We start from the raw sequence: 57,671 nt of genomic DNA, 5'->3' as shown, positions 1-57,671 counted from the left end.
TAATGGCATCCCGATTGTGCTGGGCAATCAATCCCAAGACCTCTATGCAGTGCCCAACGATACAGACAGCAGCCGACTGGAAGTCGGCTATGGTGCTTCAGGTTCGCCAAAACCCATCAGTGGCTCACTGACTGGCGGCGCTTTGGGTGGTGCCTTGCAATTCAGAGATGAAACGCTGGATACTGTACAAAACCAACTGGGCCAATTGGCGATTACCTTTGCCACGGCATTTAACAACCAGCATAAACAGGGTACGGACCTGACGGGTGCCGTCGGCCAGAATCTGTTTAATATTGCAGGGCCTGTCGCGATCAGTAACCGTAACAATACGGACCAAAGCAAACAAGCATCGGTCGCGATCACGGACCCCTCTCTACTGACCAGCAGCAACTACACGCTGGAATATGTGAATGGACAATATAACATCACGCGCCAGAACGATAAGTACGTCTGGTCCAATGTCACCTTGCCATTCAACCAAGATGGCATCACCATCAATACGAATACCAGTTCACCGACCAATGGCGACTCTTACCTGATTAAACCGACCCAGTATGCTGCCAGCGGATTGACCCTGGCGGTCACGGATGTGGAAAAACTGGCATTGGCCGACAACCCTTCCAAAGGGGAAAGCGATAACACCAATGCGCTAAAACTGGCTAATTTACAAAATCAGAACTTCGTCAGGGTGAATGCCAGCTCTACCAATAGAACCTTTGCACAGGCATATGCCCTCACCACCAGTGCGGTGGGGATTAAAGCCAACCAGATGAGCATCATGAACCAGGCGGACAAAACTGCGCTGGATGATGCCACCTCGGCGATGCAATCGCAATCCGGGGTTAATCTGGATGAAGAGGCGGCCAACCTGCTGCGTTATCAGCAAGCGTATCAAGCAGCAGGCAAAATGATGCAAATCGCCAGTAATATGTTTGATACCCTGTTAAGCCTGGGTAAGTAAAAGTTAGGCTAGGGTAAATCACATCGAGTGAGGATGTCAGTATGAGATTAAGTACAAATACCATCTATGCCAATGGCACTAACCGGCTCATGGGCTTACAAAGTGACGTCAATGATCTGAATGAAAAAATTTCTTCAGGTAAGAAAGTCCGCTCGCCAGCGGATGATCCGGTTGCCTCTGCCAGGATTATCGAGATCAACAATAACAAGAGCATGAAGGATACTTTTGCTGAGACGCGAAAAACCGCCAGCAGCATGCTCGAAAACTATGAAACCAATTTATCGTCCGTGACTGACCTGGTGTTGAATATCAAGAGTTCACTCACGGCCGCGGGTAACGCCACCTATAACGATTCACAACGCCAAAGTATTGCGACTGAGTTGCAAGGCCGCCTGGATAGCCTGATCAGCCTGGCGAACGCCAAAGACTCCATGGGTAATTTTATCTACTCAGGATTTACAACAGACAAAGCTGCCTTTACCAGCGCGGGGGTTTTCCAGGGGGAAACCTCGCGCATGAATTTGCAGATTGACGATAACCGGACCATGCCGACCACGTTTACCGGTGATAGCGTGTTCAATGCCAACGGCAATAACTTATTTGCCAACATGCAGCAAGCGATTACCTTACTGAATACACCGATTACGGATGCTACGTCCCGCACCAACTTTACTAATGGCCTGGCAACTGCGCTGCAGAATACAGACAAATCATTGGACAGCATTCTTGATACCAGAGCGCAAATTGGTAGCCAACTCAACGAAATCCAGATTCTGGATGACACAGGCGATGATATCTCCTTGCAATACTCCAAGGTCCTGTCTGACCTGCAAGACCTGGACTACACGCAAGCACTGTCCGACCTGGCTAAAAAGAATACCATCATGGAAGCCGCTCAAAAGTCTTTTGTTTCAACTTCTAAGTTGTCTTTGTTCCAGTTTATTTAATACAGCTTAATCACACGCCTACTTAAAAGACCAAGTTTAAAAGGCCAAGCAAGGAGAAGCCGATCGCTGAGAATGTGGTCGGCTTTTTTGTTTCAGAACAACCTTATTTAATGCAAGAGTGATTAATGTAAGACTTGCAGCATGTATTGCTGCGCATCAATCATCCAGTCTTCGACCGGATGGATCAAGGCGGGCAAACCGAGCAGGATCATGATGAAGCCCACCGCGATTGTGATCGGGAAACCCATGGCGAACAGGTTGAGCTGCGGGGCCGCTTTGGTCAACACACCCAGCGCCATATTGGTAATCAGCAGGCTGGCAATCACCGGCAAAGACATCAGCAAGCCTTGTGAGAAAATATGGCCGCCTATGCTGGCAATCGCCTGACTATTGAGTTGCCAATGCGCCATACTAATCGGCATGGTTTCAAAGCTTTGCATCATGACCGCAATGACAATTAGATGACCATCCAGACTCATAAACACCATCAAGGTCAACATGGTCAGCATCTGGGCAACGGCAATGGTTTGTCCTTCGGTATGCGGATCATAAAAGCTGGCAAAGCCCAGGCCCATACTCATCCCCATCATAAAACCGGCCAGCTCAACCGCGGTGAACATCAGGCGCATGACAAACCCCATACTGATGCCGATCAAGAACTGCGACAGCAGGGAGAGCAGGCCTTGCCATGACAACACGGCAATATTTGGTACCTGGATACTCGGCACCAGCGCCAGCGTGATGATAAAACCAATCGTCAGTTTAATGCGGTTAGGAATAGAAGGATGACTAAACACCGGTACTACGGCGATACAGCCGAGGATGCGGGTCAATGGCCAGAGAAACTGCACCACCCATTGCTGCAGGTCTGAATCATGAATGGTCAGCATGCGGCCAGGCGATCCCCGTTAGTTGACCAGCTGCGGAATCATGGTGAAGATATGGTGCATGTAATCCACCAGCGTCATCAGCATCCAATGGCCGGCCAACAGCAAGATCGCCATCACCCCTACCAGTTTGGGGATAAATGACAGGGTCTGCTCGTTGATTTGTGTCGCCGCCTGAAAAATGCTGACCACCAGGCCAATGATTAGCGCAGTGCCCAATACTGGGGCGGCCACCATCAAGGTGGTTTGCATGGCTTCACTGCCCAAGGTGAGGACTTGTTCGGGACTCATCTCATACTCCAGAAAATAAAAGCGTTAGAGGACAAAGCTTTGCGCCAGTGACCCCAGGATCAATTGCCAGCCGTCGACCAAGACAAACAACATGAGCTTGAACGGCAAAGAAACCACAGAAGGTGACATCATCATCATGCCCATCGCCATCAGCACACTGGCGACCACCATGTCGATAATCAAAAACGGGATATAAATAGCAAAGCCAATCTGGAAAGCGGTCTTAAGTTCACTGGTCATAAAAGCCGGTACCAGGATTCTGAGCGGCACCTCTTCTGGCGTCTGGATGGATTCGTTATGCGCCATATTGGCAAACATGGCCAGATCGGTTTCGCGGGTTTGCTTGAGCATAAAGGCTTTCAGTGGCAACACACCCCGCTGCAAGGCCTCTTGCATGGTAATTTTGTTTTCAGAAAGCGGTTGGTAAGCATCGCTGTAAATCTTGTCGAACACCGGCCCCATGACAAAAAAGGTGATAAACAAGGCCAGGCCAATCAACACCTGGTTAGAAGGCGCAGACTGTGTCCCCAGCGCCTGACGCAATAGGGACAGCACAATCACAATGCGCGTAAAACCGGTCATCATCAGCAACGCGGCTGGAATAAACGTGAGCGCGGTGAGCAGGATCAGGGTTTGCAGGCTCAGCGTATAATCCTGGCCGCCCCCTGGTGCTGGCGTCACTGTGCCTATCGGCAAGCCTTCTGCCGCCAGCGTGCCTGTGGACCATAGCCATAACAGCGCCACTGGCAGCACGAATTGCAAAGACTTGAGAATGGAATGTAAACGCATGCAACTATACCCGTCACTTGCTTGCGCGCAGATAAAAGCACGCAAGACCTAAAATAAGTTAGGGTTAGTCTACGCTGGGGAGCGCCTAATCAAAGGCTGGAAATAAGCCACTCAAGGCTTGTTTTTGAAAGATTTGACTTTCTGTTGCAAGGTGGCTTGCATGGCTTGTTGCAAGCGCACGGCAAAAGAGGCTTGCGGGTCTATGCCCGTGCTAGAGGAAGCCTCAGGCGTGGCTAAGTGATCAAGGGCGCTAGACTCAGCCGCCGTCGGACTCACCTCACCTAAAGCCGTCATTTGCCCGCCATGCAGGCCCACCACCAGCCAACGGCCGCCTACTTCAAGCACAACCACGCGCTCACGTGGGCTTAACTGTAAACCGCCTACCTGCTTGATCACGCCACGTGAAGGATGCGTTTGTCCCGGGAGGACACGCCGAAAAAACCAAGCAATGCCGGCAATCGCCAGCAAGACAATCACGGTTCCCCACACCATACGGCCCAGGGTATCGCTGGCAGTTGGTGCCGCAGGGGCTGCTGCGGTAGCAGCCATGGCCAACGGGGAAACAGTACCGCTGACAACGGCGGCTACTAGCCACCGGTAAGAAGACATCATGCGTATCACCATCCTGGGTACTTAGCGGTTCAATTTACGGATCCGTTCCGCAGGCGTAATGATGTCCGTCAGGCGGATACCAAACTTGTCATTCACCACCACCACTTCGCCTTGGGCAATCAGGCAGCCATTCACCAACACATCCATGGGTTCACCCGCCATCCCATCCAGCTCGACTACGGAGCCTTGTGCCAATTGCAACAGGTTTTTGATCGAAATCTTGGTACGGCCCAACTCTACCGTCAGCTGAACAGGAATATCCAGAATAAAATCAATGTCGTTCTGGGTGCCTTCCAGTTTATTGCTGGTACTAAACTCATTAAACACCGCGGCCTTGCTGACCGGCTCTTGCAGCGCAGCAGACTCTGCCTGGGTTTGCTCGGCCATCGCCGCACCCCAATCATCCTCAGCAATGGTTTGTACCCCTTCAGACTCAGGCATCCCCATGCTCGCCAGCGCGGCATCCAATTCCTCTTCGCTACTACTTGTCGCGGGATCCATAGCCATCATGACTCTCCTTGCAATTGTTCCTGACTACCGTCAGCACGTATCATTTTTTCCACCTTGAGCGCATATTGCCCATTAAATACCCCATAACGGCACTCCATAATGGGGACGTTATCAATTTGACCTTCTACCGTATCCTGGATGTTGACCGGGATCACATCGCCTACTTTCAATGCCAGCAGGTCAGCGACCATCATCTTGCGTGTGGTCAAGTTGGCGACGATTTCTACCTCTGCCGCCTGGATTTGCTGTGTCATCAGTTTGACCCAGCGCTTATCCCCGCCCAGGTTTTCCCCTTGCAGTGACGAGGTCAGCAAGTCCTTGATCGGCTCCACCATGGCGTAAGGCACGCAAAAATGGATTTCCCCGCTATTCGGGCCGAGCTCCACATTAAAGGTGATGGCCACCACGACTTCGTTCGGCGTTGCAATACTGGCAAACTGCGTATTCATCTCCGAACGGATATATTCAAATTGCACCGGGTAGATCGGCGCCCAGGCCTTCTGGTAAGCATCAAACAAGATGTTCAGTACGCGCTGGATAATCCGCTGCTCGGTCTCGGTGAAGTCGCGCCCCTCTACCCGGGTATGAAAGCGGCCATCGCCGCCAAACATATTGTCCACCAGCAAGAACACCAAGGTAGGATCCAGGACCAGTACACCGGTGCCACGCAAGGGATTCATATGAATCAGGTTAAGGTTGGTAGGCACCACCAGATTACGGATAAAGTCCGTGTACTTGATGATCCTCACTGGCCCGACCGAGATCTCCACGGTACGGCGCAGAAAATTAAATAACTCTATGCGCAACAAGCGGGCAAAGCGCTCGTTAATAATCTCCAGCGTGGCCATCCGGCCGCGCACGATCCGTTCTTGCGTAGCCAGGTTATAGTTACGGACACCCGCCTCATCCTTGTTAGAGGAATCGCTGTCATCGTCGCCTTCGACGCCCTTGAGTAAGGCGTCGATTTCGTCTTGTGATAAGAATTTATCTGCAGACATAAGGACTCTCAGGCATTACTGAATCACAAATGAGGTAAACAACACCTGTTTAATCTTAAGCGGCTTACCCCCCTTTTTCATGGGTTTCTTCAACTCGGCCAGTAACTCTTCACTGAGCTGAGTCTTACCCTCAGGCGTGGCAATATCCGAGGCTTTTTTACTGGTGAGCAACATCAATACACGGTTACGCATGAGCGGCATTTGTGCCTTGATCTTGTCGGCCAGCGCAGCGTCTTTGGCTTCAATGGTCAGGTCCAGTTGCAAGAATTTTTCATCGGGATCAGGCAGCAAATTGACGGTAAAGGTTTCAAATTGCAAGTAAGCCGGGCCTGCAGCAGCTTCACCGTGACCACCGCCACCACCACTTTCATGCTCTTCCTCTTCTTCATCGGCTGCGGCCTCTTCTTCTTCGCCCTCAGCGGCCGCTTCTTCATGGCCATCTTCCTTCTCAGCCTTGCTATGCTTGCCTTTGGCTTGTTGCGCCTCAGGTTTTTTCATCAGGAAGAAAGCGGCAGCGCCACCGCCAGCAGCCAATGCCAGCACCACGGCCAGGATCACAATCAGTTTTTTCTTGGATTTGGGCGCTGCCTCTGCTGCACCGTCTGCTTTTGCTGGTTCTTGAGCCATGACACAACCTTTCTTACTGTAAAACTTTGACGATAGATGATGTCATTATGCGGATGGGAGGGCGTAAAACATTGCCGGATAAAAGGGGAAAATCAGCGTTAAATCGACCTTTATGCTATAGAGAGCGCTTGCCGACCAGGCAAGCGCTTTTTTAGACAAACGTATCCACCAGGCCACGCACCACGCGTGGCTGTACTGCGGTTTGCGGAGTTAGCGCGGTGTCAGCGTCAGCTGCGGATGCTGAAGCACGGGCACCTTCACGGCCAGATTGCTGTTCAAAATGTTGTTGTGCCTGCTGCCCGTTACCCACAAAAGTCTGGCCTAATTGCAGGCCCTGCGACTGCATGCGGTCACGCAAATCCTGCATACCATCCTCCAGTGCCTGGCGTACCAACGGGTTATCTGTGATAAAACTGGGGTTCACGGACTGGTTATCCACTTTTAACACCACTTGGATAGGTCCCAAATCCGGCGGTGACAAGGTCAGGCTGGCGACCTCATCACTCTGGCTGGCCATCTGCATCACATGCTGGTTAATCGCCGCTTGCCAGCGCTCATCGGTAAACGGCGTCGTAATCTGGGTGGTCACCACCTGGCTCATATCGGTGACGCCAGCAGCTTGTAACCAAGGGCTATTCTGCATGGCCTCTAGCATGGGCGGCATAGTCAATGTCGGCGACACAGGCGTAGACTCATGCCCGCGTATGCCTTGTTCCATGCCTTTAGGTAGGCTGATCTCTGTGTTGGCGAGCTTGTTACTGGTCAACAAGGCAGCGAAGCCTTCGCCTGCCTTGTCTGATTTAGATGCGATAGCAGGCTGTTTACCGTCTTGCGTCCCGGTTACTGCGCTCGTCAGTGTGTCTTTAACAGAGGCAGTTGCTGGCTGCAAAGCTTCCCCTGACCCACTTTGAACCGCAGCCTTATCCTGGCCGGTGGCGACAAATCGGCCATTGCCTATAGTCAATCCGCTATCCACAGCGCCTTTTGTAGTATCCGCAGGCTGACTGCCACGCATGGCCAGCATGGTCTGCATCCACGGCATAATGCCCGCGGCGGCTGGATTTTGTTCTTCAGTCACATCCGCACTGGGTTTCTTATCATCTGATTTGGCATCAGCGACATTGGTGCGATCTGTCGTGCTGGCAGGATTACCCACCGCAGCAGGATGCGCAGTGATCATGGCAGTATCCACAGCGGCCTGGCCAGAGGCATCGTCTACTTTGGATTTTGCGCCAGATTTAGCTGGCCGCTGCGGAACGTTTTTGCCGGATGCCGTGGCCTCTGGTTCCGTATGGCCTGTTGCCACACTGGCATTTTCAGGCTGCTCAGGCGACTCATGCGATGTCGCAGACTGTTCAGTTTTTGTCTCATTTTTTGATGAGGCTGGTTTGTTTTCAGGGGATGAAGGTTTGGCTTGCGCCATTTGCTTGCGCAAGGTTTGCGAAAACGCATCAGGCGCTACTGGTTCCTGACTCCCAGCTTGCGCCATAGGCGATTTAAGCGCTTCTGATGCCTGGCTAGGCAGTACGGGTGAATTAATCAAGGCCATTACATCACTCCCGGTAATTACCAACGTGCGCGTCTGGCGCGGCTGGCAAACTCATCCATCATTTTCTGGTCACGCTTGTTTTCAGCCTTGGCCTGCATGGTTTCGGCCCGCGTAATCAGGACTTCATAAGACTTTTGCTTGCGCTGTTTTTCCTGCAAGTGCAACCGCTGCTGCTGCACAATCGCCTGACATTGTTCGATTTGAGCATTTTGCGTGCTGACCGCCAATTCCAATTGCGAGAAAAAGCCCTGAAAATTACGGTATAAATCCGCTTTAAGGCCATTTTGCAGCACCTGCTGCCATTGCTGCTCATATTCCTGCTGGTATTGGGCCAGCATGGCTTGTTGCTGTTGTGCCTGTTCCAGCTGCTGCATGGCTTTGGCCAGCGCTTGCATCGCGGCTTCTACTTCGTCAGCAGCCAGCTGGTTAAGCAAGGTCAGGGTTTGCGTCGATTGTTTGGCCATGGGCTAAATTCTATAAAGTCAGTGTATTCGCCAGTTGCTGCAAGCTATGCTGCATGTCGGCACACTCATCAATATCCTGCTGTAAAAAAGCATTGATATCGTCGCGTTTTCTAATGGCAATATCCAGCATCGGATCTGAGCCTGGCTGATAGGCGCCCACCGCGATCAAATCCTGGTTACGCAGATAGCGTGAATACCATTGCTTGAGCATGCGTGCCGCCTGCTGATGTTCTTTGCTGGTAATGTTGTGCATGGCGCGGCTGATAGACTGCTCAATATCAATGGCCGGATAATGGCCACTTTCGGCCAGGCTACGGTTCAATACAATGTGTCCATCCAGAATCGCGCGTGCGGAATCCGCAATCGGGTCCTGCTGGTCATCGCCTTCGGTCAATACGGTATAAAAGGCGGTGATCGAGCCCTCGCCACGCGCCCCGTTGCCAGTACGCTCAACCAGCGCAGGCAGTTTGGCAAACACTGAGGGCGGATAACCCTTGGTTGCAGGCGGCTCACCAATCGCCAGTGCAATTTCACGCTGCGCCATCGCATAGCGGGTGAGTGAATCCATAATCAGCAACACATTTTTGCCCTGTTGACGAAACCGTTCGGCAATCGCCGTGGCATAGCTGGCGCCTTGCAAGCGCATCAATGCCGAGACGTCCGCAGGCGCCGCCACGACCACCGAGCGGGCGATCCCTTCCGGACCCAAAATCTGTTCGATAAACTCCTGTACCTCACGGCCCCGTTCACCAATCAGGCCCACCACAATCACATCGGCGGTGGTATAGCGCGCCATCATGCCTAAGAGCACACTTTTACCCACACCAGAACCGGCAAACAGGCCCATACGCTGCCCCCGGCCGACTGTCAGCATGGCATTAATCGCGCGCACGCCTACATCCAGCGTTTCTTCAATCGGCGCCCGTTGCAGCGGATTAATCACGCGGCCATTGAGTGGCGCAGTCACATCGCCCGGAATCGGACCCAGCCCATCCAGTGGATTACCTGCGGCATCCACCACCCGCCCGAGCAAGCCATCGCCTACCGGAAAATGGCGCGCTCTGTCTTGCGCACGGCGGCGCGGCGGACGGCCAATTTGTGGTTTAGGGACCGTTTCGGCGATTTCCATGCTGAACACTTTGGCACCTGGGGTTACGCCCTCCACCGCTGTTTGTGGCATCAATAGCAAATTCTCGCCATCGAATCCGACCACTTCGGCCTCTACGCGCCCGCCATCCTGCAAGGGGATAAAACAGGCCCCACCTATCGGCATTTTGATGCCTGTGGCTACCATCACCAGGCCAGTGACCTTGACGATGCGCCCGGCCACTTCCAGCGGGTCTATCATATTGATCAGTTCACTACAGTCGCGCAAATAACTTTGCCAGCGTTGCTCATGCACATTTGGTGGCTTGGGGGGCTCACTGGTGACTTGGGGGCTATTATCTGCAGACGCGTCTAAGGTCGGCAGCCCTGAATCTGAAATGGTCATGACGTAGTCTTAACTAAAGCGTGAAAAACTTATTCGTGGGTGAAGGAAGGTTTGTGCCAGTCGTCATAGCGTGACAGCCCTTGCACCAATCGTTTCCAGCGGACTTCATTGCTGGCATCAATCTGGTTATCGGCTGTTTCGACCAGGCAGCCACCGCGTTCAACCTGTAACTCTTCGACAATTTGCCAGCCTTGTTCTTTGAGGGTGTCACCCAGATGACTGCGTAGCACTTGTGCATCGTCAGGATGCACAATCAGCCGCGCCGGCTGTTTGACCTGGGGTAAATAGTGCATGGCATCCAGCACGACGGGAATCACTGCCTGTGGATCAGCCTGGAGCTTGCTTTTCATCATGGCTTTGGCCAAATCAAGGGCCAGGCTTAATACGGACTCAGCGACATTGCTATCCTGGAATGCCAAGGCCTGCTGAAAGCTTTGCGCCATTTGCACTAACTGGCCGCGTTCAGCTTCGAGTTGCGTCTGCGCATGCTGCATGCCATCACCGTAGCCAATCTTGAACCCTTCTTCATAGGCTTCCTGGCGCACTTGCTTGAGAATTTCGCTGACCGTGCGGGCCGCTTCGTCAGCCTGTGCCTGTTTGCGGCGGATGCTCTCGCTGCTGTTTGCATCATCAAAACTCGCCATCTCCCAGCGTTGATAGGCACTCATTTGTTCTTTGGGGATCGCTGCAGCCACCATCATGCTTCCTTACACTGAAGATTTAAACATATTGTTCGCCGTCGCCCTTGGCGGCCAGCATGATCTGGCCTTCATCGGCCAGCCTGCGCACAATTTGCAGGATTTGTTTCTGTTGTGCCTCAACCTCGGATAATTTGACCGGACCACGGCTTTCCATGTCTTCGCGCATCATATCGGCTGCACGGGAGGACATATTGCGCAGGAACTTCTCTTTCATTTCATCAGAGGTTCCCTTCAACGCCACAATCAACATATCGGATTGCACCTCACGCAGCAGCGTTTGAATGCCTTTGTCATCAATTTCCAGAATGTTGTCAAACACAAACATCTGGTCCATGATCTCCTGCGCCATATTGTCATCGTAGCTCTTGAGGCCTTCCATCAGTTTGGCCTCGTTGTCACCACTCAGGTAGTTCATGATTTCAGCGGCCGTTTTCACGCCACCAATCGGCTGGCGCTTGAGGTTTTCGTTGCCTGACAACATTTTCATCATGCCTTCATTGAGCTCTTTGAGCGCTGCCGGCTTAATGCTATCGAGTGTGGCAATGCGCAAAATCACATCCTGGCGTAAACGGTCGGTGAAATGCCCTAAAATTTCTGCAGCCTGATCGGCTTCCAGGTGCGACAAAATTGTCGCAATAATCTGCGGATGCTCATTTTTGATAAATTCGGAGACGCTGAAAGCATCCATCCACTTCAGGCTTTCAATGCCTGCAGCATCCTGGGATTGTGGAATCCGGCTCAACAGGTTGGAGGCTTTATCATCACCAAAGGCTTTGATCAATACAGAGCGGATATAGGCATCGGAATCCAGCCCAAAATCACTGCTGCCAGCAAAATCCACCATAAAGGATTCGAGTACCTCGGTGACTTCTTCGCGTGGCACAGGCTTCATCGAGGCCATGACGATGCCCAGCCGCTGTACCTCTTTCGGCGACAAATATTTCATCACTTCCGCCGCCTCGTCTTCACCGAGAGCCAGCATCAGAATCGCGCTTTTGGTCAGGCCTTCTGTCATGGTTTATTTCTCCGCAGTGGCCCAGCTTGAAACCACATTCGCAACCATGCGTGGGTTTTCTTTGGCCACCTGTTTCACGGCCATCAAGGTTTGATCCATCCGGCCATCATCGCCAGGCAAAGCCGGTGGATCGCCACTGAGCGTCACCAATGTATCTTCACCTTCAGCCGCGCTCCCCGCGGCGGTTGCACTCGTCCCAGCCGCAGTGGTTGCGTTTTGTGCTGCCGCCAGGGCCAGTTGTTTTTTGTCGGGGCCAGTCAGCTTGGTGGCCATGGGCTTGAGTAATTTTTTATAAATCATCATCAATACCACGACGCCAGCCAGGAAACGCAACGCATCTTTACCGTATTCAATCGCAACCGGATCTTTCCACAGTGGAGTTTCTGCCAGTTTTTCCTGTGCTTCGGCCACAAATGGGGTGTTCACCACAGAGATGGTATCCCCACGCTCTTTGTTGAAGCCCATGGCCTGCATTGCCAGGTCGCTCACTTGCTGTTTCTCGGCAGCCGTCAGCGCACGATAAGTGGTTTTACCGGTGCTATCCACCACTGGGATATGGTTCACCACCACGGCCACATGCAGGCGTTTGATACCGCCTTTGGCCTGCTGGATATAGCTGACAGTCTTGTCTAACTCGTAGTTAGTGGTGGTGTCCTTTTGCGTATTTTGTGGAGGTGTGGGGGCGGCAGCGGCCGGAGCAGCTGCGTCACCTTGACCTTGTGCCCCAGGCGCATTAATCGGCGCAGTCGCATCTGCCGGTGGCTGGTTAGACAAGGCGCCTGGTACTGCACCGTTGTTGGCACCAGTGTTTTGTGCCTCATGGCTTTGCGCACTGCGAATCGCCATATCGTCAGGCTTGGTGTTGGGTTTATAAGATTCGTTGGCTTGCTCAGTCATCGAGAAGTCAATCTCGGCACTGGTTTCAGCATGGACGTTTTTGGCGCCCACAATCGGGGTAATGATAGCCTCCACGCGGCGAGCAATGCTGCTTTGCATGTTTTCCACATAAGCCATCTGTTCTGGATCCAGGCCGCTTTGCTTGAGCTTATTGGCGTTGTCAGACAGCAAATTGCCGTTCTGGTCGACCACAGTGACGTGATCAGCAGATAAGTTAGGCACGCTGCTTGCCACCAGGTGCAGAACTGCTGCCACCTGTTGTGCATCCAAACGTCGGCCATTGTGCAGATTTAACAATACAGAAGCAGTGGGATATTGCTGTTCACGCACGAAGACGCTGGGCTTGGGAATCGCCAGGTGAATGCGCGCTGCTTGCACCGCAGAAATAGACTGGATACTGCGCTCAAGCTCCCCTTCCAAACCACGTTGAAAGTTCACTTGTTCCACAAACTGTGACACGCCGAATTTCTGGTTTTCTAACAGCTCAAAGCCAATATTACCGCCTTTGGGCAGGCCTTGTGCCGCCAGCTTCAGGCGTGCCTGGTGCACCATGTCGGCCGGCACCAGAATAGCGCCACCGCCATCGGCGAATTGATAAGGGATATTCAGTTTGTCTAACTCGGCGACGATGGCACCGCCATCTTTGTCTGCAAAATTAGAGAACAACACCCGGTAATCAGGCTTCTGGCTCCACAGCCAGAACACCACCATCACCGCGACGACGGCAGCAATCCCTGCGACCAGCAGTAACTTTTGCCCGAGTTGCCCAAACATGTTGGACGACCCGTCAGACTCATTGCTTGTTGTTAATAAGGCAGCATCAGCAGCCATCTGAACCTCCAATATTACCTGCTTGCGGGTCGCAGCCTGGCCGGTATCACCGGTCAAACTGTCCCCCTTTTAAACTTCAATGTCCTGTCAGGACGCTTTCACATGGATCACATTATGCGCTGCCACTGTCTATTCAAATCGGCAAATAAGACGGATTAATGTTGCCTATTTTGCAGAGCAGTCTCTGTGACCGAATGATACAGTGCTCACCATGAGATGAAGAGGCGATGGCCTCCCCTACATGAACCTAGGAATGACTACAGGATGAAAGGAGACACCTATGAACGCAGGCGGTATTGATGCACAGCGCATCTCCTCCATGCTGGCGCAATTACGGGCGGCTGCACAAAAACCAGAAGGCTTGGGCAGCGGTGCGATTGCCCCTGCAGTCACCAAACCTCCGCAGGCAAGTCCGACTACCCAGGTGAGCTTTAGCGATGCCCTCAAGTCTTCGCTAGACCAGGTGAATAATATGCAATTGCAAGCCGAACAAATGGGCAAGGACTTTGCCATGGGCAATGATAACGTCAGCTTGTCAGATGTGATGATCTCTGGGCAAAAAGCCAATATTGCCTTCCAGGCGACAGTGCAGGTGCGTAACAAATTGGTCACGGCCTATCAAGACATGATGAATATGCAAGTCTAGACCGCATTCACCCGCTGGCTCTGGGGCGAGCAGCGGCGTCAGTTTCCATCATTAGAATAGACAATACAGGCTTTACACATGTCTGACTTAATACCGACATCTCCCTCTACCACGCTAAAGCGTTTGCGTGATACTGCCGGTAATACAAGCGTGCCCCCGCCTCATGCATTCAAGCAACCATCAGATGCGCCATCATTACAGCAGCTTGAAGCCATATTACAGAACGACCCAGCGAACTTTCAAGCCTGGTTTCACAAAGGCCTGCGACACAAGCAACAGCATCAATCCCAGCTCGCCCTGCAGTGCTTTAACCAGGCACTAACCATTAACCCTAGCGATGAAGCCACACTGATTGAGTGTGGTAACGTGCTATTTGAGTTGGAGCAGTTTGAATTTGCACTCGCTCATCACGAGTTTGCCTTACAGTTAAATCCAGCCTCACTGCCAGCCCTGCATAGCAAATGCCTGGCTTTGAACCGGCTGGGCCGTCACCAAGAAGCTTTGCACAGCGCCGATCAGATGCTGACTTACTCGCCGACATTTGTGCCCGCCCTGTTGTGCCAGGGTAGCCTCCTGCACACCTTGGGCCACCATCAGGAAGCGCTAGCCAGCTACCAACAGGTTCTGCAGCTCGGCCAAGCGGATGCGTTGCTCTATCTGAATCTTGCCAACCTGTTTCTGGATATGCTGGCGCTCGACCTGGCCAGCGACTGCTATCAGCAGGCATTGTTACTCGAGCCGGATAATCCTACCCTGCATTGGAATATGGCCTTGTTTCAGTTACTGATTGGCGATTATGCGCAGGGCTGGCGTCTGTACGAAAGTGGTAAAAACGCGCCGCACCTTCCGCGCGGACGCCGCCGCGATTGTGCGCAACCCATGTGGACAGGCGAACAGTCTTTAGATGGCAAACGCATTTTGCTGTATGCAGAACAAGGGCTGGGCGATACCATCCAGTTTGTGCGTTATGCCCAGCTGGTCGCGGACTTAGGTGCCCAGGTGATCATTGAAGCGCCAGCAAGCTTGCTGCCTTTACTGGGGTCGCTAGGGCCGCAATTTGAGCTGATTACCGCGGGCACTGCTTACCAGGCTTATGATTACCATTGCTCGCTTATGAGCCTGCCTTTTGTGTTCAACACAGAACTGCAGACCATTCCACAACACACGCCCTATTTGTTTGCAGCGCCTGACAAAGTCAGCAGCATACAGATTGCAGATCCGGAAAAATTACGTGTGGGCCTGGTGTGGTCAGGATCGACCACACACCAGAAAGATCGCTACCGCAGTATTCCGCTCGCGCAGTTTGCCGACTTGCTAACGCTGGATGCCAGTTTCCACTGCCTGCAAACAGAAGTCCGCGACACAGATCTGGCTTGTTTAGCCGAGTTTCCGCAGATCAGCCTGCACCAGGCAACGCTGCACGACTTTACCGATACGGCAGCGCTGATCGCCACCCTTGATCTGGTGATTTCGGTGGATACTTCGGTGGCGCACCTGGCAGGGGCGATGCACAAACCCGTGTGGATATTGTTACCCAATCCACCAGATTTCCGCTGGATGCTCACCCGTGAAGACAGCCCGTGGTATCCCTCGGCCAGACTGTTCAGAGCTCAGGCACAGGTCAGAGCTCAGGCACAGGATTGGACAACCGTCATGGCAAGCGTGAAACAGGCCTTGGCCGAAAAAATTAAAGAAAAATCAAAACATTAAGGAGTCAGCGCACAACGCTGGCGTTTCCGCATGATATAGCGGGGCTAGTGGCCAGGCTAATGATCCGCCTGCCCCTGTTCCATCTTGTAGAGCCAGGCCAGAATCTCGGCAATGGCCTGGTAAAGCTGCGGCGGAATATGCGCATCCAGCTCCACTTGCATCAGCAGATTGAGCATGGCTTGTGACTCATGCACATAGACCTCATGTTCCTGCGCCAGGGCGATGATGCGCTGTGCCAGCAAACCATTGCCTTTAGCCACCACGCGCGGCGCCAAATCCCCGGCTTCATAGGCCAAGGCGACAGCAGATTGGGTATAAGTCTTATCCTGCTGCATATTGCTTATCCCGCGATACGATTTCTTCGCGCACAATCTGTAATGAGTCCAGTTTCACCCCAGAAGCTTGCAGGTTCATAGCCAGCGCACTGCGGCCAGACTGCATTTCTTTGAGGCTGGCTGAGTCCGTAGGCTGCACACGCACGCTAAAGCGGCCATTAGACAGTGTGATACGTACAGCCACTTCTCCCAACCTCGGTAGCTGCAATTTCAAATTGCTAAACAAACTGTTGAGCGTCGGATCCTCGCTAGACTGCTGGGAATTCTGGCGCTCGCTGACTTGCCACTCCATCGCCTGACCAGGCCAGACCTCACCCTGCCAAATCACTCGTTGTTGCTCCAGCACTTGTAATTGCTGGGACACCATCTCAGGCGGTACGAAATGAGGCTTGTTTTGCGGCTCTTGCAGGAGCTGATGCCAGGGGCGTGTCCCTAGGGTCGCCTCTTTTAGGTGAGACTCATAGAATAGCCCTGAGCTATCAAGCGCATGTTTGAGGTCTTGTGCCAGCACCTGCGGCTTTTGTGGACTTTGGCTGACCACAGACTGCGACTGCAACACGGCGTATTGAGACTGAAAAGGTGTGGCATCCAGCCAGCGCTGTAAATGCTTGGCTGGCAGACTCAGTTCTACCAGTGTCGCCTGGCCGCTGGCATTCTGTACCAGGCTTTGGTTAACCATATGCGCATCTGCGTGCGGCATCTCGGCCAACAAACCCGCACTAGCCAGTTTGGCAGTCTCTACGCCTGCAGATTGCACGCCCCAGCGCACTTGAGGATAGCCCTCCCCTTCTTTGCCCTGGGTTTTCGCCAATCCCATAAACTGCATATTCAGGGTTTGCTGCTGCGATAAGTAAGCCGGCAGCTGCATTTGCACCATCATGGGTGGCTGATTGGGTAACTGGATTTGAACTTTGAAAGCAGCCAGATCGGCATTGCCAGGATTGGCTGCGCCTTTTTGCCCGGCGTCTTTCTGTACAATCAGGCCGGTAAACTGCATGCCTGGCCGCATGCGCTCCCACAATGGCGCTTCGGCTTGGGTGCCTTCTACCGGCATGATAGAAGTCACCGCACGCAAGCTCTCGGTTTCACTCGCGATGAAACGTTGGGAGAGCACTTGCGGGATCGGAATCATCTAAATCACATCCGGTGGCGTACGCGCATGCAACTGCGCATCAAAAATCATATCGGTAATGCGATGCATGACGGGATACAGCAAATTACGTATCTCACCATCATCGGCCAAAATTTTCTGCACCAACTCCTGCTTGCGCAAATGCTGTACCTGGCTCAGTTGCTCGGCTTGCAAACGCAGGTTTTGCTCCAGCGTTTTGATCACTTCAATCTTCAGCATATAAGACTGCTCAAGCTCAGTGACTTTTTCCCAGGCATTCTGTTGCGCGGCCAACAGCATCTGCTCCATGATTTTGGCAGCAGACTCATAAGTATTAATCAGCGCCTTGGACATATCAGGCCCCGGCCATGGCCAGATGTTGATAAGCCTGTGCTTTTTCTGCAATCGCTGAGTTTTCCAGTGCATTCTGCTGTGCAAGGCGGCTCATCCCCGATTTTTCCAGGGTTTCCCAAGCCCCCTTCAACTCCATCAGCAACTGCTGCACTTCATTCACCTTGGCGCTATCCTGACGCAAGCTGGCTTGCATGAGGGTACGGATCATATATTCGTACAACTGGTCGAGATTGAGGGCAACCTCACCCCCTGCGCGTTTGTTCAAGCTGGTGCGTAAACCACTTTCAATGATGGAGATCGCTTTGGAAATATATTCGCCTTTTTGCGTAATGTCTTGCTTCTGAATGGCTTGTTGTGCCCGGATACAGGCGGTCACAGCGCCCTCATACAGCATGATCGTCAGCTTGAGCGGACTGGCATCTACGACACCTGTTTCCAAACCTACTTTGGCGTAGGCATTAATGCCAGATTGTTTCGATCCAAACATCATAATTCTCCTGATAATATTCCGCGATTAGCTATTTTTACTGATTGCACTTAATTGTTGTGTCAATGCACTGCTCTGGTTTTGCATACTGCTGAGTAATGCATCTAATTTTGCGTACTGGGCACGATAACTTGCTTCAAGGCTAGGTAGCTTGGCACTTAAGTCATCGGCTTTTTTGTTCAATGATTTAATAGACGACTGCAAACCGTCTGTCCTGGTGGCCAACGCAGCATCGGAGTCCAGCCAGCTATCAAGCATGCTACTAAACTCGCCGATTAAGCCGCGGTTGAAAGTCACCGTGCCACGGTCTCCAGTCGCAGCGCCCAAAATACTGAGTTTTAAACCGGCACTATTCTCACCAAACGCGCCGGTCAGGGTATTACCACTGCCAATCGCATTCACGCCATTCAGGGTACCAGCCACATCCTGAGAGCTGCTCCCCGCTTGTGAGATATTGACGGCATAGGTGCCAGAGACTGTTTTATCGCCACTGCTGACAAAGCTGACCAATGGATCGGTACTGCTTGCCGAAGGGGAAAAGATTTTCGCAACATCGGAAGGGCTATTCGCCATTGCTTTCTGAAACTTGGTATCGTCCAGCGTCATCACGCCGCCATCGCCCACGGTGACCCCAATGTCACTCAAGGTACGGTAGGTGCTGGCGGTAGGTGAAATACGGGACATCATTAATCCGAGTTTGACCGTCACATCACGCGCAACAGAATCGCCCAACAAAGGACCATTGGCATCAGATCCACCATCGACGAACTTTGTCAGGTTACGCAGACTGGTATTCAGTTTGTTGTAGGCATCGACAAATCCCTGTACAGAACTCTTGATCGCGCTATTGTCGGTCGCAATCGTCATCGAATTCGCCGTACTGGTGACAGCCTTCAGGTTCAAGGTTACCCCTTGAATCACATCGGTAATGCTGTTGCTCGCCTTGCTGATATTTAAACCATCAACCGTTAACAACGCGTTTTGTGCAGCCTGAAGCTCACTTAAATTTTTGCCACTTCCGCTTGAAGCGGTCGGGTCATAAGCAAAGGTGGATAAGCCACTACCGTCGGTATTATTGCCATCGTTATCGGTGACATCAATCTTGAGGCTATTGGCTGCACCCGTGTCCATTGAGGTGATCACCAGGCGGTTACCCGTGCCATCATTGACAATAGAAGCCGTCACAGAAGCATTTTGTGCGTTAATCGCATCACGAATGCCGGACAGGGTATTGTTGCTGCTGTCGATATTCACTGTGATGGCATTTTTGCTGCTATTCGCAGTAAAAGAAGCTGCCGTACTACCGTTGGCTGGGGTATAGGTACCAAAGGAAATCTTAAGGCTCCCAGTCCCAAACGTGGTACTGGCATCGCTGTAGGCTGAAGTGGTAATGCGTTGCGAAGTGGCCAACTGGCTCACCGAAATGCTGTGGTTGCCATTGGTAGCGCTACCATCTGCAGTGGCGCTAATACTGTTTGAATCAGTCAGCGTCACGGATTGCGCATTGAACTTACCTGGGTTAGACAAACCATCGAGGGCCGTTTGGAAGGTACTGAGCCCACTTTTTAAGGTGCCATAAGCAGACAATTTGGTATTGTAAGTAGAGACTTGCGTCTTGATCTGCGTAATCGGCTGCTGGGCAGACGTCATCATGGCATTGACAAGTGAGTCAATAGGTAACCCTGATGATCCTGTTGAGCTTACAATCGATGTCATAATCTAGTCTCCAAATACAATCACAATTCATCACACCGTTTGACGAATGACTAGCCCTCTTAATTTGTCCAACGTCTTGCTAATGGCCAGCACTTCCTCATTAGGGATTTGCCTGAGCACCTTCTGTGTCTCGGTGTCGACCACTTTCACGACAATACGGTCTGTGTCATCATCAATCGAAAACTGTATGGTTTGCAGCGCAGGCGCCACATAGTCATTCAGTTTTTGTACTGCGCCTGTCAAAGTCGCCTTATCCAGCGCTTCGGTAGGTTTTTGCTCGCCACTGGCTTCTGCATATTTCACCAGTTTCAAGCTATTTACTGCGGGCACACTCGTTAATGTGCGGTTACCGCCAACACCATCCATAGATTGAGTCATGATGCTGCTCCTCTGCTTAGCCTAAAATCCACAGAGGAAGGCCCCTGTGGATATGATTCAAGTGTCTTGAGAATTAACCTCTCAACAAGCTCATTACACTGTTAGGCAACTGGTTGGCTTGGGCCAGCATTGCTGTGCCTGCTTGTTGCAGAATCTGGTTACGAGTCATCTTCGCAGTTTCTGACGCAAAGTCTGCATCCGTAATCCGGGATTTCGCTGCAGAAATGTTTTCCACGTTCACTTGCAGGCTGCTCACAACGGCTTCAAAACGGTTTTGGTAAGCACCCAGGCTAGCACGGGATGTGTTCACCGCATCCAGTTGCGCATCAATCGCTGTAATCGCTGCTGTCGCGTCAGACACGGTGGAAACACTGCCACTCACAGAAGCCGCAGTCACTGCACTCACCTGCAAGGTGTCTGCAGAGCCAGAACCAATCTGGAAGGTGTAGCCAGAACCACCAAATACGTTTAAACCGTTAAACTGGGTGGAGGTACTCAAGCGGCTGAGTTCTGAAGTCAGCTGCGTAAATTCTGTGTTCAGGTTGGCACGGTCACCAGAACCGTAGCTGCCGTTGGCTGCCTGTACAGCTAGTTCACGCATACGTTGCAGGGCGTCTGTCGCTTTGGACAAACCACCTTCTGTCACTTGCAGGTAAGAAATCGCATCGTTTGAGTTACGAATCGCAACATCACTGCCACGGATTTGTGAATCCATACGGGTCGCAATCGCCATCCCCGCTGCGTCATCCTTGGCGCTGTTGATACGCAAGCCAGAGGACAAACGCTGAATGGATTGATTCAAGCCTGTTTGCGAAGCATTCAGGTTACGCTGTGCATTCAGTGATGCAATGTTGGTATTAATTACAGAAGCCATGTTAAATCTCCTTTAGAGTCGTATATCCAAATTAGTGTCAAATCGGCATGTCACATCAACGTTGATACACTTGTTACCACATGTTTGCTATTCAGCGTTGTTATTACTTTTATCGACCTCACCTGAAATTTCTTTAATCCTGCTGTTTAAAATTTCGGTACGATCAATCATGCACTTGAAACTATTTACGACTCCTTCCGGAAAAACTTTAATCTCAATCTATTAATAGCAAATTCAAGCCGTGCGAAATCACCACTACGCCAGTCCCAGCCTAGTCTCAGTGTCCACACGTCCTGGTTTATTCCCAATACGCAAGCAATCTCTTTTATCTCACTCTGATCTCATAGCGATCCATACAATACTGCCAGTTTCACGGTATTCCATTCGTTTAGCGGTACACCAACATGCCTACTTTACCGTAGTCAAGCCAGCATAATTTGGTAAAACAACAGCGTTTTTACCTGCTTATCCTGAAAGACAATGTGTAGCTATCGTGTGAAGCACCGCTAAAACAGACAATAGCGCATAGAAATTTGGCGATTGATTTTCAGACCTTAAGAAAACCGCAGGCGGCCTTCTGGTAGAGAAGTAAAGGGGAGTCAAAAAAAGAAGAAGCAACTGCTGCTTGTTGATGATCGGTACCATATGCAAACACGCCATAAAAATGACTTGTAGGCAGGCATTAATGCTTATAGCTAAGACGAAAACTGCCACTTGGAAGGATGGCTAGGCGGAAACTGTCGTCGTGTTAGTAAAAAACGGGCACTTGTTTGCACAAGTGCCCGCCATTGATTCTAGTGTCTTGAGAATTAAGCGCTCAGAATTAACCTCTCAACAAGCTCATTACACTGTTAGGCAACTGGTTGGCTTGGGCCAGCATTGCTGTGCCTGCTTGTTGCAGAATCTGGTTACGAGTCATCTTCGCAGTTTCTGACGCAAAGTCTGCATCCGTAATCCGGGATTTCGCTGCAGAAATGTTTTCCACGTTCACTTGCAGGCTGCTCACAACGGCTTCAAAACGGTTTTGGTAAGCACCCAGGCTAGCACGGGATGTGTTCACCGCATCCAGTTGCGCATCAATCGCTGTAATCGCTGCTGTCGCGTCAGACACGGTGGAAACACTGCCACTCACAGAAGCCGCAGTCACTGCACTCACCTGCAAGGTGTCTGCAGAGCCAGAACCAATCTGGAAGGTGTAGCCAGAACCACCAAATACGTTTAAACCGTTAAACTGGGTGGAGGTACTCAAGCGGCTGAGTTCTGAAGTCAGCTGCGTAAATTCTGTGTTCAGGTTGGCACGGTCACCAGAACCGTAGCTGCCGTTGGCTGCCTGTACAGCTAGTTCACGCATACGTTGCAGGGCGTCTGTCGCTTTGGACAAACCACCTTCTGTCACTTGCAGGTAAGAAATCGCATCGTTTGAGTTACGAATCGCAACATCACTGCCACGGATTTGTGAATCCATACGGGTCGCAATCGCCATCCCCGCTGCGTCATCCTTGGCGCTGTTGATACGCAAGCCAGAGGACAAACGCTGAATGGATTGATTCAAGCCTGTTTGCGAAGCATTCAGGTTACGCTGTGCATTCAGTGATACAACGTTAGTATTAATTACAGAAGCCATGTTAAATCTCCTTTAGAGTCATATATCCAATTAGTGTCAAATCGGCATGTCAGATCAACGTTGATACACTTGTTACCACATGTTTGCTATTCAGCGTTGTTGTTACTTTTATCGACCTCACCTGAAATTTCTTTAATCCTGCTGTTTAAAATTTCGGTACGGTCAATCATGCACTTGAAACCATTTACGACCCTTGCGGGAAAAACTTTAAATGACTGAAAATAGAGGCGCGTCCTAATGCGCTTGGAAGAATGCGCGCACCAAGCTAATCACGCGGTCAACGGCCTCCAAGGAGAGTTGAGGCCCGATGGGCAAACTCAAGGCCTGGTTTGCATACTGCTCGGCATGGGGAAAATCCCCTTCCTTCCAGCCAAGCGCTTGGTAAGCTTGTTGCAAATGCGGGGGGACAGGATAATGAATCAGGGTTTGAACCTTGTTTGCCTGCAACCACGCTTGCAAGGCATCGCGTTGCGGGGTGGTAATGACAAACAAATGCCAGATGCTTTTTGCCCAAGCCGGAGAATTTGGCAGTTGTAAAGGCAACCCTTGCAAGCCCTCTAAATATCGCTGCGCTAACACTTGTCTGCGCGTATTCCATTCATCAAGCCTCGAAAGCTTGACCGATAGCACAGCAGCTTGCAAAGGGTCGAGACGGCTGTTGACGCCAGGTTCCAGATTGTAATATTTCACCGCAGAACCATAATTGCCCAGTGCGCGTATGCGCTGCGCCAGAGAGTCGTGCTGTGTGGTGACCGCACCACCATCCCCCAAAGCCCCTAAATTTTTACCAGGGTAAAAGCTCCAGGCGACGGCATCCCCATGCGCACCAACACGCTTCTCCCTGACAGCGGAGCCATGTGCTTGTGCAGCATCTTCCAATACCAATAAGCCATGCTGCTTGGCCAGCGCGCAAATCGCATCCATGTCAGCAGGAATGCCATATAAATGGACGGGCAAAATCACTTTGGTTTTAGGCGTGATTTTTGCCTCAATGGCCGCTGCATCTATATTAAACTGCCCGGCACTAGGCTCAATCGGCACGACGGTTGCGCCGACGGCGCTCACAGCCAGCCAAGTTGCAATATAGGTGTGAGAGGGCACAATCACCTCATCCCCTGCCCCAACATCCATGGCGCGCAGGGCCAAGGTCAGTGCATCCAGGCCATTCCCTACCCCCACGCAATGTGCAGCGCCGGTATAGGTAGCAAACTGCGCTTCAAATGCGTCCACTTCCGTCCCGCCGATATACCAGCCTGAGCGCGTTGCTCTTAACAGCGCAGCTTCTATCTCTGAAGCTAATTCATCATAAGCGGCTTTTAGATCAAGGAAAGGAATCATGTATGGCACCCAATAATGTGAATAGACCAAAAGAGAGAGCAGGCGTGTCACCACGCACCAGTCACTTAATATATCTTATCCGGCAATTTAAATTGAGAAAAACAACACGGGTTTTACCAGCCTATCCTCAAGGCTAGTGTAACAACAGCATATTGAGAGAATTAAATAACAAATGGCGGGCCTTTGTCTTGGCAAAGGCCCGCCATCTTAATAAGCACAGCTATCTAGAAAATGACTTAAACTGAAACTATGTTAGGCTTACCCTTTAATCAGTGACATGACACTGTTAGGCAACTGGTTAGCTTGGGCCAGCATCGCAGTGCCTGCCTGTTGCAGAATCTGGTTACGGGTCATCTTCGCAGTTTCAGCCGCAAAGTCTGCATCCATAATGCGGGATTTCGCTGCCGACACGTTCTCTATATTGACTTGCAAGCTGCTGATCACCGCCTCAAAACGGTTTTGATAAGCACCCAGGCTCGCACGTGACGTATTCACTGTATCCAATTGCGCATCAATCGCTGTAATCGCTGCTGTCGCTGCTGATGCAGTAGCCACGCTACCAGACACTGAAGCAGCAGTCACCGAACTTACCTGCAAAGTATCAGCGGAACCAGAACCAATCTGGAAGGTGTAGCCAGAACCACCAAATACGTTCAAACCGTTAAACTGGGTTGAAGTACTCAAGCGGGTTAATTCCTGCGTCAACTGCTGGAATTCTGTATCCAAGTTAGCACGGTCGCCAGAGCCGTAGCTACCGTTAGCTGCCTGCACCGCCAGTTCACGCATCCGTTGCAAGGCGTCAGTGGCTTTAGACAAGCCACCTTCTGTCACCTGCAGGTAAGAAATTGCATCGTTCGAGTTGCGGATCGCTACATCGTTACCACGGATCTGGGAGTCCATCCGCGTTGCAATCGCCAGGCCCGCCGCATCGTCTTTGGCGCTATTTACGCGTAAACCTGAAGACAAGCGTTCAATAGATTGATTCAAACCACTTTGAGAGGCATTTAAATTGCGCTGGGCATTTAATGATGAAATATTGGTATTAATGACTGCACCCATGTTAAGTCTCCTTAATGTACAAAAATATCGAGCTTCATGCTAAGTCTTAATGCCACACTCAAGCTCTTCAATCCGTTTTAAATTAATCTGATTTCGCACATTCTCACTCAAGTTCAGCCAACACTGGCCGTTATAGTAAGAACGTTGCGTCAAGTTAAGAATCACTTTATCGCAGCCCCTGCTAATTGATTTCAGCGAATAGAAAGCGGTTTTGCCGCCATTTCTACAGATACGCCTGTCTACAGATTAAGAAACAAAAGGTTCCCGCTCAAGACACGGCCTCAAGAAGGCACGGTTTGCTTCTATCCATACAAATTAACGTACAAATCCACGCATATTCGCCTTAATAAATTGCTTTTAAGTCCGATATAAATACAGAACACGCTCAATTAATGCGAAGGGGGATTTTCATGCAACCGTTTCTGGATTTGAATCATCTGACTAAAGGAATGCATCACTTTCAAGATGCAAAACCTTTCCGCCATGCCGTCATCGATCATTTCTTGAATCCTGAATTGGTGAAAAAGATTGCACGCGAATTTCCAGAGTATGACTCTTCGCGCTGGTTTCACTACCAAAACGAGATCGAAGACAAAAAAGCATTGAATGACTGGAATGCTTTCCCTGCGCTGACCTATGCGCTGTTCCAGACACTGAACTCGGCCCTGGTCATAGACAAACTATCTGAAATCGTCGGCACCCAGTTATATGCTGACAATGGCTTGCACGGCGGCGGCTGGCATATTCACGGCACTGGCGGCAATTTGAATCCGCACCTGGATTACTCCATTCATCCCAAATTAGGTTTGCAGCGCAAAATCAACATCATTATTTATGTGTCGGAGCAACTCAAGCCATATCATGGCGGACATTTGGGTTTGTGGAGCCACGATGCAGAGCAAAATCAGCCTGGCGAACTGCTAAAAGAAGTCTGCCCCAAATTTAACCGTGCCGTGATTTTTGATACGACTCAGAACTCCTGGCACGGCATGAGCCGTCCACTGACCCAGCCTTATGGTGTTTATCGCAAGAGTCTGGCCGTCTATTATTTATGCGAGCCACCGGTGGACGCAGATCCGCGTGGCAGAGCCTTGTTTGCACCGCGCGAGCATCAAAAAGACAGTGCAGAAATTGCTGACCTGATCCGTATGCGCGCCAATGTATCCACCTCAAGCGAGGTTTACCGCAAAAACAAAAAACCTGCTAAACAACCGACCGAGCCTTTACCAGTCGCTGGCACCGTCAGCCACTCATAAATACATTTTCCACGTCATAAAAACAAAGGCGCATCAAATCAATGATGCGCCTTTTTTAATGGTTAAATATTTTGAATTCAGATATTGGCAGAACGTGGCAACTCAAGCAGCCCAACGTGCGCGCATGAAATCATCATAACGGCGGAAATAATCCCCTTCATCATATTTTTCTGAAGCCAGGCACATCAATACTGAACCAGATGAGAAGTTATCAATTTCACGCCAAATCATCGGGCAGATATACAAGCCATAATAAGAACGGGCTAAATGAAATTTTTTCTTATCCTTGCCATCATCCAGGGTGATATCAAAACTACCAGACATGGCGACAATAAACTGATGCAAGTTCTTGTGCGCGTGACCACCACGCTCCGCCCCTCCGGGAACATCATAGACATGGTAGACGCGCTGAATCGCAAATGGGATCTGATTATTACTTTCAATAAATGTGAGGTTGCCATGCGGGTCATGGACTTTAGGCAACTCAATAATTCTGCAATGTTCTAGTGGCATACACACACCTGCTCTATCTCGTAACTCAACCCACTATACGATAGGCATGCACGAATTAATTCAACTAATAAAGCCTGGAAAAGGCAGCATTTATCTTCAGTAAGGTGACAGGCTCGCCTCACGACCAAATAACGCGTAGTGAATTGATCGCCACGACACCATGATCTATGGCGAGTCCGTGGATTGATGTTTAAGCAGGCAGTGTTTCCTCAACTGTTTCAGCTTCTGCGTCCAGGCGGGTTTCTGCATAGTACAACCCTTGAATGACCTGATCGTTAAGTGAAGTGGCAAAAAAGCCGCTCGACATTGCGAGTAAAGCAATCTCAGGATGCAGCGCAGCCACGGTTTGCTGATCTTGTTCCCAAGCATCCCGTGCCGCCTGATCAGGCACCAGAAATCCACCCGGGATACGTTTGATGGCCGCAATCACTGGTTGCGCACCTGCAGCAATCATGTTCATGGCCGCCAATTCTGCCAGTAACTTCTCAACGATGAATGCGTCCGAATCATTCTCACCGTACAACTGTTTGAAATAATTCTGGTTAAACTCAACCACAATATTCATATCTTCGTCTTGTTGATCAGCACATGCCGTCTGATTTGTAATCCGATAAGCACATTTATCCATATCTAGGACATGCAAAATCGTATACACATCACGGATATCCGCTTTTTTAATGCGCAGAAATAGTACTGCAATCGGCGATTTAATCTCTTGCACTATGGTAGGCTGTTTCCCCAGTGCCTTGAGCAAAGCGGCTGGCGCACCGGTCCAGACCAAATGGCCACCTTCAATAGGACCACTCACGGCCCCCTCGCCTAACTGTAACTGCCATCCACCGTCATTTTTTTCTACTGTTTGAATCGCTTGTTGCACATAGGTGATATTGGGATGACTTAGTACTTGTTGTTTGACTTGACGGCAAATGCCACCGACCGCCCCTTGCTTGGGATAATGGAATACGGTGGGTTGCAGGGGTACCGATTTTCCCTGAAAGCTGGCCAGCAATGTCTCTGGGTAGAAGAGTGGTAACCAGGCGACACGATGATAACGTGCCAGCATTTTGTCGGCTGTCACGCCTTGTGCCTTCATCAGGTAAGGAGCAATGATATGGTCATGCATGGCTTTACCATGATTGGCAAGGGAAGCCGTCAGGTAATCCAGTGTATGGTAACGAGCACCATTGGATTTTTCGCGCGCATGAATCTCTGCAGCAGGTAATTGCTGCAACTCTTGAATACTTTGCTCGGCAAAAGGCAACTGACTAAAGGTATGGTAGCTATTACTCAATACCACATCGTCATAAGCCTTGTTCTGCAACCACATTTTTGGCATGTCAAACTGATGCAAGGGCGCATACTGCAGCGCCCAGGCATGCACGATATTCATAAAGCGGCCCACATCATTACGTAGCTTTGGGTTATAGCTGGCTAAGGTACTGTTTTGCGAGAGATAGCCATCCAGCTCAAACTTGACTAAACCCGCATCAAACATCACGCCGTCAATCTCCAGTCCGGCAAAGTAACCGCCCAATGGTCCACCAGGATTGACCAAGGTCACCTTTTTGCCTTGGCGCGCCAACTCTAATGCCGCGACCATTCCAGCTAAAGCATTCCCTACAATCACAGTTGTTTTAGTATCCATTTTCAGTCCTCAAGTTTGAGATTGACATAAATTTCAGAGCCGTTTTCAGGAAAATGCCGGGCCAATCGCCACAAGCCATCCAGCATTTCCTGCGTCAGCAAGCCTTGTTGCATCAACGTCATCATTTGGTGATGGGTAAACGGCTTCACCAAAAAAGAGCCTGCTTCAAGCACTTGTAATCCTAGTTCTTTTGCCAGTGCTTTTAATTGTTTTAAATCAAAGATACGTGGCTGATTAAATGACTTTTGCAGTGCAGACTGCGCGTAGACACTATCCATCAAGCCCATCTCCACGGCAAGCAGGCGGTGCATAGACAATGCATTCGGTACATTGATATGAATCACCGTATTTTGATCTGCCAATGCTTTGGCACTAGCTAATAATGCTTTCGGATCTGGCACCTCATGCAACAGGCTGCTAAGCAGGATCAAATCATATGCCGGGTCAGGTTTGCCCAGATGGCTGCTTTCAAGAAACGACTCTATCACTTGTGCACCTGCTAATTGCGCAGTATCTTTTCTGGCTTTTTCTGCAAACTGCGGGCCAGGTTCAACGATGGTCAGGCTTTCAAAGTCTTGCCAGTGATTCGCAATGGTATCCCAACCGCAACCTACCTCTAGCACATGTTTGGGTTGATATTTTTCAAACAACTCTAGCAAGAGTTTTTTGCGATAGCGCGCCTGAATCACTTCAAAGTCGCTGGCACTATAAGCTTGCTCATAAGCCGAGATCGCCTGTTTTCGTTGGTCATCATGCATCATACACAATCCATTTCCAGCCATTGCAAGGTCGTCGTGCGGCCACCAAACATTTCCTTTTGCGAACACAAGCCCTCATTAAAACTTAAGCCATTGTGGCAGGTAGAAATACCGAAATTAAAATAAGGCTTATCAGCGTAGACTTCGCTGATGAGTGTTTCCAGTAATAAATCCACCGCCCCCACCTCTCTTGCCACCGGACTAGGCGCAATGTATTGCGTGTGCGCAACCCGGCCAAAATCGAACATGACGACTCCAGCAATCGGCTGCTCCTCTAGATAAGCCATATATAAACTGATTTCAGGGCAGCGGCTGGCTAGCAGTGATATCTCTTGCAGACTGTGCGTGGGACTGGTGCCATGTCGGGCTTGCAAATTATCAGTGAGTATCTGCCAACAACTGGCGTAGTCATCACTTTTTCTAATCGTGACCCCTGCTTTAGTCGCTTTGGACAATGCATGCTTACGGCCTTTTGATAAGCGCAAGCGTGACTCCTGCATAATGGTGGTTGATACATCCACACGCATGGTCCTGGCACCAAGCCTAAACAAGGCATACAAGTCCTCTTCACTGGGCATGCTGTGATAAATATGCGGAACAGGCTTATAAATAAGCTTTTTAACCCCCATGGCTGCCCAGTAATCCCGTAACTGCTCGAACAGGGCTTTCACATCTGCCGCCCCCAGACGTGCACTCATGACCAAACCACCAAAACTCAAACCGCCATGACTGACGATGGTGTCACCGTCGCGGCTCGCCGGCAACATGGCAAGTGCTTGTCCTTCCTTTTCTATCCACAAAGAAGCATCTTGAAAACGGTCAGCGTGATAATCCATGTAGCCTCTTTTGAAAAAGAAGGCCCCATTCCGGCTCTGTGCCAAAAACTGGTCCCATGCCAAGTGCTCTTGCTGATAAGTCCGGATATCCATACTAGTGACTCATTTTCCCTAATACCTCTTGATAAGCGCTCATGGAACAAGCCTGCTCATAGTAGGTACGCGCCGCTTTTGCATACTTCGAATGATCAGCTCTTAGAACTTTTAAACCTGCCACAAAAGTCTCTATGTCATGCCAGTAAATCGTCTCAGGGGCATGGCTGCCAACGTTAAGATGACGCGGGCAATCCAGGGCTTTAAACGCCAGTAAAGGATAGCCTGCCCCCTGTGCTTCAATATCCGACTTAGCGCCCATAATAGGGGCAGAGCCAATAAACACATGCGCATCAATCTCTAGCAAGGCTTGCCATAAGGAGGGCACGTTGCCCATATACACAAAACGCGTTTCGTCCAAGCCTTTTTGCGTTAGGTAATCCCGCACTTGTTGCAGCACAGGGGCCTGAATCTCACCAAAATGATAATGCTGACCTTCGCCTAGATCCAATGCTTGGCAGACTAACTCCTGAAAAGCAATCGCCCCCTCAGTTTTAAACTTGGCAAAGGTGCCAGCCGTGACTGTATTCAACTTGCCAGCGGTATAGTCAAAAGTTTTAACCCCTTGGTCAACAGCCGTCGTTGGTAAAAACAATGTTTCGCGATTCAAATCTTGATGGCAGTTGATGGCTCGTTGCCCATACAAATCGACATGTTTCAAATGGGGGACGCCGCTCCCTACTGACAAGTTGTGATCCGCATGGTGAATAAAGTAATAATCCGTCTCAAAATTTGGCTGGCAAGCCACGACGGCAGCAACATCATCCTGATGCGTCAGCAAAAACACATTACGGGCATACGTATTAATCAGACTGGCCAAACGTTGACCCTTGGCCAGCAAGCTTTCTTGTGGCAGGACTAAAACAGGGCACTGTGGCAGCGCGCTTTGAATATTCTTGTAAAACGATTGTGTTGCAAATCTTGCATAAACATCGGTGATCACCAGCATGGGATTCTCAAGCTGATGCAGCATGGTAATAATATCCTTGGTATGTCCGCCAAAATCATAGACTTCGGTCGCAACAACAATATTTGCCAGTTTAGCATTGCGTGGTACCACTGCTGGAATACCCAAGTCTATGTTGGCAAGTAACTGATCAAAATATGGTGCAAATATTTTATGACCAGTAAATTCCGGCAACCACATCAGTTTCAAGACCACTGCACGCACAAAATTGATCAGTTTATCGGTCTCCATCAAAGCGGGAAAGCGTTGCATAAAGGCCTCACAAGCGCTTAAATCCATATTGCCAGAAATCAAGGCTCCGCTAGACTGGCCTCTTTGAATAGCGGCTACATTGACTGTCACAATCTCCTGCAGCAGACCGGTAGCGTCTATCAACCCCTCCATGACCGGACTTTGTTGTACTTGAGGATTGCCAATCAGACCAATCGCGTAATTGACAACTTCCTCATAAAGCATGTCATGCATTGCCTCAGACAAGGCATACTTTTTAGCCTCACTGATTGCCATAAACACGGTTTTAAAGGCATGTAACTGTGTATAAGCATCAATAATGGTGACCCAGTACTGCTCAATTTGAGGCGCATTTGCAATGGCTGCTTCCAAATATGGTAATGCGACATCTAATGCTTCTGTTTCAGCGAGCAATCGTCCATAGTCATGATTAGCCCTGGCATGTTTGGGATCAGCTTGTAACACTTGTTGTAACTGTGCTTTGGCAGACTGATAATTACCTTCTGCCTGTAACACTTGTGCTTGCGTCAACAAAGCCTCTATTGCCGCATGCGTCATCAAGTTTGACTCAACAAGCGATGTGGTCTCTGTTTCTTTTTGCTCGCGCCAGGCACTATCCGTTTTCTCTAAACACTCCTGATTTAATAGCTGGGCCATTTGTGCAGTCAATGCATGTTTCTGGCCTTGCTTGATCGCCTCATAAGCTGCAGGAAAGTCTTGCGCTAAAATATAAGCATCAATCAGGCTCACCCAATATTGTTCAACATCTGGTCTGGCCATGACTGCTGCTTCAAACTTGGGTAAGGCGGCTTCAACACCCCGCGTATGCGTTTCAATAAAGCCCAGGTTGTGATTGGCACCAGCATGTTGTGGCTGACTCTTGAGAATATCTTCATATAAAGCCATCGCCTTTTGAAGCTCACCCGTGGCTTGTAATTGCTCGGCCTGAGTATAGACTTCCTCGATAGCTTGCTCGAGCTGATTTAACCGATGGCGCTTAATCCGATCAACGATCTTATCTTTCAAAGCAGTGTAGCCCAGGCTATCCACTTTACAGTGCTGTTTGCAGGCCTGTTTTTTTATTTCATCCAATGCCCTGAATTCATCCATGGTCACAAACCCAGCCAATGTCGAATTGACCAATGGCATTAAACTTGAATCATAAGCGTTGACCCGCCATTGCGGTTGTGTCGCCAACATTAAGGAAACAATCCGTTCAAACACAAATGACTTACACGGCAAAAGTTTATTTTCATGGGTAGTATCGGCATTCAAACATTTTGCCAGCAGCGTTTTGCCTTCTTCAGCCTCATGAAACAAATCTTCACAAGCTGCCAGCCATGTTCGCCAGAAGCTAGGTTTTGCCACAAAGAAATTAGAATACACAGAGTTTTCGCTGTGCATGATGAGTGTGTCCATCTCGGCCTGAGGTGCAATTTTATTGATCACCAATTCAAAGCAAGGTGCAATGCCTTGATGGGCTAGGATCCCTTGATGGAATTGATTCAGGAAAAACGCGGTCTGATCAAAAAAAGGCGAAAAAAGAATCACGTCTGACTGATCAGCATTGGCCTCGATAAAACGGTAAACCTCTGCAGAACTTAACCCGGTTTTTTCAGTAAATTTTGGCGAGAAGAAACCGTAGAAAGTCTCTTCATCCAGCGCCTCATTTAAAAAGTGTTGACGCATAAACCAATACTCGCGCCAATCTGGCCTAGGGTTGGCCAGGTTATCAAACGGAATAAATCCTTGATCCAACTCGAGGCGACTTTGTTCTGAATAATAGGCTTGGTAAATCTTAACCTTCGCTTTGTTGCCTGGGTTGACAAATGCAGTAGACACTTCACTCGCACTGCGCATGTCTGAAGGCGCGGCCACTTGCATCAGGTCTACACATGTCTGGGCCAGCAGGTGTGCTTTTGACACGCCTAAACCATACTGCAGCCCCAACTGAATCGCCGCCGCAGCTTTTTGCAATTGCGCGAAGGACATCAACGCCTCAATATAGCTGCCCCAATATTGCTCATTCCCGGCATCCAGCTGAATAGCTTGTTCAAGTTTGCCAATTGCACCGGTATCGCCTTGTGAGCGTAAAACCAATCCAAGTTGATGATAAGCAGGTGCATAGCGAGGATATTGCTGCAAAATAGCCTGATAGTGTCTTAACACTTCCTCCGGTTGATCTAACAGCGCATTAGCTTCGGCCATCAGTTGCTCCGGCGTACCATCCATCTGGTTGATCGTGTCTTGGCTCATGCATTGGCCTTTCTTGAAAGTTCATTGATTGCTGCCTGCAGGGTTTGCGGGCTGACATCCGGTGCATTCGTGCAATGCTTACAGGAGGTTGGCATATCACCACGCAGCAAGGCATGCCGGAAAGCACGAATCCCTTCACCGTTTAACCCCTCCTCTTCTTTGCCACTATCGAGATTGCCCACTGGATCCATTTCAGTCATACAGCAAGGGAAGATCGCAGCATCGGCCGCCAGTGTAAAGCGTGTCCAAGGCTGCAAACAAAGTTTGGTGGAAAGTTGCGGATCGGCCTGCACAGTGCCTGTATCAGTGGCAGCAGCATTGATACTTCTCGCCATCGCTTCGATTCTCTCCATCAAATGTGGCTGTATGGTGACGCGAAAGCCCTGCTGCTTATCTGCAATTTCCATGGCATGTTTTAAATGCTCGACAGCTTGCTTGAATGACACTGGATCATCGTTATGCAAAGGACGAATGGCATGTTTGTCAGTGGCTTCACGCTCAAACAAATCTGAAATCGTCACCGACGTGATCGGCAAATTAGAAAGCATCGCCATCAATTCAGGCAGGCCGGCAGCGGCTTCATGATATAAAGTGACGTTCACGGTCAGTTTGGGTAACTTGAGGCCGTGAAACTGGCAATAAGTCTGCAAACGGGTAATGTTGTAAATAATCAAACCGAGGTCGGACTTGGCGCGCACCTCACGTGTCAATTGCCGATCAGCGGTGTCAATTGAAATCACGATCCCGTCTAGCTGGGCAAAGACCGCCCAATCCTCATCTTCATATTTGGCCGCAAAGTTGCTGTTGACATGGATATAACATGACGGATTACGAGATTTGCCAGCTTGTATCATGCGTGGAAAATCTTCGCGCCAATGCGGATGAAAAGTGGACTCCCCAGTGCCTGCCAGCAATAACTCGCTATAAGAGGATTGCTCAATTAAATGAATGACCGCATCCACGGTTGTGGTCGTCATATCCATATTACGCCCAGGAATTTGGTCGTCGCCAGGATTACTCTTTGAGCAATACTTGCAGCGCAAATTACAACGGGAAGTGTACTCAATCATCAATGCTTGAGGATATGCCTTTAACCAGCTTTCAGGGAAAACTGTCTGCTCAGCAACTGGTTTTGTCTTGTTAAACCATTGAACAGGTTGCGCTAACAGCGGCTGCTGAGGGACAACGGACACTGGCACCTCATCGGCAACAGTTGTCTGCATGTTGCCCTCAGCAAATAACTGTTGCTGTAATTGCTCGACAGAAACCAGGGCTGAATCAGTCGTGTTTTTCTCAGCAAACTGTTGGCTTGCCGCCTGCAGGCAATCATTCATCAGCATGGCTGCTGAAGCAGCGGTTAACCCATGTTGCTGCCCTTGCTGAATAGCCAAAAGTGCTGCTCGAATGTTGCCTTGCATCATCAAGGCATCAATATAGGTGACCCAATATTGCTCAACCTCTGGCTGCTGCATGACTGCTTGCTCCAACCTTGGCAAAGCGAATGTGACACCGCGCGTATGTGTTTCAATCCATCCCAACTGAAAATTGGCTTCTGCATGTTGGGGTTCGGCCTTAAGCAAGGCAAGATAAAGTTCAGCAGCCTGCGTAATCTCCCCTTCTGCCTGTAATTTCTGGGCGGCAGCCATTAAATCACGACTAGGGGTAACAGGAGAAAGTGTATTCACGGCTTCTACGGTATCAATGTCTTCCACAAGCATCTCTGGCTCCATCTGTAGTATGGGTTGAGATAGGTCGGCATCCACCCATCTGCTTTGAATCGAAGCTGGGGCCTGTTGCGCACACCAGCGTTGCCACATCTGGAATAACACCTGGCGTAACGCCTCTGCTTGCAAGCCAGGTTTGGCGAGCAAACTGTTAGAAAAGTGTTCACGCATTTGGGCGCGACATGCTGCCAACTTTGTCAAGTCAGCACACAGGTCCAGGGTCTGCTTGATCAGGCTGTCATGGTCTGAGGCAATAAACTGCATCAACCCCAAATGCTGCATCAATGCCATGGCGCCACGGCTTGCTAAGCGGTCGCCCTCCACACATAAGGTTGGCACCCCCATCCACAACGCATGTGCAGTGGTCGTAACGCCATTGGAGGGGAAGGTATCCAGGCAAATATCCACTTCGTGGTAGTAGCCTAAATATGTCGCCATCTCGGCGCGGGGATAATAGCGGATACGCTCGGCGGCAATCCCTGCTTCAGCGAACCAGGTTTGCAAGTGCTGGGTGCTTTCGCCCTCACCTACTCCCCCAATCACCAGGCGGCTGTCAGGCAAGGCTTGCATCAACGCAGCCCATTGTTGCACGGTAGCCTGGGTGATTTTGAGGGTGCGGTTAAAGCAGCCGAACGTGATATAGCCATTGCTGAGTGCAGGCAAGGTATTGACTGCTGGCGCTTGTGGATCTGGGGTAAAAGTGGCATTGACCGGCAGCTGTACCAGTTTTTCAGTAAACTGGTCATCAAACTGGCCTGCAGGCAATAGATAAGGGTCAGCGAGGTAATAGTCCATGCTGCTCAAGCCGGTGGTATTGAGGTAACCCAGCCAGCTGATCTGGATAGGGGCAGGCTTACGGGCAAAGGTCAACAAACGGTTGCCTGAGGTATGTCCTGATAAATCAATCAGGATATCAATGCCGTCAGCCCGGATTTGCGCTGCCAATGCCTGATCTGACCAGGATGAGACTTCGTGCCAGCTTGAAAAATAGCCTTGCATCTGGGTGGTGACACTATCCACCAGCGGTTGATTAGCATAGGCAACCAAACGCAGTGACGTTTCTTTGGCTAACTCAGCGAGTAAGGGTTGCACAAAGTGTGCAACAGAATGCGCTCTGAAATCCGCCGATACCCAGCCAATACTGAGTGTCTTGTGTGCATCACGCGTATTTTGATGTGGTAACCATGCAGACTTAAGCGGTGCTTCGTACAAATCGGCATAGGCTTGATGTGCTTGCATGAGCGCGGCCTGATCAATATGTTCGGCATGTGTCATACAAAATAACAAATTACTAAAGCAATCCGCATAGCCAGGCTGCAAAGCCAATGCGCATTTAAAATAGTCAATGGCGTCTTTCACCTGCCCCAGGTCTTTGAGTACAGTTCCCAGATTGTTGTAAGCCGCCGCATAATCTGTTTTGAGGGCAATGGCTTGGCTGAAAGCTGCCGCAGCGGCTGGCAAATCGCCCTTGGTTTTGAGGACAATGCCGTAATAGCAATGCTCTTGTGGATCTTGCGCATTTAATGCTAGTGCCTGTTTGGCTGCTTCACTGGCATCCTTTTTTTGCAGCATCAGCACATCTGCCAGCATTTTCCAGCCAGCTAACCACTGCGGATATTGACTCAGATAAGTATGCAGGGATTGTTCCATTTGCCCATATTCTTGCTGCTCAAACGCAGCCAGTAGTGCCTGTTGCTGGCTAGCCTCTGGTTGCATGGCAGAGGCTGATGAACTCGCCTGTTCATTTTCTACAGTTTCACCTTCGAAAGTTTCACCAGTCAATGGCTTCTGCAAAGCGGCAGCCAGTTGCTGCACCGCCTCACGATGCTGAGGCAAGGCCATGGCCTGCTCAAATGCAGCAGATGACGCAGGCGCGCTGGCGGTCGCATGTAAAGCGACTAAATAATGTTGCAGATATTCCCATTCGGCTGGATGTGCGGCATGCGCCTGTTTAAACAATGCAACCGCCTCTTGCTGGCGCGACTGCGTCCAGACGATCAATCCCAGGTTAAATAACGCAGGGGCTGATTGAGGAGCGACTGCCAGCACCTCCTGGTATAACTGCGCTGCGGTTTGCAGGTCGCCCGCTTGCTGATGCTGCAAAGCCAAGCCTAACACCTCGTCCAGCGCAGCGCTGAGTTCTGCGGTCATCGGTGTGCCAGTAGCCGCCTCACCCTCTTCCCATTTGCTTAAATACATCTGGTATTTGTCGCGCCAGCGTTGCTTGCCAAAATTCCCCATGCTCTGGTGCGTCAAGCTGATGGGCCAAATGCCGAGCTTGAGGCCAGCCTGGGTTGCTGTACGGCAAAAATCCAGGTCATAAAATTCAAAATCAAATTGTGGGTCATGGCGCACATTTGCTTGCATCAAAGTACGCTTGTAAGCCGCCATGAATACGCCATCCATTAATACGCAGTCGCCTTTTTCAGCGCCAAAATAAGTATTAAGCCCGAATGGATGCTCGCTATGGGCCACTTTTCCGCGCAAGAATGCAGATTGCTCCCACGTAAATGCAAGGTCAGTAAATAGCCATGCTGGCTGCTTGGGCAACAGGCGCGATGTCCCCGCGACTCCGATGACATCATATGCATCCAGGCCCTCTGCCACTGTCTGCACAAATGCATTCTGGTCTAACCAGATATCGTCATGGGCAAAAATGATCAAGGCATTGTCCGGTGCAATGGCAACGGCTTCATTAAAGACTTCTGACAAGCCACGGGTATTCTCGTAATACACATGCGGAACGATGCGTGCATCTTGTTGCATATGCCGCTTGAGCGACACGCCCAGCGCAGATGAGTCCCAGAAGGCCGCTTCGCTGGCACGGGTGGCACTGATAATCCAGACCGGATGCTCACCCACATATGCATCCTGAATAGGCGTTTTAGCTAACAAGGCGTCAGCTACGCCTGACACCCGTTCAGTCCAAACATTCCACAATAATTGCTCCATATCGCGGGCAAAACGTTCGCCATCCATCAAGGGGGAGTGCATCACTTGCGTACGTAATCCTGCCCGCAGATGAGCCATGGCTGGTAAGTCCGCAGCAAACTGGATGGCCTTTTGTACAAAGGTTTGCTTGTCCGCAGCAACCCACTCTGCCAGGCCAGCGCTGGTCATCATGCTGGCCCCTTGGCGGGAGATCATGGTCTCGCCTGGCATGGTCAGCGTAGGCACGCCCATCCACAAAGCCTCACAGGTCGTTGTTCCGCCATTAAACGGGAAGCTGTCCAGGATCAGGTCAACCGCATGATAACTTTTAAAATAAGCGTCTCGCGCAGTCGGGCGCATCAAACCACATTGTTCAGGCGCAATCCCCGCTTTTTCCAGTCTGGCCAAGGCCTCAGCCTGTACCTGCTCATCTTGGAAAGCCTTGCATTGCCAGTAGAGTTTGGCGTCAGGCATTGCCTTAAAGACTTGCGCCCATACTGCCAGCACCTCATCGCTAACCTTGCTGTATTTTTGAAAGCAGCCAAACGTCACATAGCCATTTTTTAAGGCAGGCAAGGCGTTGATTTGCTCGTCTGACTGCGGCGCTGAGAAACACAAGCGGGTATGCGGAAGCTTGACAACTGTTTCAGTAAATTGGCCCTCGCTACCGGCAGGAACGCTCACCGGATCAGCAATCACCGCATCCATGGCAGGAATACCGGTCGTATCCCAATAGCCCAGCCAAGACGCTTGCACCGGCGCTGGACGCCATGCAAATAAAGACACGCGGCTATCCGCCGTATATCCGGAAAGATCCAGCAAAATATGAATGCCATCTTCGCGGATCACGTTGGCAGCACGGGCATCATTCATGCCGGCTAATGAACGCCATTGGCAGCAGTGTTTTTTTAACACCTGGCTGTAATGATCTTCACGGCCATCGGTAGAGTAAGCATAGATTTCAGTTTTACCGGCATCAACATGCTTTAACCAATGTTCGAGAAAATAACCTACCGGATGGCTACGCAAATCCGCGGACACCAGGCCGATACGCAAACGCTGGTCTTGTGCATTGACTAACCAGTTTTTGAAAGGCTCGGCCTTGGACATAAACAACTCACCACACGCGCGGGCATACTTTAAATGCGCTTTATGGCTGAGTTCATTGGCAAAACTGTTGGTATATAAGAGGTTACGGTAGGCTTTGTCCAAATGCGGCGCACGCGCAATTAGCTTGACGTAAGTCTCTACCGCCAGCTTGACATCCCCCTGCTCCAGATAAGCACTCCCCAGATTAATATACGAATCTAGGTAGTCAGGCTCTAGCGCAATGGCCTTTTCCAACGCTTGACGGGCACGCTCCACCTCACCCAGCAATCGCAATGAAACGCTGTAGTTACTCCAAAACGCCGCACAATCTGGTTTGAGCTGCAGCGCTTTTTCATAATATTCCAGAGATTGCGCATACTCTTGCTTGTAATAGAGCAGCAAAGCCATATTGCAATAGGTAAACGGATCATCCACGCCCAAGCTCAAGGCTTGCTTGCAATACCGTTCTGCCTCAGTGAGTAACTGCTGGTTGATCAGGGTAGAAGTGAAATTATTCAGTTCTTCAATATCAGGCTTTTTCACCTGCATAATCGCTTTAGCGCAGGCCTCATATTCTTTCGGCTGCTGCAACTGTTTATACAGTTGTGCCAGATCGTTGAGTAGTTGCCAGCTGTCTGGATTCAGCGCCTTGGCTTGCAACCAGACTTGCTCAGCTTGTTTAAACTGGTTTTTTTGACGCAAACAATGTCCGTACTGGTGCAGTGCATCGAAATAAGTCGGATTCAGATCAATCGCACGTTGAAAATGCACCATCGCCTCATCAAGGTTGCCGAGTACAAACAACACTTGCGCCATGTTATAGGCTAATACAGCATTATCAGGCTCAATCTCCAGCGCTTTGCGGTAATATTGCACGGCCTCTAGCGACTTGCCTGACTCATGCAGCAATGCGGCCAAGTCAAACAGCACCAGCGCATCACGTTTATTCACTTGTAAAGCGGCCCGCAGCAGTTTCTCTGCCTCTTTCTGCTGGCCATCTTCTTTAAGCAGGCTAGCCAGATTGGCATACGCACGGGTCATGGATGGATTCAAGCGGATGGCCTGACGGTAATGTTTGATGGCTAATGCATGATCACCCTGCTGGGCAGCCACATTGGCAGCATTCAAAAATACCTCAGCATCTTTTTTCAACAGCTTGACCGCTTGCGCCAAAGCTTCACTGGCGCCTGTTAAATCGCCACGCTGTTGCAGCAAGCCGCCTAATATTTTCCAGGCAATACCTTCTTTGGGAAACTCACGGGTCAACTGCAGGGCAATGTCAAAGCAGGCTTGTGTCGCCCCTTGCTGCCAAAGCTGTACCAGCTGCTGTAACAATTGCTGACGGCTAGGAGTGTTGCCAGAAGTTTGGCTATCCTGGGCAAACGGGGTGACAGCAAGCTTGTTCATAACAGAGAGTTCCAAAAATTTTCTCTTATTATTGAAAACTCCTGCGCAAAGGTATCGCTTAAAAAAAGCGGAAAACACCAGCCAGCTTATGTGTTCAGCCTGATCAGCAGTGAGGGGAAACGCCCGCTAGCCCGCACCAGCGCTAGATTGCGTAGAAAATCGCGCTGTTGAGGCTCGCCAAGTGCGCAACACAAGCGATTAAAGAAATGTCAGCCGCTGCCGTAAATGTGCCCCTCGCATGAGGCACATTTAAACCGAGCGCATATTGAATTGAAAAAAATTCAGTGAAAAATAAGCCTCACTCACTGAAAGAGCGCGCGCCATAAAATGTGATTTTTAAAATGAAATCGTTAGGCGACATGAACATGGGCCACCGGCGAATCTGGCTCCCAGCGGATCAAGGTAAACAAATCGCACTGCAGGTAGGCACAGAGCTTATTCAAGTGCTCAGTACTGGCGTTATAGGTCTGGTCTTTGAGCATGCGGTGCAAAGTCATGCGGCTAATGCCGCTGGCATCTGCAATTTCAGTAATGGTGATGGTTCTGCCCCACTCTAATTGTTTTTTAAGAATAACGGTTTTTAACTCTACGTAAATCACACAACTTCCTGACAACTTTTGATTGTTCGCGTTTTGCTAGCGCTTTGCTAAGCTTGGGTAAAGTTTAGCTGACGCATAGATGCCGGGGATTGACCGATATCAATCCCGCCTCAAAAACGCAATGACCTGAGGACAGCCAACATTATACAATTTTATAAAATGTTGGTGATGAGTGAAATGACGCATCTGTTGCCGGTTTGGTTCATTCGAAAACGATGACTTTGCAAGCTTTAATCTGAAGGTCTCTCTGCTAAGCAAAAAATTAGCGTTTGCTCGAGCCCAAGACTTGCGAATAGGCACGCGTAAATTCGGCCCCCATGAGAAATATTTGCGCGGAGTAATAGACCCAGATCAATAACACTAAAATAGACCCGGCAGCCCCATAAGCACTGGAGAAGGCACTGTTGCCTATGTAAATGCCGATCAGCCACTTGCCGATGGTAAACAAGACCGCCGTCATCACAGCGCCTATCCACACCTCTTCCCAGGCAATGTGGGCGCGAGGCATGGTCTTGTAAATCATGGCAAACATGCCGGTGGTCAAGGCAAAACTGACTACGGTATTTAGCGCGCCCGCAATAAATATCCAGCCTGAAAACAGCGGCGACCACCATTTGCTGATGGCGGCCAGCCCGGCACTAAATACCAAGGACACCATCAACAGAAAGCCTATCCCCAGAATCATGCCAAACGATAGCAGTCGCGCCCGTAATAAGTGCCATAAGCCGCTGCCTTCGCGCACAGGTGCTTTCCAGATACGGTCCAGCGAATCCTGCAACTCACCAAACACAGAAGTCGCCCCCACCAGTAACAACACCACCCCAATCACGGTTGCAGCGATGCCTTCGGTGGGGTGACTCACGCTCTCCAGCAGGGTTTGTATTGCCAGCGCCCCGCGTTGCCCCATTAGGCTATTCAATTGGCCGATAATCTCGCCCCGCGCGGCGTCCTGGCCAAACACCAGACCTGCAATTGAAATCACAATCAACAGCAGCGGTGCAATCGAAAATAGCGTGTAATAAGCCAGCGCAGCGCCCATGCTCTGCGCGTAATCGTCGCGCCAACCCACAAATGCTGTTTTCGCTAATCGCCAAATTTGTTTCATGCCTATCACCCACGACTTTTTATAGATGAGCTCGCTGAACCAAACAATGCCACCCCTTTTACGGCGGCAAACGCATTCAACAAGCCTTTTAACAAGCATAGCGAAAGACGCTCATCCGCCCTATCGGACTAAGGGATCACAAGCTGTCGGATATCGCCGACGGGCGAAATAGCCAGTGTTAGTGTGAGAATATGATTGGAAAGTGAAAAACTTAGGACTAACTGGCAGGCTTACCAGTTTCTTGAAAGGTGTCGTACACAGAAAAATCAAATTCGCGCGCACTGACAATCGCGTCTTGCCGGATCACCAAGGGCAAATTGTCACCGACCTTTTTGTAGTCCGTGGTGAAAATCACCTGCAACGAGTCTTTTTCACGATAGCCGCTGACAAATGGCAGAAAACTGATTTCCTGATCCGCGCCCTCGTTCTCATTAGGCTCCCCCATGGTCGCCACCCGCCCAACGTAGACCTTGCGGTCATCTAGCACCAGCATCAGGTTGCGGTCATTGATCATCGCCGAGAACAGCAACTGATCCAAAGGACTGTCAGAAAACAACTCCGACATAATGACAATATCGACTTCTTCATCGCTATCCAGTTGCAAATAGCGCTTAAGCCGCCAATAAACCCATCTTGAGATCAAAAACGGCATCAACAACGTGGTTAAAGCAACCACGCCTAACAGCGAATACAACTTTTTATCGACGGTGGTCAGGCCCAAGCCATGCGGCAGGTAAGCAGCCAGCAGATCGACATAATTGACGCCCAGTGTCCGCATCCCCAGACACACTGGGATGGCTAGCAGATTGATCAACACAACATGGAAAGCGGCGGCGGCAATTAAACACAAAATGCCGAGATAGGCCGCCTGCAGATAGAGATACTGCCCTTCGTATCGGTGCAGTTTAAAAAAGTACTGGGGATGATGATGACAGACTAGAAATCCTGAAACCAGGATCAGCAAGACAAATAACACCCCCATGGTTATTTTTGCAGGGGGAGATTCGCAATCTTTGAAGCGTCTGCCTGAAAACTGGCTGAACTGGCAATGCTGGCAGGGTTAATCGTCACGGTGCCACGCCCCACCACCTTCAATGTCGGGTATTTTTTCCTGGCATTTTTGACTTGCTCTGCAAGCAACTTACTATTGGCGCTCATCTTTAAGAATAGCATTTCAACCTCCGTTGAGCTAAGAATGTCGCAATCTCGCAGCCTTGTCAACTAGATGGGGATGGCTAAGGCTATTTTTGCGACAGTCTGAAATATTAAACCTTGAATGGAATAATATTCACTTTCAAAAGCGAACAGCGCTCCCCTACTGACACATGGCATCGCGTAATGGCCACAGGATAAGCGTACGATCATCTAGCAAACGTCAAGGGGCAAGATTTCTTAGTCTTGCCCCTTTTGCAGCATTGATAGTAGCTTTATATCAGAACGAAGACGTGCCTGGAATCCAGGTAGTGCCAGCGAGTGGAACCTTGGCCATGGCAGCAGATTCAATCGTGAGTGCCACCAAATCCTCAGGCTCTAAATTATGCAAATGAGATTTACCGCATGCTCTCGCAATCACCTGAGCTTCCATCGTCAGCACAGAGAGATAGTTTGCAAGACGACGGCCAGCTTTCACCGGATCTAAACGCTTCATCAACTCCGGATCTTGAGTAGTAATCCCTGCAGGGTCCTTACCTTCATGCCAATCATCATAAGCGCCGGCAGTGGTCCCAAGTTTCTGGTATTCCTCTTCCAGATGTGGATCGTTATCGCCCAACGCAATTAATGCCGCGGTGCCGATAGCGACAGCGTCTGCGCCCAACGCCAAGGCTTTAGCGACATCAGCGCCATTTCTGATACCTCCTGAAACAATCAGCTGAACTTTACGGTGCATACCCATATCTTGCAGTGCTTGCACAGCGGGTCGAATTGCCGCAAGAATCGGGATACCCACATGTTCAATAAACACCTCTTGTGTGGCAGCGGTCCCGCCTTGCATACCATCGAGTACCACAACATCGGCGCCCGCTTTCACGGCGAGTGTGACATCAAAATATGGACGCGTCGCACCCACCTTCACATAAATTGGTTTTTCCCAATCTGTGATCTCACGCAGTTCAGCAATCTTAATTTCCAAGTCATCTGGACCAGTCCAGTCTGGATGGCGACAGGCAGAACGTTGATCAACGCCTTTAGGCAAGCAACGCATTTTCGCGACACGGTCACTAATTTTCTGACCCAGCAACATCCCTCCGCCACCAGGCTTCGCGCCTTGGCCAATCACCACTTCAATGGCATCGGCTTTCCGCAGATCATCTGGATTCATGCCATACCGGGAAGGCAAGTATTGATAGACCAGGATCGAGGACTGACCACGCTCCTCAGGCGTCATACCGCCATCCCCAGTGGTGGTACTGGTCCCGACTGCGCTTGCCCCACGGCCCAGCGCCTCTTTTGCTGGCCCAGACAGTGCTCCGAAACTCATACCCGCAATCGTCACTGGTGTTTTGAGATGTATAGGTTTCTTGGCATAACGTGTTCCGAGGACCACATCTGTGCCACATTTCTCACGATAACCTTCAAGTGGATATCGACTGACAGAAGCTCCCAAGAATAATAAGTCATCGAAATGTGGCAATTTTCGTTTAGCACCCGCGCCACGAATATCATAAATGCCGGTGGCTGCTGCACGGCGAATTTCTGACATCGTTGCCGGATCGAACGTCGCAGAAAAACGCGGTTCTGTTTGCGGAGTTTTTTTAGAGGTATCGCTCATGATTAATATGCTCCTGCGTTATCAACATGGAAGTTATAGAGAGTGCGTGCAGAGCCAAATAATTTGAAGCTATCCGGATCCACCTCTGCGTGCCCGGATTTGGCCAGAAGGTCCACTAAAATATTGCGTGACTCCTGATCCATCTCCTTCTCTTCACAATCGGCACCCAGGCTCTTGACGTTACCGCGCACAAAGAGTCTAGCTTCGTATAATGAGTCGCCTAATGCCTCACCTGCGTCTCCAAGCACCACCAGATTGCCAGCTTGTGCCATGAATGCGGAAAAGCTGCCCACAGAACCGCCAACCACAATATCAGCCCCTTTGAGCGAGATGCCGCAGCGCAGCCCGGCGTCACCGTCAATGATTAACAAACCACCTTGTGCCGTTGCGCCAGCAGCATTAGAAGCGAAACCTTTCACATGCACTACGCCTGACATCATATTCTCCGCCACACCAGTAGATGCACTGCCGGTCACAGTGACTGTCGCCAGTTGGTTCATACCTGCGGCGTAATATCCGGCGTGACCATCGATCGTGACATTCACCTCAGCATTCAGGCCGACTGCGATGTTGTGAGCCCCATTGGGGTTGCTAATGACCACGTTTTTACCACTCAACTCTGCTGCAGGACGATGCAGATATTGATTCACGGTACGCAACTCGGTATTTTCCAAGTCAAATTTTAGACTTTCCATACGTACATCTCCTTTGGTGAAGGTTCAAAAACGTGAGCATTCTTCACATCAGGAAGGTGGGCCAAAGAGCGAAACTCTGAAGCGATCGCGACATAATCATCATGCTCCGCGACCACTGCAGGCTTACATGCAAATGGATCCCTCACCAAGGCCAATTGATCTTTGGTACCCATCAGCAATGTATAGAAACCATCCAGCTCGTCGAAACCATGTTCCAGGGCTGTTTTCAAATCGTCACCTTCACGCATACGCCACTCAAGGAAGCGGCAGGCTGCTTCAGTGTCATTGTCGGTTTCAAAATTGATCCCTTCATGTTGCAGCTTGCGACGGAGGCTGTTGGGGTTAGAAAGAGATCCATTGTGCACTAGGCACCAGTCTGTGCCCGCTGTGAATGGATGCGCATGCGCTGGGGTAATGGCAGATTCAGTCGCCATCCGTGTATGCCCGACCAAATGCGTGCCACTCAACGCTGGCAAATCGTAACGCGCAGCCACATCGGCAGGCAGGCCGGTATCTTTGTACACGTCGATCGATTGACCCACAGAAAGGATATGAATCTGCGGATAGGCTTGCTTGATCCAGCTTTTTACTTTCACGGTGTCCACTGCGGAGGTGAGAATCGCATGATTCCCCTTCACCGCGAGAGTGACTTGGTCTGAGTGTTCAGAATTAAAGTCTCGCTCCAATGTCTTCCAGCTAAAATCTGCCGTCGGTGCGTATAGACTATATTTCAACGCATTTGCATCCACAGGCGACGTAAACACCGCCATGCCAGCAGAGTCCGGCCCTCGCTCTGTCATCCCAATCAGCATCGGCATCATCAATTGGCCGATATTTGCGCGCATACTCTGGTTTTTAACCAGTAATCCTACAATCCCACACATCATTTTCTCCTATCAATACTTCATGTTCGATGACCAATGCGTCACGCACATCAAACAATTAAAAGAACTCAACATACCTATCAATTTCCCACTGGGAGACATGCCGTTGATAATCTATCCACTCCATGCGTTTGATCTTTAAAAACTCTTGGGCAAGATTTGCCCCTAGCGCATCCATGATGACCGCATCACTCTCAAGCGCATCCAATGCCTCACCCAGATTCTGGGGAAGTATGCCAATCTTCAACGCTTGAAGTTGCTCGGGGCTGTAATCGTAGAGATTCTCATCATGCCCTTTGCCAGGGTTTAACTGACGGGCAACGCCATCCAAGCCCGCTGCGATCACGGCTGCGGTGGCAAGATATGGATTACAGCTACCGTCAGGGAGCCGCAGCTCTAGGCGGCCATAAGGAATACGCACCAATGTCGAACGGTTATTGTTACCGTAACTGATATACGCTGGCGCCCAGGTTGAACCGGTTAATGAGCGCCCCACGACCAGCCTTTTGTATGAGTTTACGGTCGGATTACATAACGCGGTCAGTGCCGGGGCATGCGCAAGAATCCCACCCAGGAAATGATAGGCCAGGCTAGACAGCCCCAGACCAGAGGGATCATTGTCGTCTTGGAACAGGCTTTTTTCTCCATCCCCTATGGACATATGCATGTGCATACCATTGCCAGGCCGATTGCTAAATGGCTTAGGCATGAACGAGCAGATCATGCCCATCTCATTGGCGATTTCACTCGCAGCCATCTTGAATAAAATGTAATCATCTGCACTTTTGAGGCATTCGGAGTAAGTGTAGTTAATTTCAAACTGACCATTCGCATCCTCATGATCAATTTGATAAACATCCATCCCTGCCGCAATCAGCGATTCTGTTAACTTACCCAGATACTCAGCGTGTCTTGTAATCCCTTTATAGTCGTAACATGGTTTTTGCAACGTATCCGTTTCATCAAACGGCTGAATCTGACCCTGTTCGTCACGACGCAGTAATGAGAACTCTGGCTCTAATCCTGTGTAGAAAGTCCATCCTCGTTCGTTCAAGCGGGCAATCTGCTTCTTAAGAACGACGCGTGCGTCATATTCATGCGGTTTATTGTTGACATGCCCATCGCACACCACTCTCGCATAACCAGGTTGCCAAGGCACCAAGCCGATAGTGCTCAACTCACCAACCGCCATGTAATCAGGGCCATTGGGTGCAATGCCTGTCCCCCAAATTGCACCCCCAGCAAAACCTGCGCCCTTCGTCAGGATATCGTTGAGATGCTCAGCCGGCACGGACTTTACCTTGGCTACCCCATGAATATCGACGAATTGGGCAAGGACGTACTTGACCTTGTTTTCCTGCAAAAACTTTTGTGCTTCCTGCAAAGACTTCATTGAGTGCCTCACCTAAAATTTATTAATTAAAATTCGAAACGATCAAGAACTAGTTATCATCTGTTTGAAGTGAACATCCAGGCCAACAGCGCCTCCGCCAAACTCCCCGGCGATTTCGGTGAGCGTGCTCCACATGTAGTTACCATAGCTACCATCGCACCATAAGCGGTAGACCAGCTCCCCATTCAGCGATTGGCGGATTAAAGTCACAGAAACGCCAGCCACACTGGTCATCAACACAGCATCCGCAGCAAACGCGCTTTCACTCAGGTCTAGTGCACAAATTTCACTGAATGCACTGTGGAAATGCACGCCGCTTAGAATGAACGAAGCGTCATAACGCGCCACTTCATAAAGATGCTCTGGTGCATCATTTGCATTGATTGCAATCTGCCCCTGGTGGAAACCTTCCAATAAAAACTCACTCCGCCCAAGTCTTAACACCAATCCGCCAGCGTGATCTTTACGCCATGTATTGGGTGCTTCTGGCACGGTAAAGCCTTTGGACTCAAGCCATTCAACGGCCTTTGCGCCTTTAATCCCTACTCTGGAAAATGCGCTCACATCACAAATACCGAGCTTCTTCATCCTTTGCATCTCGATATCCGTATTTTCATAACTTAGAACGATCTCCATCCCGTTCAAGATTGCTTTCTTCATCGTTAACCCTGACTGCGCAAAACTGACGGGGGAGAGTCGATCAAATACCATTTCCATATTTAATCCCCTTCAATAAATGGTGACTGGACAACATAGGCCTCCACCATCTGGCCGCTGTCAGTTCTAATACTCAAGACGTCACCCAACGTTGTATTCGCTGGGGATACATATGCAAACCCGATGAATCTTTGCAGCGTAGGACTCAAGGATAGACTGGTGACCCTGCCCTCAATCTGGCCACTCTTGCTGATCACTAAATTGCATTCACATGGCACAGGGCCCTGGAAATCTGGCTTAAACGAAAAAGCCACCAGTTTTTTTAGCAGAGGACGTTTGCGGATAATTTGCAAACTGCGTTTACCGATAAAGAAAGGTTTATTGAGGTTGATGGCCCAGTCAGCACCAAGCTCAAAGGGGTTTGTAAGACCATCGGTATCATGTCCTACTAACGGGTGGCCCATTTCCAATCGAAGCAATCTTTGTGCCTCTGTCCCAAATGGTTTAACACGTTCATCAACGCTTCCACTGTCTAGCAGCAAATTCCACAACTTAAGCACAGCTGAGGCAGGTACATGAATCTCATAGGCCTGGTTAGAGACAAATCCAACGCGAATCACACGTGCCTTTATTTCTGCTATGGACGTATCGGCCACTGCACCTAATAAAAACTGGTCTTCAGAAAGGTCCAAAAGGGTGATTTTCTGCAGCACCTTTCTGGCCAATGGCCCGGCAATGTTCACCGCGCCATATGCGCCCGTGACATTGATGAAGGTCACATTCAGGCCCCAAATCTGATTCCACCGCTGCATCTCACGGTAAACCGCGGCGGCATTGCTGGTACTTGCGGTCACATAGAAGAAATTTTCTGCGATCCGGCACGCGACACCGTCATCTACCATCACCCCTGATTCGTCCAGCATTAAGGCATATCGGGAGCGCCCAACCCTTTGATCTTTAAAATTACCAGTGTAAAAACGTTCCAAAAATTCAGCGGCATTGGCGCCATGAATCTCTATCTTGCCCAAGGTACTGACATCAATGATGCCCGCTGCACTTCTGACCGCTTTTGCTTCGTTCTGGATAGATTGATCTTTGGTTTGCCCATCCACTTTGTAGTAGGCTGGACGTTTCCATGCACCAACGTCCGTGAACACTGCACCGTGTTCTGCGTGCCACTGATGCAGCGGGGTATCTCGATGAGGATGCAACCCCCTGCCTGCCAAATGGCCTATTGGTGTTGGATGAAAGAAGGGCCGTGCCGTTGTCGTGCCAATTTTATTGACTGGAAGACTTCTAATGCGCGCCAGAATTCGAATCGCATTCATGTTTGAATGCTTGCCCTGGCTGGGCCCCATGCCAACTGTCGTGAAACGCTTCATTAATTCGATGTTATCGAAGCCTTCCTGAGCCGCATGAATGAAATCTTTTACGCTGATATCCTCGTCGAAATCCACAAAGTTTTTACCTTTGGGATGCATCTCAATCGGATAAGGATGGCTAGGCGATGAGCCGGAAAAACTGTCTACGGTGGTGTCGTTTCCAACATACCCCAAATACTTGAGGGCATCAGAGGCAGCACGGGCGCCATCCTGAAGGCGTTGATTCAAGCCAAAAACACCGTTTACCTTACCTGCAGCGAAAATGCCATTGGGCAGTCTTGACGGTACGAATTGGTGTATTTGATCGTCATAACGCATGCCGGTGCCAGCCTGATAAAGCAATGCAGCAGCAGGCGCCCAGCCTGCACACATGACGATACCGTCGCAGTCAATCTGCGTGGATTTCCGAATATCGGCCTGCGCAGAGGCTTCATCGTAATCCGCGACAATCGCGCCTTTGACGCCTAGCTTGCCGGATACCGGCACAGCTTCATAGATGCAGGCACCGTTATGGATTGGGATGCCTTTATTTGCGACCACACTGGCAATGGCATCCGTCTCTCCACCCGCCCGCATATCAACAATCGCCGCGACCTCTACGCCAGATGCAACCAGATCAAGCGCTACACGGTAGCCATGGCTATTAGCGGTGACGACTACGCCCTTCAAGAATGGCTTAACGGCATATCGTGCCATGAGACGTTGCGCGGCCGAACCAAGCATGACCCCCGGTAGATCGTTGTTTCTGAACACAGGAGGTTGCTCAAAGGCGCCACTGGCAACAATCACAGCTTTAGCACGTACTTTTGTGATTCCAGATTCGTCTACAATTGGGATCAGATGATCAGAATAATATCCGGCTGCATAAGCGTTCGTTTTCACTGTCAAATTAGGCAGGCTTTGTGCTTCATTCAACATGTTTGCTAACTGTTCGTGATGCGCTGAATTGCCTGCATTGTCGTAAGCAAAACTTCCGCCGGGCTTGGCATTTTCATCTACCAAAAGCACCTCTAAGCCTTCACGGGCCGCAGTCAAAGCAGCAGACAACCCTGCAGGGCCAGCGCCAACCACAAGGAGATCGTAATGCGAATGTTGTTTCTTTTTTAAGAGACGCGGATAGTTAAAGTTCACCACGCCCAAACCAGCTGCGTTGCGAATGATGCGCTCCCAAAACGGAAACAAACCACGTGGGGTATGAAATGCTTTGTAATAAAAGCCAACGGGTAAAAGCGCCGATATCGAATCAAGAAAGCGTTTCTTATCCGCCAACACCCCGCCATCAACATTCACGACTTTGAGTTTCATCCCCGCTTTAAGCTGAACAACATCGGCCCGGATATTGGTATCGACACCATCCGTCACCATGATGTTGACGTCATGATTTGCCAGGGTAAAAATGCCTCTGGGGCGATGGTATTTAAAACTACGCCCTAATACTTTCTCGCCAGCCGCCCACAAGGCGCTGCTAATCGTATCGCCTTCAAAACCCTCATAATCTTTACCTTCAAATGAGAATTTGATTTTGTTGTTCCGATTGATCCACTCACCGGAAGTATTTTGCAACCTCATGCTCATTTAGCAGCTTCCTGTTCGTATAAGTAGGTACGTGCTACGTTGTCTGTTAAGGTGTCTCTTTCTGCAACAAACCAGGTTCCGCTAGGAGAGTGATACCACCATTCTTTTTTTAGCCCTGGCGCGCCATTGCGGTTATAAACATAGTCAGCCCACTCTTTGTCGCTGCATTCAGCTTCGGGCATATCACGTAGCTCACCACCAAAGACAAATTCGCTTAGTGGTCTCACGCCATTAATCGGGCAAGTAAGTAATTTCATTTCCAATCTTCCTGATGCTTAGTGACCGACCGAAGCCGCACCTTTTTCGCCAGTCAATTCGTACTCTTCAAATCTTGAAAGCCGGAAAGGCTTGATGAGATCTGGCGCCATATCGTTAGCAATCGTGGCAGCCATCGTTTTTCCACTGATCGGTGTAGCCTTGAAGCCCCATGTTCCCCAGCCTGCATCGAGATAAAAGCCTTCCACCGGTGTCTTGCCCATAATGGGAGAGAAGTCAGGGGTCATGTCTGCCATCCCGCCCCACTGTCTGACGATCTTCACATTGGAGAGGAATGGGAACATGTCTAACATGTGAGACGTCAGCCCCTCCACAAAGTCTAAAGAAGACCTGGTCGAATGCACCTCATAGGGATCCAGCGAAGACCCCATGACCAATTCGCCACGGGAAGATTGACTGACGTAGACATGCAAGCTACCGGAAACCAGGATTGAATCCAGCCAGGGCTTCATTGGCTCAGTCACACAGGCTTGCAAGGGATGAATGACAATAGGCGTATCGATGCCAGCCATTTTGCAAATGCGGGGAGTGAAACCTGCCACCGCTGAAAGCACTCTAGGAGTAGAGATATAACCTCGGCTCGTTTGTACCCCTTGCACCTTACCGCCCTTGATATCGATGCCAGTCACCTCTGTACTCTGAAATATATCGACACCTAACCTATCGGCGCCACGGGCGTAACCCCAAGCGACAGCGTCATGCCGAGCCACTGAACCTGGCCCATGATACAAAGCCCCTAGAATGGGCGCATGGCCACTGCAGCTGATGTCTAGCTGAGGGCAGGCTTTTGAAATCTCATCCGGACCAACGACATAACTGTCCACGCCCACATGTTTATTGACTTCAGCGCGCCAACGCATTGTCCGCATCGCTGATTCAGTATGTGCCAATGTGAAATGGCCGCGCGTTGAATAAAAAAGATTGATATCTAACTCTTCGGACAACCCTTCATATATTTTGACACTGGCATCATAGAAGTTCACGCCCTCTGGGGTCAGGTAATTAGACCTGACAATGGTGGTATTGCGACCGGTGTTGCCGCCACCCAAATAACCTTTTTCAAGCACGGCAATATTAGTCATGCCATGGTCTTTAGCCAGATAGTAGGCAGCAGCCAAACCGTGTCCGCCCCCACCAATAATGACTGCGTCGTAACTTTTCTTAGGGGTCACATTCTCCCTAAAAAACCGAGTCTCTTTGTACTCTTTACTCAACGCATATTTAAGCAATCTTAGAGGCATTCAACGCTCCGCAACGATCCAACATCAATCTCGACATGAAAATTTTATTCCCATCAGGAAACAACAGTTCCATTTATACGCATTGCAAAAACCGCTGTCAACGGCTTTATGAATATTTTTTTCCTACCAGGAATAAATTTACCTATTTTGCAATGATTTGGTGCATAATTTGGACTGATGAACCCATTTAGAGCATGGGGATAGCCTTAAAAAGTGGCTGAGGGTGGGTTAATGACTAGGATGATTAGTTAATTAATTCTCCAGCATAAACTTGATTTGCCGTCACTTGATTGATTGGGCTTGTGATAATTAAACGAGAAGTATGGATATGGGAGTTTTAGCCGCCAATGACCTCTGATTTGAAAAAAAATGTTGTCCCTATGACTGAAACAGAATCCAAACCTTTGGGTAAACACTTGGGTAATGTCATTAAAGAGGTCAGAAAACAACATGGCCTGACCATTGCCGATGTCGCTGAGAGAGCGAATATTAGTGTTGGCATGTTCAGTAAAATTGAGAATGGTCATGTATCGACCAGTCTTGAAACATTGGAACAAGTAGCCAACGCGCTTGGCGTAACGCTTTCAAGGCTGTTCCGCGACTACAACGCTCCCTCAGGAAATGCACAATTCGTTAAAAAAGGGCATGGTATGGAAGTGGTACGCCGCGGCACAAAGCTCGGCCACACATATCATTTATTAGCCTATGACCAAGGGCCTCAAAAAACTTTTGAGCCGTTCTTAATCACGCTGGAAGATCAGGCAGAAGAATTCCCCCCTTTTGAACATGGCGGGACTGAATTTATTCATATGCTGGAGGGGGTATTAGAGTACAAGGTAGGCTTGGAGACTTTCTTACTTGAGCCAGGTGACTCACTGACCTTTAGAGGAGACCAGCCGCATCAGCCAGCCAGACTCATAGAGGTCCCCATCCGTTTCCTGGCCATTATTCATCACGATCCAGCTGATCATACAGGAGGCAGTGAATGGACGCAGTCATAAGTATTCGAGATGCACAAGAAAAAGATGCCGCTCAACTCGCCAACCTTCTGCATGCGCTATTTAGCATAGAAGCTGATTTCAAACCGGACATGGAGAAACAAAAAGCCGGTTTAATTATGCTGATTTCGCAACCAGAACATGGGGTAATCAAAGCTGCATTTACAGAAGATGAGAAACTGATTGGCATGGTTAGTGCGCAACTAGTCATCTCTACTGCACAAGGAGCACGCTCTGCTTGGGTAGAGGACATGATCGTTCATGCAGAATTTAGACAGCAAGGAATTGGTAGAAAACTACTGCAGTCAGCATTAGATTGGGCAAAAGAAAAAGGAGCGACTCGTGCCCAGCTATTGGTCGATATTGAAAATGAACCGGCGATAGGATATTACCGGCACCTGGGTTGGGAAAGCACTCAGTTAAATGCGAGAAGATTATTTTTATAATTGATGTACATTTTTAACTAGTCATCTCTCATCGGCTAAGGTGAGAAAGCATGCTCATTCACAAATTACCTCTTTCTAAGTGGCTAATTTTTGTTATTTCGTAGTTGACTTCCCACGCTTTGATAGACAACGTTACAGTTTAATTAAACTGAACGGAGTAAATAATGGTAAGAGAACAATTTGCAGATGAGTTAAGACTAAGATTTACGCCTTACAGCCGCCCCTAAGAGTCCCAAGCCTGCCAACAGCATGAATGAGTGACTTGGTTCAGGCACTGAACTTGGTAGGGTATAGTTGCTTACAAGTAACCAAGAACCTGTTTCTTGTGACCCATATTGAGCATACCGAGAAAACCAATACCGATCATACGTGCCGAATAATTCACTGAAATATACTTGGTCAGTACCTGAGTGTAAATCCAATATTCCAACCATCTTTTCGCTAGGATTGGAAAAGTAAAAAAAGCGATCAAAGCCGCTATTGTAACTATTGCCTAAAACCCCATCTTCGAACGCATTTTTTGTATCAGCCATAAAGGTATCTATTGGAGAATCGGGATTATTCTTAAATTCTACAGAAGATACAGCGTTTGCAAATTCATAAGCCTCATCAATCGTTGCTAAATGAAAGTCAGACCACTTTCCTGTTGGAGATATTGCATTTAGGGTTTGCTCATAGGTGTAGTTCTTAAGTAAACCAAGTTGTAAGTAACGCTTACCATTTGCTGAGTTTTCAATAAAGCTACTGCTACCATCCCAGCTTAAGTTTCCTATTGCACCACCAGGGCTAGGGGTGGCTGGGGTTGGATTCGAGGGAAATGTGATAACAGGCATACCACCGCCACCAACTCCCGCAATCGAGCCGACTGAAAAGGTAAATAGTGCCACTGGTATTATGAATTTGAACATTTAAAATCTCCCCAAATTTAAATTACTGTTTATTTATGCTCTTTGTTCCAGCTTTTAGATATACCCAGCAAAACTAACCCAGCTAACAATAGAGTTTGGCTCTTAGGCTCTGGTACTGCTGATATTTGTCCTGGACTAATCGCCCAGGCATAAAATAGGTTGCTTACCTTTCGATAGTTCGATTGAATGCCATTGGTCATATCAAATGAATATACGGAATTAGGTAACCAGTATTCGCTTCCAGTCCAATAAAAGTAAGCTTTATCATTATAGAAAATATTATTTTGATCAACGATTGGTTGGTTAAACTCACCTCGTAACTCGCTGAAGCTTAGTTCAGCATACTCCTCTCCAGGATCAATACCATTTGCAATTGTTAAAGCATCTGTAGGGTTGAAAATTACTCTTTTTGTAGTGGGTAAACGCCATTCAGAGCTGCCGCCATAATTTTTGTCATTGAGATAGTTAACGAAAGCTAAAGCACCATACCACGATGTTCGCCCTAAATCGTCAGATCTGAAATCTACTGCGGAAAGGCTGTGATAGTGAACAAAAGGATCAAAAAGATCTGGGTCGTTATAAATGATAGGAGTTAATGCAATGATTGCATTAACAATAGTAGTGTAGCCTTGCTCTGCCATCATAGTTCCTAAAAGATTCGCATCTTTAGTCCATGTCACATCACTGACTGAGCTATAAACCAAATCTACACCATTTGAATTGTAAGAGGTGAGCGTGGCCTGAGCACTCAGGCTATTAAAAGCGATAAGTCCACTTATAATAGCCTTACCCATACTGCGATTGGGAAATCGATTAAACATATATATCCCTCAATATAATTATATTTGTACAAATATCCTTGGGATTAAATGTTATTTTTGTGACATACAGGAGAATTCAAATAAGCCTAACGGACTAGAGTTGAAAATGAAGAACGCGGTCAGCATTCAGAAAAAGTCAGACTGTCATGATTTAACTTCAAAGCCAAACCTCCCTCCCATTTACCGAGCCGCTGTTTATCCACGACCAATAGCGTTTGCGGCATGCCTGGCACTGCCTGCTTATTTGCCCAAACTATGAGGCTGTTAGCGACGTTATCAGCAATAACGCCCGGCCCTTTAGCATCATAACGACCAGAGGGCTTTGTCTCGTCACCTTTGCGGTTGTGGTGAATGATGTGAATACGGCAATCACACTCAATCGCTAACCGACAGAGTTGAACAATAAAATCCTTTTGCTGGTTATAGCTATCCTCTCCTAGAATAACGCGCATTAAGCTATCAATAAAAAAGTGACCTAAACGCCACCACTTACCCCCACAAATGGCGCGATTTGAAGGAAAAGCCCAGCTTGATCCTAGAGCTTATAAGGCTTATCGCCTGGTTTAGCATTACGTATTGGGTATCAGTAAGTGCCATTTAGAGGTATCTCCGAATGCAACGGATATCAGATACCCCAACATTACCCAAAAAAATCGGGGTAAGCAAAGGCGAAGTAAGACTAGTTATGGAACTATAAATTAATAAAAAATAAATGTAAGTTATTGATTTTATATTAATTAAGACAATTCTTGACCAGGATTGAATTAGCAATGTGGTGCCCGGAGCCGGAATCGAACCGGCACAGCCGTTAAGCCGAGGGATTTTAAGTCCCTTGTGTCTACCAGTTTCACCATCCGGGCGGTAGGTCTAGCAAGCTTTTTTATTCTAACACTGTCGTCTATTTTGCATAGCGGCCAGAATGTGTGCTTGAGAGAAATTTGGAGCGGGAAACGAGTCTCGAACTCGCGACCTCAACCTTGGCAAGGTTGCGCTCTACCAACTGAGCTATTCC

Annotated in this window: 51 protein-coding genes and 1 tRNA gene (1 of these 52 running past the window's edge); 7 read left to right on the top strand and 45 right to left on the bottom strand. The window is 49.6% G+C overall.

Translation table 11 applies throughout. From position 1 onward, the window contains the following. Positions 1–961: the 3' portion of a flagellar hook-associated protein FlgK gene (gene flgK / locus ACIDF8_RS11610; protein WP_412010773.1), read on the top strand. Its footprint begins 683 nt before the window's first position; the window shows 961 of its 1,644 coding nt (coding positions 684–1,644); the start codon falls outside the window, past its left edge; its stop codon occupies positions 959–961. 41 nt (positions 962–1,002) lie between these two features. Then, entirely contained in the window at positions 1,003–1,908 is a 906-nt protein-coding gene (flgL, locus tag ACIDF8_RS11605) for a flagellar hook-associated protein FlgL (RefSeq protein ID WP_194746921.1), read from the top strand. 122 nt (positions 1,909–2,030) lie between these two features. Here the strand turns inward: flgL and fliR are convergent, their stop codons facing one another. The 13 genes from fliR to fliF all read right to left on the bottom strand — a co-directional run bounded on the left by fliR (position 2,031) and on the right by fliF (position 13,571). After that, positions 2,031–2,798, bottom strand: a complete 768-nt coding sequence (gene fliR, locus ACIDF8_RS11600) for a flagellar biosynthetic protein FliR (RefSeq protein ID WP_412010772.1) — start codon at positions 2,796–2,798, stop codon at positions 2,031–2,033. Between the two features lie 18 nt (positions 2,799–2,816). Further along, positions 2,817–3,086, bottom strand: coding sequence for a flagellar biosynthesis protein FliQ (fliQ, locus tag ACIDF8_RS11595; protein WP_412010771.1), 270 nt, complete (start codon positions 3,084–3,086; stop codon positions 2,817–2,819). 24 nt (positions 3,087–3,110) lie between these two features. Continuing rightward, positions 3,111–3,875: a flagellar type III secretion system pore protein FliP gene (gene fliP / locus ACIDF8_RS11590; protein WP_412010770.1), complete on the bottom strand. Its 765-nt coding sequence runs from the start codon at positions 3,873–3,875 to the stop codon at positions 3,111–3,113. A gap of 111 nt (positions 3,876–3,986) precedes the next feature. After that, entirely contained in the window at positions 3,987–4,487 is a 501-nt protein-coding gene (gene fliO / locus ACIDF8_RS11585) for a flagellar biosynthetic protein FliO (RefSeq protein ID WP_412010769.1), read from the bottom strand. Between the two features lie 21 nt (positions 4,488–4,508). Then, positions 4,509–4,934 (bottom strand): flagellar motor switch protein FliN, encoded by a 426-nt coding sequence (gene fliN, locus ACIDF8_RS11580; protein WP_412010878.1) that lies wholly within the window; start codon positions 4,932–4,934, stop codon positions 4,509–4,511. A gap of 59 nt (positions 4,935–4,993) precedes the next feature. After that, positions 4,994–5,995, bottom strand: coding sequence for a flagellar motor switch protein FliM (gene fliM, locus ACIDF8_RS11575; RefSeq protein WP_412010768.1), 1,002 nt, complete (start codon positions 5,993–5,995; stop codon positions 4,994–4,996). Between the two features lie 15 nt (positions 5,996–6,010). Further along, on the bottom strand, positions 6,011–6,622 hold the full coding sequence (locus tag ACIDF8_RS11570; RefSeq protein WP_412010767.1) for a flagellar basal body-associated FliL family protein: 612 nt from the start codon (positions 6,620–6,622) through the stop codon (positions 6,011–6,013). A 151-nt stretch (positions 6,623–6,773) separates the two neighbouring features. Next, a complete protein-coding gene (locus tag ACIDF8_RS11565) occupies positions 6,774–8,171 on the bottom strand; it encodes a flagellar hook-length control protein FliK (protein ID WP_412010766.1) in 1,398 nt (465 codons plus the stop codon). A 17-nt stretch (positions 8,172–8,188) separates the two neighbouring features. After that, entirely contained in the window at positions 8,189–8,635 is a 447-nt protein-coding gene (fliJ, locus tag ACIDF8_RS11560; RefSeq protein WP_412010765.1) for a flagellar export protein FliJ, read from the bottom strand. Positions 8,636–8,645: 10 nt separating this feature from the next. Further along, on the bottom strand, positions 8,646–10,127 hold the full coding sequence (gene fliI, locus ACIDF8_RS11555) for a flagellar protein export ATPase FliI (protein WP_412010764.1): 1,482 nt from the start codon (positions 10,125–10,127) through the stop codon (positions 8,646–8,648). 29 nt (positions 10,128–10,156) lie between these two features. Beyond that, positions 10,157–10,828 carry a flagellar assembly protein FliH gene (locus ACIDF8_RS11550; RefSeq protein ID WP_412010763.1) on the bottom strand — a complete coding sequence of 224 codons (672 nt, stop codon included), beginning with the start codon at positions 10,826–10,828 and terminating at the stop codon, positions 10,157–10,159. Positions 10,829–10,847: 19 nt separating this feature from the next. Continuing rightward, positions 10,848–11,843, bottom strand: coding sequence for a flagellar motor switch protein FliG (gene fliG, locus ACIDF8_RS11545; RefSeq protein ID WP_275354926.1), 996 nt, complete (start codon positions 11,841–11,843; stop codon positions 10,848–10,850). 3 nt (positions 11,844–11,846) lie between these two features. Continuing rightward, the gene (gene fliF / locus ACIDF8_RS11540; RefSeq protein ID WP_412010877.1) at positions 11,847–13,571 is read right to left on the bottom strand and encodes a flagellar basal-body MS-ring/collar protein FliF; all 1,725 of its coding nucleotides are present in this window, start codon (positions 13,569–13,571) and stop codon (positions 11,847–11,849) included. A gap of 280 nt (positions 13,572–13,851) precedes the next feature. Here fliF and fliE point away from each other — a divergent pair, with 280 nt between their 5' ends. Then, complete coding sequence (fliE, locus tag ACIDF8_RS11535) at positions 13,852–14,217, top strand: flagellar hook-basal body complex protein FliE (protein ID WP_412010762.1); 366 nt, start codon at positions 13,852–13,854, stop codon at positions 14,215–14,217. A 78-nt stretch (positions 14,218–14,295) separates the two neighbouring features. Then, positions 14,296–15,927, top strand: coding sequence for a tetratricopeptide repeat protein (locus ACIDF8_RS11530; protein ID WP_412010761.1), 1,632 nt, complete (start codon positions 14,296–14,298; stop codon positions 15,925–15,927). A 56-nt stretch (positions 15,928–15,983) separates the two neighbouring features. On the opposite strand, the gene ACIDF8_RS11525 is transcribed toward ACIDF8_RS11530, so the two are convergent. The 10 genes from ACIDF8_RS11525 to ACIDF8_RS11480 all read right to left on the bottom strand — a co-directional run bounded on the left by ACIDF8_RS11525 (position 15,984) and on the right by ACIDF8_RS11480 (position 25,203). After that, on the bottom strand, positions 15,984–16,262 hold the full coding sequence (locus ACIDF8_RS11525; protein ID WP_412010760.1) for an EscU/YscU/HrcU family type III secretion system export apparatus switch protein: 279 nt from the start codon (positions 16,260–16,262) through the stop codon (positions 15,984–15,986). Then, positions 16,249–17,394 carry a flagellar hook-length control protein FliK gene (locus tag ACIDF8_RS11520; RefSeq protein WP_412010759.1) on the bottom strand — a complete coding sequence of 382 codons (1,146 nt, stop codon included), beginning with the start codon at positions 17,392–17,394 and terminating at the stop codon, positions 16,249–16,251. Before ACIDF8_RS11520 ends, ACIDF8_RS11525 begins: the two co-directional genes overlap by 14 nt. After that, positions 17,395–17,727, bottom strand: coding sequence for a flagellar protein FliT (locus ACIDF8_RS11515; RefSeq protein WP_412010758.1), 333 nt, complete (start codon positions 17,725–17,727; stop codon positions 17,395–17,397). 1 nt (position 17,728) lies between these two features. Beyond that, entirely contained in the window at positions 17,729–18,217 is a 489-nt protein-coding gene (fliS, locus tag ACIDF8_RS11510; protein ID WP_412010757.1) for a flagellar export chaperone FliS, read from the bottom strand. Between the two features lie 24 nt (positions 18,218–18,241). Further along, positions 18,242–19,930: a flagellar filament capping protein FliD gene (fliD, locus tag ACIDF8_RS11505; RefSeq protein WP_412010756.1), complete on the bottom strand. Its 1,689-nt coding sequence runs from the start codon at positions 19,928–19,930 to the stop codon at positions 18,242–18,244. A 30-nt stretch (positions 19,931–19,960) separates the two neighbouring features. Beyond that, positions 19,961–20,308, bottom strand: coding sequence for a flagellar protein FlaG (locus tag ACIDF8_RS11500; RefSeq protein ID WP_412010755.1), 348 nt, complete (start codon positions 20,306–20,308; stop codon positions 19,961–19,963). A gap of 73 nt (positions 20,309–20,381) precedes the next feature. Beyond that, positions 20,382–21,182 (bottom strand): flagellin, encoded by an 801-nt coding sequence (locus ACIDF8_RS11495; RefSeq protein WP_412010754.1) that lies wholly within the window; start codon positions 21,180–21,182, stop codon positions 20,382–20,384. A gap of 823 nt (positions 21,183–22,005) precedes the next feature. Continuing rightward, complete coding sequence (locus ACIDF8_RS11490) at positions 22,006–22,806, bottom strand: flagellin (protein ID WP_412010753.1); 801 nt, start codon at positions 22,804–22,806, stop codon at positions 22,006–22,008. A gap of 234 nt (positions 22,807–23,040) precedes the next feature. Beyond that, positions 23,041–24,144 carry a DegT/DnrJ/EryC1/StrS family aminotransferase gene (locus tag ACIDF8_RS11485; protein WP_412010752.1) on the bottom strand — a complete coding sequence of 368 codons (1,104 nt, stop codon included), beginning with the start codon at positions 24,142–24,144 and terminating at the stop codon, positions 23,041–23,043. 258 nt (positions 24,145–24,402) lie between these two features. Then, on the bottom strand, positions 24,403–25,203 hold the full coding sequence (locus ACIDF8_RS11480; protein WP_412010751.1) for a flagellin: 801 nt from the start codon (positions 25,201–25,203) through the stop codon (positions 24,403–24,405). A 410-nt stretch (positions 25,204–25,613) separates the two neighbouring features. Here ACIDF8_RS11480 and ACIDF8_RS11475 point away from each other — a divergent pair, with 410 nt between their 5' ends. Then, a complete protein-coding gene (locus ACIDF8_RS11475) occupies positions 25,614–26,459 on the top strand; it encodes a 2OG-Fe(II) oxygenase (RefSeq protein WP_412010750.1) in 846 nt (281 codons plus the stop codon). Between the two features lie 102 nt (positions 26,460–26,561). On the opposite strand, the gene ACIDF8_RS11470 is transcribed toward ACIDF8_RS11475, so the two are convergent. From ACIDF8_RS11470 to ACIDF8_RS11385, 18 genes are all read right to left on the bottom strand, one after another. Continuing rightward, positions 26,562–26,972: a sugar 3,4-ketoisomerase gene (locus tag ACIDF8_RS11470; RefSeq protein ID WP_412010749.1), complete on the bottom strand. Its 411-nt coding sequence runs from the start codon at positions 26,970–26,972 to the stop codon at positions 26,562–26,564. A 190-nt stretch (positions 26,973–27,162) separates the two neighbouring features. Continuing rightward, entirely contained in the window at positions 27,163–28,617 is a 1,455-nt protein-coding gene (locus ACIDF8_RS11465; RefSeq protein WP_412010748.1) for an NAD(P)-binding protein, read from the bottom strand. 2 nt (positions 28,618–28,619) lie between these two features. After that, positions 28,620–29,378: a class I SAM-dependent methyltransferase gene (locus ACIDF8_RS11460; protein WP_412010747.1), complete on the bottom strand. Its 759-nt coding sequence runs from the start codon at positions 29,376–29,378 to the stop codon at positions 28,620–28,622. Next, positions 29,375–30,211, bottom strand: a complete 837-nt coding sequence (locus ACIDF8_RS11455) for a GNAT family N-acetyltransferase (protein ID WP_412010746.1) — start codon at positions 30,209–30,211, stop codon at positions 29,375–29,377. Before ACIDF8_RS11455 ends, ACIDF8_RS11460 begins: the two co-directional genes overlap by 4 nt. 94 nt (positions 30,212–30,305) lie before the next feature. Then, positions 30,306–33,758 carry a tetratricopeptide repeat protein gene (locus ACIDF8_RS11450; RefSeq protein WP_412010745.1) on the bottom strand — a complete coding sequence of 1,151 codons (3,453 nt, stop codon included), beginning with the start codon at positions 33,756–33,758 and terminating at the stop codon, positions 30,306–30,308. Next, positions 33,755–40,909, bottom strand: coding sequence for a tetratricopeptide repeat protein (locus tag ACIDF8_RS11445; RefSeq protein WP_412010744.1), 7,155 nt, complete (start codon positions 40,907–40,909; stop codon positions 33,755–33,757). Before ACIDF8_RS11445 ends, ACIDF8_RS11450 begins: the two co-directional genes overlap by 4 nt. Before the next feature lie 350 nt (positions 40,910–41,259). Continuing rightward, on the bottom strand, positions 41,260–41,508 hold the full coding sequence (locus tag ACIDF8_RS11440; RefSeq protein ID WP_412010743.1) for a helix-turn-helix domain-containing protein: 249 nt from the start codon (positions 41,506–41,508) through the stop codon (positions 41,260–41,262). Positions 41,509–41,770: 262 nt separating this feature from the next. Next, on the bottom strand, positions 41,771–42,613 hold the full coding sequence (locus ACIDF8_RS11435; protein ID WP_412010742.1) for a YihY/virulence factor BrkB family protein: 843 nt from the start codon (positions 42,611–42,613) through the stop codon (positions 41,771–41,773). Positions 42,614–42,830: 217 nt separating this feature from the next. Next, complete coding sequence (locus ACIDF8_RS11430) at positions 42,831–43,595, bottom strand: hypothetical protein (RefSeq protein WP_412010741.1); 765 nt, start codon at positions 43,593–43,595, stop codon at positions 42,831–42,833. Between the two features lie 2 nt (positions 43,596–43,597). Next, complete coding sequence (locus ACIDF8_RS11425; protein WP_412010740.1) at positions 43,598–43,786, bottom strand: hypothetical protein; 189 nt, start codon at positions 43,784–43,786, stop codon at positions 43,598–43,600. Between the two features lie 259 nt (positions 43,787–44,045). Continuing rightward, a complete protein-coding gene (locus tag ACIDF8_RS11420; RefSeq protein WP_412010739.1) occupies positions 44,046–45,383 on the bottom strand; it encodes an FMN-binding glutamate synthase family protein in 1,338 nt (445 codons plus the stop codon). Positions 45,384–45,385: 2 nt separating this feature from the next. Beyond that, on the bottom strand, positions 45,386–46,078 hold the full coding sequence (locus ACIDF8_RS11415) for a protein glxC (RefSeq protein WP_018987291.1): 693 nt from the start codon (positions 46,076–46,078) through the stop codon (positions 45,386–45,388). Further along, positions 46,066–46,962, bottom strand: coding sequence for a class II glutamine amidotransferase (locus ACIDF8_RS11410; RefSeq protein WP_412010738.1), 897 nt, complete (start codon positions 46,960–46,962; stop codon positions 46,066–46,068). Before ACIDF8_RS11410 ends, ACIDF8_RS11415 begins: the two co-directional genes overlap by 13 nt. Positions 46,963–47,020: 58 nt before the next feature. Then, positions 47,021–48,355: a type III glutamate--ammonia ligase gene (gene glnT / locus ACIDF8_RS11405; RefSeq protein WP_412010737.1), complete on the bottom strand. Its 1,335-nt coding sequence runs from the start codon at positions 48,353–48,355 to the stop codon at positions 47,021–47,023. Positions 48,356–48,397: 42 nt separating this feature from the next. Continuing rightward, positions 48,398–49,072 (bottom strand): sarcosine oxidase subunit gamma, encoded by a 675-nt coding sequence (locus ACIDF8_RS11400; RefSeq protein WP_412010736.1) that lies wholly within the window; start codon positions 49,070–49,072, stop codon positions 48,398–48,400. A 2-nt stretch (positions 49,073–49,074) separates the two neighbouring features. Continuing rightward, the gene (locus ACIDF8_RS11395; protein WP_412010735.1) at positions 49,075–51,969 is read right to left on the bottom strand and encodes a 2Fe-2S iron-sulfur cluster-binding protein; all 2,895 of its coding nucleotides are present in this window, start codon (positions 51,967–51,969) and stop codon (positions 49,075–49,077) included. Next, a complete protein-coding gene (locus tag ACIDF8_RS11390) occupies positions 51,966–52,226 on the bottom strand; it encodes a sarcosine oxidase subunit delta (RefSeq protein ID WP_018987286.1) in 261 nt (86 codons plus the stop codon). The genes ACIDF8_RS11395 and ACIDF8_RS11390 overlap by 4 nt, the downstream gene beginning before the upstream one ends. Before the next feature lie 18 nt (positions 52,227–52,244). Next, positions 52,245–53,486 carry an FAD-dependent oxidoreductase gene (locus ACIDF8_RS11385; protein ID WP_194746956.1) on the bottom strand — a complete coding sequence of 414 codons (1,242 nt, stop codon included), beginning with the start codon at positions 53,484–53,486 and terminating at the stop codon, positions 52,245–52,247. A 347-nt stretch (positions 53,487–53,833) separates the two neighbouring features. On the opposite strand from ACIDF8_RS11385, the gene ACIDF8_RS11380 reads away from it, so the two are divergent. After that, a complete protein-coding gene (locus ACIDF8_RS11380; protein WP_412010734.1) occupies positions 53,834–54,487 on the top strand; it encodes a helix-turn-helix domain-containing protein in 654 nt (217 codons plus the stop codon). Further along, on the top strand, positions 54,472–54,930 hold the full coding sequence (locus tag ACIDF8_RS11375; protein ID WP_412010733.1) for a GNAT family N-acetyltransferase: 459 nt from the start codon (positions 54,472–54,474) through the stop codon (positions 54,928–54,930). Before ACIDF8_RS11380 ends, ACIDF8_RS11375 begins: the two co-directional genes overlap by 16 nt. A gap of 197 nt (positions 54,931–55,127) precedes the next feature. On the opposite strand, the gene ACIDF8_RS11370 is transcribed toward ACIDF8_RS11375, so the two are convergent. The 4 genes from ACIDF8_RS11370 to ACIDF8_RS11355 form a co-directional block, all read right to left on the bottom strand. Beyond that, the gene (locus tag ACIDF8_RS11370) at positions 55,128–55,838 is read right to left on the bottom strand and encodes a PEP-CTERM sorting domain-containing protein (RefSeq protein ID WP_412010732.1); all 711 of its coding nucleotides are present in this window, start codon (positions 55,836–55,838) and stop codon (positions 55,128–55,130) included. A 29-nt stretch (positions 55,839–55,867) separates the two neighbouring features. Further along, positions 55,868–56,659: a DUF1566 domain-containing protein gene (locus ACIDF8_RS11365; RefSeq protein WP_412010731.1), complete on the bottom strand. Its 792-nt coding sequence runs from the start codon at positions 56,657–56,659 to the stop codon at positions 55,868–55,870. 119 nt (positions 56,660–56,778) lie between these two features. Further along, positions 56,779–57,111 (bottom strand): hypothetical protein, encoded by a 333-nt coding sequence (locus ACIDF8_RS11360; protein ID WP_412010730.1) that lies wholly within the window; start codon positions 57,109–57,111, stop codon positions 56,779–56,781. A gap of 321 nt (positions 57,112–57,432) precedes the next feature. Further along, a tRNA-Leu gene (locus tag ACIDF8_RS11355) sits at positions 57,433–57,519 on the bottom strand. Positions 57,520–57,671 lie beyond the last annotated feature (152 nt).

The sequence above is a fragment of the Methylophilus sp. 3sh_L genome (genome assembly GCF_046766015.1).
Taxonomy (GTDB): domain Bacteria; phylum Pseudomonadota; class Gammaproteobacteria; order Burkholderiales; family Methylophilaceae; genus Methylophilus.
The sequence above is the reverse complement of the archived record's forward strand: the minus strand, read 5'-3'. Positions and strand labels throughout refer to the sequence as shown.

What these genes read in the sequence shown, in the direction of transcription:
- fliP (WP_412010770.1), bottom strand. Translation starts at nt 3,875, where the DNA reads ATGCGTTTACATTCCATTCTCAAGTCTTTGCAATTCGTGCTGCCAGTG.
- fliF (WP_412010877.1), bottom strand. Translation starts at nt 13,571, where the DNA reads ATGGCTGCTGATGCTGCCTTATTAACAACAAGCAATGAGTCTGACGGG.
- glnT (WP_412010737.1), bottom strand. Translation starts at nt 48,355, where the DNA reads ATGAAGTCTTTGCAGGAAGCACAAAAGTTTTTGCAGGAAAACAAGGTC.
- fliE (WP_412010762.1), top strand. Translation starts at nt 13,852, where the DNA reads ATGAACGCAGGCGGTATTGATGCACAGCGCATCTCCTCCATGCTGGCG.
- ACIDF8_RS11515 (WP_412010758.1), bottom strand. Translation starts at nt 17,727, where the DNA reads ATGTCCAAGGCGCTGATTAATACTTATGAGTCTGCTGCCAAAATCATG.
- ACIDF8_RS11480 (WP_412010751.1), bottom strand. Translation starts at nt 25,203, where the DNA reads ATGGGTGCAGTCATTAATACCAATATTTCATCATTAAATGCCCAGCGC.
- ACIDF8_RS11425 (WP_412010740.1), bottom strand. Translation starts at nt 43,786, where the DNA reads ATGCTATTCTTAAAGATGAGCGCCAATAGTAAGTTGCTTGCAGAGCAA.
- ACIDF8_RS11385 (WP_194746956.1), bottom strand. Translation starts at nt 53,486, where the DNA reads ATGCCTCTAAGATTGCTTAAATATGCGTTGAGTAAAGAGTACAAAGAG.
- ACIDF8_RS11370 (WP_412010732.1), bottom strand. Translation starts at nt 55,838, where the DNA reads ATGTTCAAATTCATAATACCAGTGGCACTATTTACCTTTTCAGTCGGC.
- ACIDF8_RS11550 (WP_412010763.1), bottom strand. Translation starts at nt 10,828, where the DNA reads ATGATGGTGGCTGCAGCGATCCCCAAAGAACAAATGAGTGCCTATCAA.
- ACIDF8_RS11500 (WP_412010755.1), bottom strand. Translation starts at nt 20,308, where the DNA reads ATGACTCAATCTATGGATGGTGTTGGCGGTAACCGCACATTAACGAGT.
- ACIDF8_RS11415 (WP_018987291.1), bottom strand. Translation starts at nt 46,078, where the DNA reads ATGGAAAGTCTAAAATTTGACTTGGAAAATACCGAGTTGCGTACCGTG.
- ACIDF8_RS11445 (WP_412010744.1), bottom strand. Translation starts at nt 40,909, where the DNA reads ATGAACAAGCTTGCTGTCACCCCGTTTGCCCAGGATAGCCAAACTTCT.
- ACIDF8_RS11490 (WP_412010753.1), bottom strand. Translation starts at nt 22,806, where the DNA reads ATGGCTTCTGTAATTAATACTAACGTTGTATCACTGAATGCACAGCGT.
- ACIDF8_RS11460 (WP_412010747.1), bottom strand. Translation starts at nt 29,378, where the DNA reads ATGATGCATGATGACCAACGAAAACAGGCGATCTCGGCTTATGAGCAA.
- ACIDF8_RS11570 (WP_412010767.1), bottom strand. Translation starts at nt 6,622, where the DNA reads ATGGCTCAAGAACCAGCAAAAGCAGACGGTGCAGCAGAGGCAGCGCCC.
- ACIDF8_RS11455 (WP_412010746.1), bottom strand. Translation starts at nt 30,211, where the DNA reads ATGGATTATCACGCTGACCGTTTTCAAGATGCTTCTTTGTGGATAGAA.
- ACIDF8_RS11465 (WP_412010748.1), bottom strand. Translation starts at nt 28,617, where the DNA reads ATGGATACTAAAACAACTGTGATTGTAGGGAATGCTTTAGCTGGAATG.
- ACIDF8_RS11475 (WP_412010750.1), top strand. Translation starts at nt 25,614, where the DNA reads ATGCAACCGTTTCTGGATTTGAATCATCTGACTAAAGGAATGCATCAC.
- ACIDF8_RS11380 (WP_412010734.1), top strand. Translation starts at nt 53,834, where the DNA reads ATGACCTCTGATTTGAAAAAAAATGTTGTCCCTATGACTGAAACAGAA.
- ACIDF8_RS11435 (WP_412010742.1), bottom strand. Translation starts at nt 42,613, where the DNA reads ATGAAACAAATTTGGCGATTAGCGAAAACAGCATTTGTGGGTTGGCGC.
- ACIDF8_RS11430 (WP_412010741.1), bottom strand. Translation starts at nt 43,595, where the DNA reads ATGGGGGTGTTATTTGTCTTGCTGATCCTGGTTTCAGGATTTCTAGTC.
- ACIDF8_RS11450 (WP_412010745.1), bottom strand. Translation starts at nt 33,758, where the DNA reads ATGAGCCAAGACACGATCAACCAGATGGATGGTACGCCGGAGCAACTG.
- fliR (WP_412010772.1), bottom strand. Translation starts at nt 2,798, where the DNA reads ATGCTGACCATTCATGATTCAGACCTGCAGCAATGGGTGGTGCAGTTT.
- fliG (WP_275354926.1), bottom strand. Translation starts at nt 11,843, where the DNA reads ATGACAGAAGGCCTGACCAAAAGCGCGATTCTGATGCTGGCTCTCGGT.
- ACIDF8_RS11395 (WP_412010735.1), bottom strand. Translation starts at nt 51,969, where the DNA reads ATGAGCATGAGGTTGCAAAATACTTCCGGTGAGTGGATCAATCGGAAC.
- ACIDF8_RS11390 (WP_018987286.1), bottom strand. Translation starts at nt 52,226, where the DNA reads ATGAAATTACTTACTTGCCCGATTAATGGCGTGAGACCACTAAGCGAA.
- ACIDF8_RS11375 (WP_412010733.1), top strand. Translation starts at nt 54,472, where the DNA reads ATGGACGCAGTCATAAGTATTCGAGATGCACAAGAAAAAGATGCCGCT.
- fliS (WP_412010757.1), bottom strand. Translation starts at nt 18,217, where the DNA reads ATGATGTTTGGATCGAAACAATCTGGCATTAATGCCTACGCCAAAGTA.
- ACIDF8_RS11400 (WP_412010736.1), bottom strand. Translation starts at nt 49,072, where the DNA reads ATGGAAATGGTATTTGATCGACTCTCCCCCGTCAGTTTTGCGCAGTCA.
- ACIDF8_RS11360 (WP_412010730.1), bottom strand. Translation starts at nt 57,111, where the DNA reads ATGCGCGTTATTCTAGGAGAGGATAGCTATAACCAGCAAAAGGATTTT.
- ACIDF8_RS11420 (WP_412010739.1), bottom strand. Translation starts at nt 45,383, where the DNA reads ATGAGCGATACCTCTAAAAAAACTCCGCAAACAGAACCGCGTTTTTCT.
- fliQ (WP_412010771.1), bottom strand. Translation starts at nt 3,086, where the DNA reads ATGAGTCCCGAACAAGTCCTCACCTTGGGCAGTGAAGCCATGCAAACC.
- fliN (WP_412010878.1), bottom strand. Translation starts at nt 4,934, where the DNA reads ATGGGGATGCCTGAGTCTGAAGGGGTACAAACCATTGCTGAGGATGAT.
- ACIDF8_RS11365 (WP_412010731.1), bottom strand. Translation starts at nt 56,659, where the DNA reads ATGTTTAATCGATTTCCCAATCGCAGTATGGGTAAGGCTATTATAAGT.
- fliD (WP_412010756.1), bottom strand. Translation starts at nt 19,930, where the DNA reads ATGACATCGATTGTAAGCTCAACAGGATCATCAGGGTTACCTATTGAC.
- ACIDF8_RS11495 (WP_412010754.1), bottom strand. Translation starts at nt 21,182, where the DNA reads ATGGCTTCTGTAATTAATACCAACATTGCATCACTGAATGCACAGCGT.
- fliM (WP_412010768.1), bottom strand. Translation starts at nt 5,995, where the DNA reads ATGTCTGCAGATAAATTCTTATCACAAGACGAAATCGACGCCTTACTC.
- ACIDF8_RS11485 (WP_412010752.1), bottom strand. Translation starts at nt 24,144, where the DNA reads ATGATTCCTTTCCTTGATCTAAAAGCCGCTTATGATGAATTAGCTTCA.
- ACIDF8_RS11530 (WP_412010761.1), top strand. Translation starts at nt 14,296, where the DNA reads ATGTCTGACTTAATACCGACATCTCCCTCTACCACGCTAAAGCGTTTG.
- ACIDF8_RS11525 (WP_412010760.1), bottom strand. Translation starts at nt 16,262, where the DNA reads ATGCAGCAGGATAAGACTTATACCCAATCTGCTGTCGCCTTGGCCTAT.
- ACIDF8_RS11410 (WP_412010738.1), bottom strand. Translation starts at nt 46,962, where the DNA reads ATGTGTGGGATTGTAGGATTACTGGTTAAAAACCAGAGTATGCGCGCA.
- flgL (WP_194746921.1), top strand. Translation starts at nt 1,003, where the DNA reads ATGAGATTAAGTACAAATACCATCTATGCCAATGGCACTAACCGGCTC.
- ACIDF8_RS11565 (WP_412010766.1), bottom strand. Translation starts at nt 8,171, where the DNA reads ATGGCCTTGATTAATTCACCCGTACTGCCTAGCCAGGCATCAGAAGCG.
- fliJ (WP_412010765.1), bottom strand. Translation starts at nt 8,635, where the DNA reads ATGGCCAAACAATCGACGCAAACCCTGACCTTGCTTAACCAGCTGGCT.
- ACIDF8_RS11470 (WP_412010749.1), bottom strand. Translation starts at nt 26,972, where the DNA reads ATGCCACTAGAACATTGCAGAATTATTGAGTTGCCTAAAGTCCATGAC.
- fliI (WP_412010764.1), bottom strand. Translation starts at nt 10,127, where the DNA reads ATGACCATTTCAGATTCAGGGCTGCCGACCTTAGACGCGTCTGCAGAT.
- fliO (WP_412010769.1), bottom strand. Translation starts at nt 4,487, where the DNA reads ATGATGTCTTCTTACCGGTGGCTAGTAGCCGCCGTTGTCAGCGGTACT.
- ACIDF8_RS11520 (WP_412010759.1), bottom strand. Translation starts at nt 17,394, where the DNA reads ATGATTCCGATCCCGCAAGTGCTCTCCCAACGTTTCATCGCGAGTGAA.